The following is a 57,671-nucleotide window of genomic DNA, read 5'->3' on the forward strand; positions in this document are numbered from 1 at the left end:
TGAAACACCACAAGGGTGTACCAAATGCCGTGAAAAGCACGGCAGTAAATAATGAAACACCACAAGGGTGTACCAAATGCCGTGAAAAGCACGGCAGTAAATAATGAAACACCACAAGGGTGTACCAAATGCCGTGAAAAGCACGGCAGTAAATAATGAAACACCACAAGGGTGTACCATATGCCGTAAAAAACGCGGCAGGAATCAATGAAAGGAGAATGAGTGATGCTGGAACAACTGAAAAAAGAAGTGTATGAGGCAAACATGCTGCTTCCCAAGTATGGACTTGTGACATTTACGTGGGGAAATGTAAGCGGTATCGACCGTGAAAGCGGTCTGTTTGTCATCAAGCCGAGCGGTGTGGAGTACGATATGCTGACTCCGGATGACATGGTCGTAGTAGATCTTGAAGGAAATAAGGTGGAGGGAAAATATAATCCGTCCTCTGACACACCGACTCACATGGTGCTTTACAACCGATTCCCGAATATCGGCGGAGTAGTTCACACACATTCTGAGTGGGCGACGAGCTGGGCGCAGGCGGGAAGAGACATTCCGTGTTACGGTACAACTCATGCAGACTATATGTATGGAGAGATTCCATGCGTGAGAAATCTGACAAAGGAAGAGATTGAGGATGCCTATGAGAAAAACACAGGTGTGCTGATTGCGGACGAGTTTGAGGCGCGGAAGAAAGATTACATCGCGGTTCCGTCCGTGCTCTGCAAGAATCACGGTGTATTCACATGGGGCAAGGATGCGCACGAGGCTGTGCACAATGCGGTTGTGACAGAGGAAGTCGCGAAGATGGCTGCTCACTGCGAGGCGATCAATCCGGACGTGCAGCCGGCGCCGCAGGAGCTGCAGGATAAGCACTACTACAGAAAACACGGAGCAAACGCATATTACGGACAGAACGTATAGTAAAGGCGGCATACGAAAAGATAAACTATACCGTGAGATAATATAAAGAAATCTATAGAAACTTTTTAAGTTTATTTATAGTAAAAAAATAGTAAAACAAACAAAAACATTTCATAACAGGAGGAAACAAAAATGTTAAAAAGAAAAGATTATAAGTTCTGGTTCTGCACAGGATCACAGGACCTTTACGGAGAGGAGTGTCTGGCCCACGTAGCAGAGCATTCCAGAATCATTGTGGACAAACTCAACGAGTCCGGAATTCTTCCCTATGAGATCGTGCTCAAACCGACCATGATTACAAATGAAGTGATCAGAAAAACATTCAATGAGGCGAACATGGACGAGAACTGTGCGGGAGTTATCACATGGATGCACACATTCTCTCCGGCAAAATCATGGATTCTCGGACTTCAGGAGTACAGAAAACCGCTGCTTCACCTGCACACACAGTTTAATGTGGAAATTCCGTATGACACCATTGACATGGACTTCATGAACGAGAACCAGTCTGCGCACGGCGGACGTGAGTACGGCCATGTGTTTACACGTCTCGGAATCGAGAGAAAAGTTGTAGTCGGACACTGGTCAGATGAAAATGTACAGAAGAAGATCGCTTCCTGGATGCGCACAGCGGTAGGTGTTGTGGAGAGCAGCCACGTGCGTGTCATGAGAGTTGCGGACAACATGAGAAACGTAGCGGTTACAGAGGGCGACAAGGTAGAGGCTCAGATCAAATTCGGATGGGAAGTGGACGCTTACCCGGTAAATGAAGTTGTAGAGGCTGTAAACGCTGTGTCCGAGAGCGATGTAAAGGCTCTGACAGACGAGTACTATGACACATACAACATCCTTCTCGAGGGCAGAGATCCGGAAGAGTTCCGCCGCCATGTTGCAGTACAGGCACAGATCGAGATAGGATTTGAGAGATTCCTTGAGGAGAACAACTACCAGGCGATCGTAACACACTTCGGAGATCTGGGCGGATTAAAACAGCTTCCGGGTCTGGCAATGCAGAGACTGATGCAGAAAGGCTACGGTTTCGGCGCAGAGGGAGACTGGAAGACAGCTGCCATGGTACGCATCATGAAGATCATGACAGAAGGAATGAAAGATGCAAAGGGAACTTCCTTCATGGAAGACTACACATACAACCTTGTTCCGGGCAAAGAGGGAATCCTTCAGTCCCACATGCTTGAAGTGTGCCCGACGATCGCGGACGGCCCGATCAGCATCAAGGTAAAACCGCTCTCCATGGGAGACAGAGAAGATCCGGCAAGACTGGTGTTCACATCCAAGACAGGACCGGCAGTGGCAACTTCCCTCATTGACCTGGGAGACCGTTTCCGCCTGATCATCAATGATGTAAACTGCAAGAAGACAGAGAAAGAGATGCCGAACCTTCCGGTTGCTACAGCATTCTGGACACCGGAGCCGAACCTTCAGACAGGAGCTGAGGCATGGATTCTCTGCGGCGGCGCACATCACACAGCGTTCTCCTATGACCTGACATCCGAGCAGATGGGAGACTGGGCTGCGGCTATGGGTATCGAGGCTGTTTACATTGACAGAGATACAACGATCCGCGGACTGAAAAACGAGCTCAGATGGAATGAGATCGCCTTCAGAAAATAGAGATAACAGAAGAAAGGGACGTGACGTGATTCATGTCCCTTTTTGAGAGAGAAATTCCATTGCAAACGGGCTTTTCTGACTGTATAATAGCAGAGTATCACAGAAAATCAGTAAAGGAGCAATCGAATATGAGTATCAGAATCGGTATTATCGGCTATGGAAATCTTGGAAAAGGCGTAGAGTGCGCCATAAAGCAGAATCCGGACATGGAGCTTGCGGCTGTGTTTACCCGCAGAGATCCGAAAGGCGTAAACATCCTGACAGAAGGAGTTCCGGTGTGCGCGGTCGCGGACGTGGCTGAGTGGAAAGACAAAATTGACGTCATGATCCTCTGCGGAGGAAGCGCTTTCGATCTGCCGGAGCAGACTCCGGAATTTGCGCGTATGTTCAATGTGATCGACAGCTTTGACACCCACGCCCGCATCCCGGAGCATTTTGCAAACGTGGACGCTGCGGCAAAAGAAGGCGGAAAAGTGGCGATTATTTCCGTGGGCTGGGATCCGGGACTGTTCTCGCTGAACCGTCTGTATGCCAATGCGATCCTTCCGGACGGAAGCGATTATACGTTCTGGGGAAGAGGAGTCAGCCAGGGCCATTCAGACGCTGTGCGCAGAGTGGACGGGGTAAAAGACGCGAAACAGTATACGATCCCTGTGGAGAGTGCCCTTGAAGCAGTGAGAAGCGGGAAAAACCCGGAGCTTTCAACAAGAGAAAAGCACACAAGAGAGTGCTTTGTTGTTCTGGAGGAAGGCGCAGACGCGGCAAAAGTCGAGGAAGAGATTAAGACAATGCCGAACTATTTTGCAGACTATGACACAACGGTACACTTTATCAGTGAAGAAGAGTTAAAGAAAAACCACAGCGGAATTCCGCACGGCGGATTCGTGTTAAGAAGCGGACGCACCGGATGGGAAGGGGAAAACTCTCATCTGATCGAGTACAGCTTAAAGCTGGATTCCAACCCGGAATTCACCTCATCCGTGCTCGTGGCATATGCCCGCGCCGCATACCGCCTTTCCGGCGAGGAACAGAGCGGATGCCGCACAGTATTTGATATCGCTCCGGCATACTTAAGTGCAAAGAGCCCGGAGGAACTTCGCAGGACAATGCTGTAAAATGGCTGAAAAGCCGGGGAAAAACAAGATGCATCGCGGATGCCGTGCGAAAACGGTAAAATGACGATGCCGCAAATGAAAGAATATAAAGGAGGAGTGCACTTATGCAGAACAAAGAAGAGATCAGAGAGCTGATCAGCGCAGGCCGGGCGATTCTCGGAATCGAACTCGGCTCTACAAGAATCAAAGGCGTGCTCATCGGCGAGGACAGAGCCCCCATCGCTTCGGGAAGCTACGAGTGGGAGAACAAGCTGGTCAACCACATCTGGACTTATGATATCGAGGATGTTTGGAAAGGACTTCAGGGATGCTACAGTGATCTTGTAAAAGACGTGGAGGAACAGTACGGCGTACAGCTGAAAAAGCTTGCCGCCATCGGAGTAAGCGCCATGATGCACGGCTATCTTGCGTTTGGCGGGGATGATGAGCTTCTCGTTCCCTTCCGTACATGGAGAAACACGATCACAGGAGAGGCAGCGGAGAAGCTCTCGGCTCTGTTTTCTTACAATATACCCCAGCGCTGGAGTATTGCCCACCTGTACCAGGCGATCTTAAACGGGGAGGATCATGTTGCAGACGTGCGCTTCTTTACGACACTTGCAGGTTACATCCACTGGAAACTGACCGGAGAAAAAGTGATCGGAAACGGCGACGCGTCAGGAATGTTCCCGATCGATATCGCTACAAAAGATTACGACAGCAGAATGCTGGATCAGTTTGACGAGCTTGTTGCGGACAAGGGATATCCGTGGAAGATCCGCGAGCTGCTCCCGAAAGTGCTTCTGGCAGGCGAGGACGCCGGAAAAGTGACGGAAGAGGGCGCAAGACTCCTTGACCCGACCGGAAATCTTGAAGCGGGAATTCCGATGTGTCCGCCGGAAGGAGACGCAGGAACCGGAATGACTGCCACAAACAGTGTGGAAGTGAGAACCGGAAACGTATCCGCGGGAACAAGCGTATTTGCGATGACGGTTCTCGAGAAAGACCTGTCAAAACCTTACGAGGAGATCGACATGGTGACAACTCCCGCGGGAGATCTGGTAGCCATGGTGCACTGCAACAACTGTACGTCTGATCTGAATGCATGGGTTGGTCTGTTCCGTGAATTTGCGGAGAGCTTCGGCATGGAAGTGGATATGAACAAGCTGTTCGGTACACTGTACAACAAGGCGCTGGAAGGAGATCCGGACTGCGGCGGACTGCTTGCGTACAACTATTTCTCCGGCGAGACGATCACGGGATTCGACGAGGGACGCCCGCTGTTCGTTCGTTCTCCTGAGAGCAAGTTCAATCTGGCGAACTTTATGCGTGTTCATCTGTGTACTTCACTGGGAGCGCTTAAGACAGGAATGGACATCCTTCTGAAGCAGGAGGACGTAAAACTTGACCGCATGATGGGCCACGGCGGACTCTTCAAGACGAAAGGCGTCGGACAGAGAATCCTTGCCGCAGCCATCGACACTCCGGTGTGCGTTATGGAGACAGCCGGAGAGGGCGGCGCATGGGGAATCGCTCTTCTGGCAGATTACCTTGTCAGAAAGGATGAGGGTGAAAGCCTGACGGATTACCTCAACAATAAAGTATTCGGTGACACGGAAGGAACAGTGATGGATCCGGTTGCCGAGGATGTTGACGGATACGAGAAATTTATGGAGACATACAAGAAAGGTCTTGCCATCGAGAGGGCGGCAGTGGATGCCGGAATCTGAGATAAGGCGATCTGAGATAAGATGAGATAAGGCGAAAGGAGCGCAGGTGCAAAACCGGCGCTCCTTTTATAGCCTGAGAAGCGGTAATATGCCTGAGAAGCAGGCGCGGACTTCTGTTTTATTCCCGCGAGCAACGAGCCAAGCGGACAAGTTCATTTGACTTACAGCAGATCCTCAAATGTATCGTAAAACGTCGGATAGGACACGTCTACGCAGTGGCTGTCCAGGATCTTTGTGTTGCCTTCCGCCACAAGCGCCGCGATGCTGAACGCCATTGCGATCCGGTGGTCGAGAAGGGTGTGGATGGCGGCGCCCTTTAATTTTCCGCCGTTTATGACCATTCCGTCGGAAGTGGGAGTCACGTCGCATCCCATTGCCTTTAGGTTGTCTGTGACCGTCTCGATCCGGTCGGTTTCCTTTACTTTCAGTTCGGCCGCATCTTTTATGACTGTTGTGCCTTCCGCGACGGCAGCCATGACTGCGATCATCGGAATCTCGTCGATGAGGGCCGGGATGATGTCGCCCTCCACTGTGACACCGTGGAGACGGCTTGTTCTTACGAGCACATCTGCAATTTTTTCTCCCCCTTCCGTGCGCTCATTGAGAAGGGAGATATCTCCGCCCATATCCTCGCATACTTTCAGAAAACCTGCCCGGGTCGGGTTGATGCCTACATTTTCCACGAGAACCTCAGAGTCCGGTGCGATCAGCCCGGCCGCAATAAAGTATGCGGCTGACGAAATATCACCAGGTACCGTGATTTTCTGTGCGGACAGTTCGTTCCCCGGGATGATCGTGGCCGTGGCTTTTGTGCTTCCGATGTCATGGACGGAGCGGATATCTGCGCCGAATTCTCTCAGCATCAGCTCTGTATGATTGCGGGAGAGAGAGGGCTCTGTGACGGCTGTTTCTCCGTCGGCATACAGCCCGGCCAGAAGAATGCACGATTTTACCTGGGCGGACGCAACAGGGGATTCATAGTGAATGCCGTGAAGCGTTCCCGGTGTGATATAGAGGGGCGCGCAGCCGTTTCTTAATATACTGGACACATGAGCTCCCATCTGTGTGAGGGGATCTATGATCCGCTTCATCGGACGGGAGTTTAAAGATTCATCTCCCGAGAGCTTGGAGTCAAAGGGCTGTCCTGCAAGAATGCCGGACAGAAGCCGGGTTGTTGTACCGCTGTTTCCCACATCGAGGATCTCTGAGGGAGCTGACAGGCCGTGAAGCCCTCTGCCGTGTACAAGCACGGTGGATCCGTTTTCCTCGATCTCAATCCCCATTTTCCGGAAACAGCGGATTGTGGCAAGGCAGTCCGCCCCCATCAGATAGTTGTGGATCTCTGTGGTGCCCTGAGCGAGAGACCCGAACATGACGCTGCGGTGGGAGATGGATTTATCTCCCGGAACGCTCACCTTTCCTTTCAGCCCTGTAATACTGCTTAATTCCATTTGTCTGAATATCCTTCCTTCTATATTTCATAGACGACGTAGCGGTATTTCTTCAGCAGGCCCGACGCCTTTGCGGAAGAATCTTCGTCGTAAAACTCAATGCGGAGCACACCTTCCTCAAATTCTCTGTTGTGGACGATCCCGATATTTTTGATATTGATATTGTTGCTCGCGAGAATCGTTGCAATGGTGGCGATTCCGCCGGCTTCGTCGATGATGTCGCAGTAGAGTGCAAACTGCTTTTTGATCGGTCCTGCCGAACTGTTCGGCATGGAGTCTCTGTAATCACGGGACGACTCGAAGAAGGAGTAAAGCGCTTCTTCGTTTCCCGCATCCACCGAGGCGCGTACTCTGCGGAGCGACTCGATATAACCGTCGAGAATTTCGGTGATGTTCTCCCTGTTTTTCAGACAGATCTGCTGCCACATGACAGGGGAGGAAGAGGCGATTCTCGTGATATCTTTAAAACCGCCGGCAGCCAGAGCTTTCATAAGTCCGTCTTTTGTGTCTGTGTCATGCACATAGTTTACAAGCGCGGCTGCGATGAGATGGGGCAGATGACTGATCGTCCCTGTGATGTAATCGTGTTCCCGGTAGTCAAGTACAAGCGGGATCGCCTTTAAGGACGCTACAAAATCCCGGTAGCGGCCGACCGTTTCCTGCGGTACCTTGGAGGTCGGCGTGAGAATATAGTACGCGTTTTCGATCAGATGCGCTTTGGAGTTGGCAAAGCCGCTTTTCTCAGAGCCTGCCATCGGGTGTCCGCCGACAAAGCGGTCTTCCAGTCCGAGGGAGATGACTTCTTCGTGAATGGAAGTCTTGACACTTCCCACGTCGCTCAGAAGACATCCGTCACTCATGATTTCTTTTAATTGTGACAGATATGCAGTATTATAAGAGACCGGCGCGCAGAGGAAAATATAGCTGCATCCTTTGAAATTATCGTCGATGGAGGAGCAGGCTGTGTGAATCGTTCCCTCCTGCACCGCCAGCGCCAGTGTCTCTCTGTTCTTGTCAAATGCGATGATTTCACAGTCGGGATAATATGTTCGGACTGCTTTGGCGATGGAGCCGCCAATGAGTCCGAGCCCGACGAATCCGATTTTTTTTAAATCCATGGTCAGCGGGGTATCCTTTCCTTAAATTCCATAGAAGTATATTAACACTTTACACTGCAAAAGTAAATGGCACTTAAGAGGACAGAAATGCCGCCTGTATATACGTTTGCCGTGCTGGCGCGACCGCACCTGAACCGGCACAAAATATATGTGAAAAATATATAAAATAGTTGTAATCATACCGGAATTTTAGTACAATATACCCATAGTGTTTGTGTTCGCAGGAAAAGCGGATATAAAGAATAACTACATACAAGGAGGCAGCAGCATGAAGGTTTACAGAACGGACGAAATCAGAAACGTGGTATTGCTTGGTCACGGCGGAAGCGGAAAGACAAGCCTTGTTGAGGCAATGCTCTATGTTTCCGGCGCGACGAACCGCATGGGCAAAGTGGCGGAAGCCAACACGGTAAGTGATTTTGATAAAGAGGAGCAGAAACGCGGTTTTTCCATCAGTACAAGTCTGGTACCGATTGAGTGGGAAAAGGCGAAGATCAACATCCTTGATACACCGGGATATTTTGATTTTGTAGGAGAGGTTGAGGAAGCGGTAAGCGCGGCTGACGCGGCGGTTATTGTTGTGTCCGGCAAAGCAGGCGTGCAGGTCGGTACGGAGAAGGCCTGGGAGCTGTGTGACAAGTATAATCTTCCCCGAATGATCTATGTGACAGAAATGGATGTTGACGATGCCAGCTTCCGTCAGGTTGTGGAAGATCTCACTGCGCGCTATGGAAAGAAGATCGCACCCCATTTCCAGCCGATCCGTGAGAACGAGAAACTGGTCGGATACATCAATGTCATCAAAAATGCGGGCCGCAGATACACAGGAATCGGCCAGAGAGAAGAGTGTGAGATCCCGGATTACTGCAAGCCGAACCTTCAGATTCTAAGAGACTCCCTTATGGAAGCGGTTGCTGAGACGAGCGAAGAGTTTATGGAACGCTATTTCAACGGCGAGGAGTTCTCCATCGAGGAGATCCGCGCTGCCATGCGTACAGAAGTAATGGACGGGGATATCGTTCCGGTAGCCATGGGTTCCAATATCCAGGCCCAGGGCGTTGCCAATCTTCTTTCCGATATTGTAAGATTCTTCCCGAGTCCGGATAAGAGAACGTGCGTTGGCATCAACCGCACGACAAACGATATCTTTGAGGCGAACTATGAGTTCTCAAAAGCAAAGACTGCATATGTGTTCAAGACAATGGTAGATCCGTTTATCGGAAAATATTCCTTCATTAAGGTGTGCTCCGGTGTGCTCAAAGGAGACGACGTTCTCTACAATGCAGACACGGATGCAGAGGAAAAACCAGGCAAGCTTTATACAATGTGCGGAAACAAACCGTCGGAAGTGAGTGAGCTGTTTGCGGGAGATATCGGCGCTATTGCGAAACTTGCGAATACACGCACAGGCGATACGCTGTCCACGAAGTCCACGCAGGTTTCCTATGCGAAGACCGATTATTCTGTTCCTTATACATATATGAAATACAGTGTGAAGAACAAAGGCGATGAGGACAAGGTGTCCCAGGCGCTCGCAAGAATGACAGCGGAGGATGTCACGCTGAAAGTTGTCAATGACAGTGAGAACCGTCAGTCCCTTCTCTACGGTATGGGAGATCAGCATCTGGAGATTGCAGCGAGCAAGCTGGCGGCAAGATACAAGGTGGAGATCATCCTGGAGACGCCGAAGGTGGCGTTCCGTGAGACAATCCGTAAGAACGCGGATGTGGATATGAAGTATAAGAAGCAGACCGGCGGACACGGCCAGTACGGTCACGTTAAGATGAAATTTGAGCCTTCAGGCGATCTGGATACACCGTATGTATTTGAAGAGTGCGTTGTCGGCGGCGCGGTTCCGAAGAACTACTTCCCGGCAGTGGAGAAGGGGCTTCAGGAATCCGTTGTGAAAGGGCCTCTTGCCGGATATCCGGTTGTGGGCGTAAAGGCGATCCTTTACGATGGATCTTATCATCCGGTAGACTCCTCGGAGATGGCGTTCAAGACCGCCACATCCCAGGCGTTTAAGAAAGGGTTCATGGAGGCTTCTCCGGTTCTTCTTGAGCCAATCGCATCCATCAAGGTGACAGTCCCCGATGAATATACGGGAGACGTAATGGGTGATCTTAACAAGAGACGCGGACGTGTGCTTGGCATGAATCCGGTTTCCGGCGGCAAGCAGGTGATTGAGGCGGATATCCCGATGACAGGAGTATTCGGGTACTGCACGACGCTCCGCTCCATGACCGGCGGACGCGGCACGTATGAGTATACCTTTGCGAGATACGAGCAGGCCCCGTCCGATGTGCAGGAGAAGGAGATCGCCGCAAGAGCAGCGGAAGAGTAAAGGTAAAGAAAAAAGAAAAATCCGGGAGCGGATCTAGGTGAAAACTCCTGAAATGCCGGCTTCTGGCAGAAAAGCAGAGATATGGTTTCGGGCTGTATCTCTGCTTTTTGTTAAGAAAGCGATAAGGCTGTTGTACTTTAATATCAAAGGTGCTATAATTGCTCTGCCGACGAGGCGGACTAAAAATTCATATGAGGATTTGCAGAGGGAAAAGTGATGGAAATTGTTATTATAGGCGACGGAAAAGTAGGGTACAGACTTGCAAAACAGCTTTCTGTTGAAGACTATGATGTGGTGATGATCGACAGCAATGAAAAGAAGTTAAGATACGCTGTTGACAGGCTCGACATTGCATGTGTGACAGGGGACGGCGCAGAAGCCGCTGTACAGAAAGAGGCCGGTGTGGAACACTCAGATCTGGTCATTGCATGTACTTCCTCTGACGAGTTGAATATGCTCAGCTGCCTGATCGCCAGAAGACTGGGAGCGAAACATACGATTGCCCGCGTCAGAAATCCGGTTTATTTCGGACAGATCGGTCTTCTTAAAGAAGATCTCCATCTGAGCATGGCCGTAAATCCGGAACTGATTGTTGCTGACGAGATCAACAGGCTTCTCCTGTTCCCCGATGCGAGCAAGGTTGAGACTTTTGTAAAAGGCCGGGTGGAACTGATTGAGTTCCCGATCTGCGCGGAGAGCAGGCTGATCGGGCATTCTCTTGCGGATCTGTACGACAGATTCCAGATTAAGGTGCTTGTGTGCGCGGTTGAGACTGCGGATCAGGTGCTGATCCCGGATGGAGACTATATATTAAGGGAGGGCGACAGACTACATATTGCGGCTTCCCACAGAGAAATCGAGCTGTTTTTCAAACAGTTCGGAAAACACAGAGAGAAGATCAGAAAAGTGATCATCTGCGGCGGAGGCCGTGTGGCATACTACCTCGGGAAACAGCTCGGAGCTGTCGGAATGCAGGTGAAGATCATAGAAAAGGATGAAGAGCGGTGCGAGCAGCTCTGCGAGATCCTGCCCAAGGCTACAATTATTCAGGGAGACGCGACAGATCACGATCTTCTGATAGAGGAAGGCGTTGCCGAGGCAGATGCGTTTGTGGCTCTGACAGGAATGGATGAGGAGAATATTATCACCTCTCTCTTTGCGAAAAAGCAGGGCGTAGGCAAAATAGTCGCAAAGGTGAATGAGGACAGAAGAGTCCGGCTTGTAGAAGGTTTCGGCATTGACAGTATTGTCTCGCCGAAGCTGGCGACGGCGGATGCGATCATGAGCTATGTACGGGCGAGAAGAAATTCTCAGGGAAGCGCCAATGTGGAAACGATGTACCAGCTTGTGGATGAGCAGGTAGAGGCTCTGGAGTTTATTATCAGGTCAGAGACAAAATACACAGGGGTTCCGCTCAGGGATCTCTCTCTGAAGTCCAACAACCTGATCGCATGCATTGCCCGGAAGCACCAGATCATTATTCCGGGCGGAGATGACTGCCTTCAGGTGGGCGACAGCGTGATTGTCATTACAATGGAAAAAAGCATAGATGATATAGAGGACATCTTAATGTAGGGGCGGAACAATGAATAAAAAAATGATCATATATATTCTGGGCAAAATGCTGGGAGTCGAGGGAGCGGTGCTCCTGATCCCGGCAATTGTCTCATTTGTCTACGGAGAGAGGAGCGGCCTGTCGTTTGTGGCTGTTTCTGTGATCCTTGCTGTTATCTTTCTGCTTTTAGGGAGAAAGAAGCCGGAATCTACCACGATATACGGAAAGGAAGGATTCGTTATTGTCGGCCTTGCCTGGGTTCTGTGGTCGCTGTTCGGGGCGCTGCCATTCTGTATTTCGGGAAGTATTCCGAATTATATCGATGCGTTTTTTGAGACGGTATCCGGATTTACGACAACCGGGTCCACGATTCTTACGGATATTGAATCACTGCCGATGGGAGTCAATTTCTGGAGATGCTTTACGCACTGGATCGGCGGTATGGGTGTGCTCGTCTTTGTGCTGATGATCACATCTCTGGATGACCAGAACTCCATGCCGCTTATGCGTGCCGAGATGCCGGGGCCGGAGGCGGATAAGCTTGTTCCAAAAGCAAGGCATACGGCAAAGATTCTCTATGAGATGTATTTTGTACTGACCGCAGCCGAGGTTGTCCTCCTTATGTTCGGGGGCATGAATCTGTACGACGCAGTTGTCCATTCGTTCAGTACGGCGGGCACAGGCGGATTTTCCAACAGGAATGCCAGCGTAAGTTTTTACGACAGCGCATATATTGACGGTGTCATTACTGTGTTTATGATCCTGTTCGGCGTGAATTTCAACCTGTATTTCCTCCTTCTTCTCAAGGACTGGAAGAGCGTGCTGAAAAACGAGGAACTCAGGGCATACCTGGGGATCATTGCCACGGCCATCGCGGTTATTACGGTCAATATTGTGAATATATACGGAAGCGTACTGCATGCGTTCCGGTATGCGTCCTTCCAGGTGGCGTCGATCATTACAACAACAGGATTTTATACGGCGGATTTCGAACTGTGGCCGCAGCTTTCCCAGGTGATACTTCTGACGGTAATGTTTGTAGGAGCCTGTGCGGGTTCCACGGGAGGCGGAATCAAAGTATGCCGTTTCGTTATATTGTGTAAGTCAATCCGTCAGGAGCTTAAGAAAATCCTTCATCCCAATGCGGTTACTGTTGTAAAAATGAATGGCAAAAAGGTCAGCGCGGAGACGCTTCGGGGGATTAATGTATATTTTGCGGCATACATATTTATAATGGTATTGTCCGTAATTCTCGTCTCCATCGACAACTTTGATTTTGCAACTTCGTTCAGCGGTGTTCTGACAACGATCAATAATGTGGGACCGGGAATTTCAAAAGTGGGGCCTGTGGACAATTTCTACATGTTCTCGCCGCTGTCAAAGATTGTATTCAGCTTCGACATGCTTGTGGGAAGACTTGAGATTATTCCATTTCTGCTCATGCTCTCTCTGGATCTGTGGAGGAGAAGATTTTAGACGGAAGAATCCGGGGAGAAGAGTTCTGACAGAAGGTTCAGACGATAGAATCTAGAGGAAAGGAAAAAGACAATATGAAAAGCTTCAGGAACAGACTGATCGCTGTTGCGGCGGTTATCATACTTCTCGGCGTGTACTACTACGCAGCCCTGCCCGCGATCAATATTCATGCGACGGAATTCTGGATATTTCTTGCGGCGCTGCTTATTCTGGCCGCTGTCGTTTTTGCCAGAAGGAAAAGGCTCAGCAGATATGAACTGAAAGAATCAAAGGGACTTAAGCTGATTCTGGGACTGCTGGCGGCTGTTGTGATCATCTATATCGTCGGCGCGGTCCTCTCGTCACCCATTGTGAACGCGAAAAAGTACCAGCAGCTTATGACTGTGGAAAACGGGGAGTTTACAAAGGACATTGAGGAACTTTCATTTGACCAGATTCCGCTTCTTGACAGGGATTCCGCAACGCTTCTCGGGAACAGGGTTATGGGAAGCATGGTGGACATGGTGTCTCAGTTTGAGGTGGATGAACTGTATTCCCAGATTAACTATCAGGATCGTCCGGTGCGGGTGTCTCCGCTGAAATATGCCAGCATCGTCAAGTGGCTGACAAACCAGAGCGAGGGCATTCCTGCCTATATCAAGATTGATATGGCGACACAGGAGACGGAACTTGTGAAGCTGGACGAAGGCATGAAATATACGACAAGCGACCATTTCAACCGGAACATTTACCGGCATCTGCGGTTCCGTTATCCGACCTATATTTTCAATGACCTGAGTTTTGAAGTGGATGATGAGGGGACGCCTTACTGGATCTGTCCGGTGAAGAAATATAATATCGGCCTGTTCGGAGGTGTGACGATCGGAAGAGTCGTTCTGTGCAACGCGATTACCGGGGAAACACAGGATTATGCTGTTGAGGACGCGCCTCAGTGGATTGACCGGGCGTACTCCGCGGATATGCTTGTAGAGCTGTATGATTATCACGGGACGCTCAAGCACGGTTTCCTGAACAGTGTGCTCGGGCAGCGGGACTGCCTTGCAACAACAGACGGGTATAACTACCTTGCGATCAATGACGATGTGTGGGTATACACCGGAGTTACTTCCATTACGGGAGATCAGTCAAACGTCGGGTTTGTGCTGATGAACCAGAGAACAATGGAGACAAAATTCTATGAAGTGGAAGGGGCGACTGAGGCATCTGCCATGGCGTCCGCTGAAGGCCAGGTGCAGAACCTGCATTATACGGCCACGTTCCCGCTCCTTCTGAATATCTCCGGTGAGCCGACATACTTTATCGCGCTCAAGGACGATGCGGGTCTTGTGAAGATGTATGCCATGGTAAATGTGCAGCGGTATCAGATCGTTGCAACCGGGGATACAGTCAGCGAGTGTGAAGAACAGTACACGTCGCTGATGTACGAGAACGGAATCCGTGAAGTGGAAGAAGATACCCGGGATGTGCAGACTGTCACAGGAGCGATTACGCGGATTGCGCAGGGAGTAATCGATGGAAATTCACACTATTATATTATGGTGGAAGGATCGGAAGAGATTTTCGATGTGCCGGTTGTGGATTTTATCGATGTGATCCGCTATAATGTCGGAGATGAGATTACAATAGAATATAAAGAGGGAGAGGAAACAAATACGGTTGTTTCCCTGAAATAGAGACGGCCCCCTGCCGGGGGCCGGAACAATTCGGGAAAAGAAGAGCCGCCGGCCCGCGGAATATTTTGTCTGCGGGCCGGCGGCTTTGCCGTCGTTACTCTGTATTCAATTCTGATTTTTCTGATTTTCGGTCAGTTCAGCACAGTGTATGAATCAACATCCGGAATGTCGTTCTTCTCAGCGCTGACACTGAGATAGAAATCAATGTTGTTTTCACTGGAAATTTTATTCAGTTTCTGAAGAAATGCCGGGAGGCTTTCAAGCGTGATATTTGCCTGTTTCAGAACACTGTCGATAAAAATGACTTCGATATCATGGTTGCCGGCTACCATGCCATAGAGAAATCCTACGAATTCTTCAAGAGTGAGGATGTCGGGATAATCTGCCATACGGATTGCGCGGATGTTAAAGTCAACGGTGTAAGTATCCTTGTGGCTCTTTTTGATCAATACTACGTTTCCATTGGAAGTTTTCACCTTCTCATTTGCAAGTTCGATCATCTGCTGTGTTTTTCCACTGCCGCGTGGACCTGTTATTAAATTTACCATGGCGAATCTCTCCTTTATGTATGTATTGTTTGAGAATATCACCTCTCAAATATCTTAAAATCATTATACACTAAAGCAATGTGGGGAACAACTAAAAAAAGGATAAAAATAAAAAACATAAAATGATAAATGTTCTCAAAAATGATATTGAAAACAATGCCGCAGTGTGATAAGATTCAATCAATTGAAAATCATTCTCAAAATATGCCGCTGAAATTCTCTGCTGTGTGGCCCTGTAAACGGGAATATAAATGGGAGAAAAACGGCCGGAAGGAGGAATTATGCCTGCAGAAGTTTTGTCGTATTTTCTGAAAAACAGTGACCTCAGGCTGAGGCTTGCATTTCAGGTGGTACTCCAGTGTGCGCCTTTTTTAAAAGGACTGAAGGTATCCTGTGTCATATCGGTGGATACCGCACTGTACGGGGTGCTCGAAGAACTGTTTAAGGAGACAGAGATTGCCTGGTACAGGCTTTCTGAATCAGAGGGAAAATGCCTTGTCCTTTTTTACCGTCCCGCTGAGCTTGAAAAGTATCTGAACAGTTCGTGCGTGAACGCGCTGGCCGGAGAGTACGGTTACGGCGGCATGCCGCTTTATGAAATGCTCCGCCGCCTTAAGAACCGGGTGAGGACTTTTGCGGAGAGGGGAATGGGATTCCCGCATGAGATCGGCATTTTTCTCGGGTACCCGGAGGAAGATATCAGGGGCTTTATCGAAAACAGGGGACAGCGATACCGGATGACCGGATACTGGAAGGTATATGGAGATACGGAGCGGGCGGGGATGATTTTCAGGGAATATGACCGCGCAAAAGACTGTGCAGTCAATGAATTTCTGACCGGAAAGAGTATCCGGGAAATCGCCGCAGGGCAGTAATGAAATGGAGGAGAAAATATGAGTGTACCAGTAGTTTATTGGAGTGGAACCGGAAATACCCAGATGATGGCAGAAGCTGTGGCAGAAGGCATTCGGGCTGCCGGAGCAGAGGCAAATGTTATGGAGGTAGGCGGCGCGGACGCAGCCGCGCTTGCGTCAGAGAATGCGTTTGCACTCGGATGCCCGTCCATGGGTGCAGAGCAGCTTGAAGAAAGTGAGATGGAACCTTTTGTGGAAGCTCTTGAGCCTCTTGTATCAGGAAGAAAAATTCTTCTTTTCGGCTCCTACGGATGGGGAGACGGAGAGTGGATGAGAGACTGGGCAGAACGCATGAAAGCTGCAGGGGCGGTTCTTGTCAGAGAGGAGGGAATTATTGCCAACGAGACTCCGGATGAAGAGGCGCTTGAGCAGTGCCGTGCGGCGGGAAAAGACCTGGCGGCGGAAGTACAGTGATCAGAAAAGGGAAGATTCAGCGGGTTATACATTGACAAAACTGCCGTATTGTGCATATGATGATACAGGGTTCAGGCAAGGGGATGAAAAATATTTTCCAGAAGATTTCCGATTGCCAGTGCCTGAATAATATAATGCACAGGGGGCAGATTAATGGATCAGAACACATTGATTGGAATATTGATACCATTTGCCGGGACCGCTCTTGGCTCGGCAATGGTTTTTTTTATGAAGAAGGAGATGAGCGGACAGCTTCAGAAGCTTCTGCTCGGGTTCGCATCGGGAGTGATGATGGCAGCTTCTGTCTGGTCGCTTCTCATTCCCGCGATCGAGATGGCGGAAGAAAAGGGAGGAATCTCCTGGATGCCGCCGGCAGTCGGATTCCTGCTGGGGATGGGGTTCCTGCTCATCCTTGACACGGTAACGCCGCATCTGCATTTTACGGACGACAAGCCGGAGGGAATGCCGTCCCATTTAAAAAAAACAACCATGCTTGTCCTTGCGGTGACGCTCCACAATATACCGGAAGGCATGGCGGTGGGAGTTACCTTCGCGGGCGTTCTCTCGGAGAATGCGTCTATGACTCTGGCCGGGGCATTTGCGCTTTCAGTGGGAATCGCCATTCAGAACTTCCCGGAGGGGGCCATCATATCCATGCCGCTTCAAAGCCAGGGACTTTCAAAACCCAGGGCATTTGCATACGGGGCGCTTTCCGGCATCGTGGAGCCGGCAGCTGCGCTTGTCACAATCCTGCTGACGTCGTTTGTCGTTCCGCTTCTGCCGTATCTTCTGTCCTTTGCGGCGGGAGCTATGATCTATGTGGTTGTGGAAGAACTGATTCCGGAAGCCCAGACAGGGGAACATTCAAATATCAGCACCATCGGTGTTGCAGTCGGTTTTGTGCTGATGATGATTCTGGATGTGGCACTCGGATAGAAGTGAAGTATGGCAAGATAATTGTGAATGATGGCTTGCAATTATGTGCAATAAGTGATATTCTTTTATTTGCCGCGCAGAAAGGCCGAATTTTCTGCGCGGTAAACTCAGGAGAGTCTCTTTATGTATAAAGGCGGATGACATTAACCGGCCTTTCTGCATACAGGAGCGCCGAAGGTGTAAGCGGGATCTCTGTTCTGACGGGAGAGATGCCGTGAGTCTCTCAGGCAAAAGGATGGAGGTATAAAGGAATGTTTGAGCAAATCAATCAAATTATTACTGTAGTGCAGGGAGCTGTGTGGGGGCTTCCGCTGATTATTCTGATCCTGTTTACAGGATTTCTGCTCACAGTCAGGCTGGGCCTTCTTCAGGTAAGGCATCTCGGCAAAGCTTTCAGGTTCATGGTGAAAAACGAAGATGAGGGGCACGGGGAAGTGTCAAGTTTCGGGGCGCTGTGCACCGCACTGTCCGCAACGATCGGAACGGGAAATATTGCCGGTGTTGCAACCGCGATCGCAGCGGGAGGACCGGGTGCGCTTTTCTGGATGGTTGTGGCGGCTTTTTTCGGGATGGCTACCAAGTATGCGGAAGGTCTTCTGGCGATTAAGTACAGAACGGTCGATAAGGAGGGCCACGTGCTTGGAGGCCCGTTCTACTATATCGAAAACGGTATGGGGAAAAAATGGAGGTGGCTGGCAAAGCTGTTCGCTTTTTTCGGAGCATGTGTCGGCCTGTTCGGAATCGGCACTTTTACCCAGGTGAACAGTATTTCATCTGCGGTGACAACGTTTTTTGACCCGAAAGCAGCACATACGGTGTCCCTGTTTGGAATGGAGTATTCCTGGGCAACTGTGATCGCCTGCATCATACTGACTCTGTGTGTCGGCCTTGTCGTGCTTGGCGGACTGAAACGAATCGCGAAGGTTTCCGAAGTTGTCGTTCCGTTTATGGCGATTCTTTATGTGGGACTTGCGCTGATCGTAATATTTACAAATATAACGGCTGTTCCCGCGGCATTTGTGAGTATCGTAAAATCAGCCTTTACAGGCAGTGCCCTTGCGGGAGGCGTGATGGGAACAATGGTAATGGCAATGCAGCAGGGAATTGCCAGGGGAATCTTTTCCAATGAATCCGGGCTTGGAAGCGCGCCCATTGCGGCGGCTGCTGCCGTGACAAAAGAACCGGCGAGGCAGGGACTTGTCTCCATGACAGGAACGTTTATCGACACGATTATCATCTGCACGATGACCGGACTCTCGATTGTGATCGCCGGCTCCTGGGCAAATCCGGATCTGGAAGGAGTGGAGATCACGATGGATGCATTCCAGAAGGGGCTTCCCTTCCCGCCTGTGGTGGCATCGTTTGCCCTGATGCTCTGCCTTGTATTCTTCGCGTTTACAACGATTCTCGGATGGAATTATTATGGAGAGCGCTGCGTTGAATATCTTTTCAACAGAAAGCAGGCCGTAGTTACGGGATACAGATGGCTTTACATACTTGCCGTGTTTATCGGACCGTTTATGACAGTTGCCGCTGTGTGGAATATCGCGGATATTTTTAACGCTTTGATGGCATTCCCGAACCTGGTGGCTCTGCTGGTACTAAACGGTGTTGTTGTCAAAGAGTCGAGAGATTACTTTGCCAGACTGAAAGAAAGCAGATAACCGGGTATATTAAAAAACGAAAACAAGACAGACGGAATCAAAAGAGCCGCGGCGGCTATGGCTGTTCCAGGAGGGACATCAGCCATAGCCGCCGCGGCTTTCCTTCACTCTGAATTTATGTGAATCCTATTTTGCGGGATAGAACCCGGTCGGGGCCTCGCCCATATTAATCATTATATTTTTCATCTGGGTATAATGTTCCAAAATAACTTTATGTGTCTCGCGGCCGATTCCGGAAGCCTTGTATCCGCCGAACGGAGCGCCTTCCGGTATTGCGTTGTATGTATTTACCCACATACGGCCTGTCTCAACAGCCCTGGATACGCGCAGCGCCCGGTTGATGTCACGGGTCCATACCGCGCCGCCCAGGCCGTATTCACTGTCGTTTGCCATTGCGATGACTTCGTCTTCGTCCTTAAATTTCAGGACACATGCCACCGGTCCGAAGATCTCCTCCTGAGCGACACGCATGTCATTTGTTACATTCCCGAGGAGCGTAGGACGGATAAAGCAGCCGTTTTCCAGTCCTCCGTCTGTGATCTGATAACCACCGCAGAGTACTTCCGCGCCTTCTTCTTTTCCGATTTCAACATATTTTAATATTTTTTCCATCTGATGCCGGTTGATCTGGGCACCCATCTGCGTATCTTTCTCCCAGGGCATTCCCACTTTTACCTGATTGAAGCGGTTTACCGCATCTTCTACGAACCGGTCATAAATGTCTTCCTGTACGAACACACGGGAGCCTGCGCAGCATACCTGGCCCTGGTTGAAAAGAATACCCATCTGCAGACCGTCCATTGCCATCTCCCAGTCACAGTCATCAAAGAAGATATTGGCGGATTTGCCGCCCAGCTCCAGCGTGGAGGGGATCAGCTTTTCGGCCGCGGCCAACGCTACATTTCGTCCGACTTCTGTAGAGCCGGTGAATGCAAGTTTGCGGAAGCCCTTGTGCTCAAGCATGTACTGACCGGATTTTGATCCGGCTCCGGTGATTACATTGAAGACTCCGGCAGGCACTACATCCTGAATCAGGCGTGCAAGTTCAAGTACGCTTAAAGGTGTGGTGCTTGACGTCTTAAACACGGTGCAGCAGCCGCTTGCAAGAACCGGGGCAAGCTTCCATGCAGCCATCAGAAACGGAAAATTCCAGGGAACAATCTGCCCTACAACACCGATCGGTTCGCGGAGTATCAGACTAAGTGTATCTGTGCCGAGGATGGAAGCGCTTCCTTCGTCTGCCATGATGCATCCTGCGAAGTAGCGGAAGTGCTGTGCGGAATACGGGATATCAACAGAGAGAGTTTCCCTGATGGGCTTGCCGTTGTCGAGCGACTCAACCATTGCGAGAAATTCCGCGTTTTCATCGATAATATCCGCGATTTTATTTAAGATGGCGGCCCGTTCGTTGACCGGAACATTTTTCCATGAGGCAAATGCCGTCCATGCGGCTTTAACCGCGTCATCAACATCTTCCCGGGTTGCCTCGGCGCATTCTGCAAGAACGCGGCCGTCAGCCGGGCAGAATGTCTTAAATGTTGCCCCATCGGAGGCGTCTTTCCACTGTCCTCCGATAAATAACTGATATTTGTCCTGAAGTTTCACGTTCTGCATAAAAATCCTCCTTTCATTCTGTGTTATTGTGAATATTTCCTGCTATTTTTATAATTATCACGAAATATACTCGAAGTCAACAAAAATTAAAGATTTAACAATGGAATTATCAGATAAATTTGATAAAAGTTTGACAATACACTTCGCAGATGACATGTAAATATTTCTTTTTCATGATAATCATGGACATGAATAACAAGTTCTGAAAATACATGATCGTGTGTTTTTGGGATTGCATTCTACTATATTTTGTATTAGAATAAATTCCGTACAGTGCTTCTGCCCTAAAAACCTTCATGTAAAGGCAGGTGAACGGTATACGGGGCAGAGTACAGTGAAAATGCACGATTAAGGAGACAGACGAATGCAGATTATCAAGAGAAACGGCGCGGAAGAAGTATTTGACATTAAAAAGATTATCAGAGCGATCACGAAGGCGGACAGCTCCACAGAAGGAAGGTGCCTTACAGATTCGCAGATTGAGGATATCGCGGAGTTTGTTGAATTTAAATGTAATAAACTGAAGAGAGCGGTGTCTGTGGAGGAAATCCAGGATATGGTGGAGAACCAGATCATGGCCACAGGCGCTTTCGAGCTGGCGAGAAGATATGTGAGATACCGTTATAAGAGATCTCTCGTGCGCAGGGCAAACACGACGGACAACAGGATTCTTTCGCTGATCGAGTGCAATAATGAGGATGTAAAACAGGAAAATTCAAATAAGAATCCGGCGGTGAACAGTGTTCAGCGAGACTATATGGCAGGAGAAGTCAGCAGGGACCTGACTCAGAGAATGCTCCTTCCGGAGGACATTGTGGAGGCGGACAAAGAGGGAATTATCCATTTTCATGATTCGGATTACTATGCGCAGCACATGCATAACTGCGATCTGGTCAATCTGGAGGATATGCTTCAGAACGGTACGGTGATCAGCGGGACAATGATCGAGAAGCCGCACAGCTTTTCTACCGCATGCAATATCGCGACGCAGATCATCGCGCAGGTGGCCAGCAACCAGTACGGAGGACAGAGTATTTCTCTGGCGCATCTTGCGCCGTTTGTACAGGTGTCAAGGGATAAGATCAGAGCGGAAGTCATAAAAGAGATGGAAACCATCGGATTTGACTGCCCGAAGGAGAAGCTTCATGAGATTGTGGAGGGCCGTCTGAAAAAGGAAATTACAAAAGGCGTGCAGACCATTGAATATCAGGTGATTACGCTGATGACAACCAACGGGCAGGCTCCTTTCCTTACTGTATTTATGTACTTAAATGAGGCAAAGTCGGAGTCAGAGAAGAGGGATCTGGCCATGATTATCGAGGAGACGCTGCGTCAGCGATATCAGGGAGTAAAAAACGAGGCCGGCGTATGGGTGACACCGGCGTTCCCGAAGCTGATTTACGTGCTTGAGGAGGACAATATCGAGGAGGGAACCCCGTACTATTATCTGACCGAACTGGCTGCGAAGTGTACATCAAAACGCCTTGTACCGGACTATATTTCAGAGAAGAAGATGAAAGAGCTCAAAGAAGGGAACTGCTTCCCTGTGATGGGATGCAGAAGCGCGCTTAGCCCGTGGAAGGATGAGAACGGAAATTATAAGTTCTATGGCCGCTTCAACCAGGGCGTTGTGACGATCAACCTTGTGGACGTGGCGCTTTCTTCCGGCGGGGATATGGACAAGTTCTGGAAGATCTTCGATGACAGGCTGGAACTGTGCTATCGCGCGCTGATGTGCCGACACAACAGGCTGAAGGGAACTCTCTCCGACGCGGCGCCGATTCTCTGGCAGTTCGGCGCGCTGGCAAGACTTAAGAAAGGGGAGACGATCGATAAGCTGCTCTACGGCGGATATTCCACGATCTCTCTCGGATATGCGGGACTTTATGAGTGTGTGAAGTATATGACAGGCAAATCACATACAGACCCGGAGGCAACGCCGTTTGCCCTGGATGTGATGAAACATATGAATGAGGCGTGCGACAAGTGGAAAGCAGAGACAAACATCGGATTCAGCATCTACGGTTCGCCGATTGAAAGCACGACGTACAAGTTCGCGAAGTGCCTGCAGAAACGGTTCGGCATTGTGCCGGGCGTGACGGACAAGAGCTATATTACGAACAGCTATCATGTCCATGTGGGCGAGGAGATTGACGCTTTCTCAAAACTGAAATTTGAGTCCCAGTTCCAGGCACTCTCCACAGGAGGGGCGATCAGCTACGTGGAGGTACCGAATATGCAGGACAATATTCCGGCAGTACTTCAGGTTATACGCTTTATCTATGACAATATCATGTATGCGGAGCTTAATACAAAGAGCGATTACTGCCAGGAATGCGGATATGACGGAGAAATCCGTATTGTGACAACAGAGGAAGGAAAGCTTGTGTGGGAGTGCCCTCACTGCGGAAACCGAAACCAGGATACGCTGAATGTGGCAAGACGTACATGCGGCTATATCGGAACACAGTTCTGGAACCAGGGCAGAACCCAGGAGATTAAAGAGAGGGTGCTTCATCTGTAATGAATTACGGAGAGATAAAAAAATGTGATATTGCAAACGGGGAGGGAGTGAGAGTCTCCCTTTTCGTATCCGGGTGTACCCACCACTGTCCGGGGTGTTTTAACCGGGAAACGTGGGATTTTGATTACGGGAAACCGTATACAGACGAGACGGAAGAAGAGATTTTATCCGCACTTGCGCCGGACTATATAGACGGGCTGAGCCTTCTCGGCGGGGAGCCCTTTGAGCCGCAGAACCAGAGGACGATTATTGGTCTTTTGAAAAAGGTGAGAGAACGTTTCCCGGAAAAAACGGTATGGTGTTATACAGGGTATTTGTTTGATCGGGATCTGTTAAACAAAAGCCGGGCGAGATGTGAATACACGGATGAGATGCTGTCCATGATCGACATTCTGGTTGATGGGAGATTTGTGGAGGCATTAAAGGATATCCGGCTTGTGTTTCGCGGCTCCTCCAATCAGCGTATCATCGATGTAAAAAAGACGCTTCAATCCGGTACGGTCACAGCGTGGGAGCCGAAGGTGCGCAGAGGCATGTGAAATATATCTTCAAAAGAAAAACCGCGGCGTCGGAGTCTGCTCATGGCAGAAAACTGACGCCGGGGGTTCTGATGCAAAATATATTTACAGAGGAATCTCTATTTTGTATACGCAGGTCTCTTCGAGATACATACGGTAATCTCCGAGAGGTTAAGTCCTTCCGGAGAGAACATACCGATTTTGTCAGGGATATATTTCCCGTCAGCGTCGAGCAGAACGGTGTATCCGGCTGGAACGGCACCCTGTTCTGCGGCGGCCTCGCTGAAAGAGTAGGCTACTCTGACTTCATACGGTGTGACGGTGACAGAGGAGACGCCCTGACCGTCGGGACCGTACTGGTTGACCTCAACAGTTTTTGTGTCGATCTCCTGACGTGTGATCTTAGTTGAGAAGTTCCATTCTCCGGAGAGCATCAGCGTGCTGTCCTGCTGTCCCCACATGGGGATAAGCTCTGTGATTGTGAGATCCCACTGGAATGTGTCCGGAATTTCATATTCTACATACGGGTAGAGACTGAACTCGATGCGCGTCATTCCGACAAAGGTGTTTTCATCGGTAAATTCTCCCTTAAGGTCAAGATAGGGATTCACGGTGCCGGCGGTGCGGAACTCTTCGGAGAACGGTTCTTCTGACTCGATTTTGACAGAGAGGGTCAGGGACTCTTCTGTGCAGACAAATCCACGTTTTAAACCATTCCGGATTTTTCAGATCTTTTATATTCTGATATCCTTTCAATATTACAGAGCCGACCAGGTCGAGGGCATCCTGCTCATTTTTCATCTGCAGAAATGCCATCCTGTACAGATATTCCTGATACTGGCGGATAAGCTGTCCGTAGGCATCCGGATTGCCCCGGACTGCCTTGCGGACGAGTCGTATTTCTTCCTCCCTGTTCATAAAGCAGGGGCTCCTTTCTGTTCGTGTAAAGAGCGCTCTTTTTGTCGTATTGACTTTACATAGATTAGACTCGAAAAGCAAGTGTCCGGTTGCAGAAAGTTTTCCTTGACTTATACGGAGCTTCTTCCTATAATAAATGAGTATATTGTAAAAGACAAAGAAGGGGAATAGTAGGAGCGTACCGTTTTCCAGAGAGCTGCCGGACGGTGAGAGGCAGCGGCGCAAACTCTGAACTGGCCCCGGAGTTCTTCCGCTGAAAAACAGAAGTAGGCGGAGGCGGGTATTCCCGTTACAGAATCAATGAGTGCATTTGCCACGGAAAGAAGGAAAAGCGGCAGAGTTTTCTCTTCTCAATGCGGCAGATGAACAAGAGTGGTACCACGGAAACAAGCCTTTTCGTCTCTTGAAGTGTTCAGAGAGAAAAGGCTTTCTTTATGCCGTCGGGCGGCGAAAAGGCCTGCCGGAGGCATATTTCCTGCATGAAAACATTTGAAAGAGAGGAATCACCACATGGGTACAAAGATTATGTACAACCACAGAGCCATTGAGAAGAAATGGCGTGAGAAATGGGAGGAGAATCCGGTTAATCCGAAGGTGGATGACAGCGGAAAGAAAAAACCGAAATACTACTGCCTTGACATGTTCCCGTATCCGTCGGGAAACGGACTTCACGTAGGACACTGGAGAGGATACGTGATTTCTGATGTGTGGAGCCGTTATAAACTGCAGCAGGGTTACTACATCATTCACCCGATGGGATGGGATGCGTTCGGACTTCCGGCAGAGAACTATGCCATCAAAATGGGCGTTCACCCGGCAAAATCCACAGCTGAGAACGTGGCAAACATTAAGAAGCAGATCAACGATATCGCAGCTCTTTACGACTGGGATATGGAAGTAAATACGACGGATCCGGCGTTCTACAAATGGACGCAGTGGATTTTCGTCAAGATGTTTAAGGAAGGTCTTGCGTATGAGAAGGAGTTCCCGATCAACTGGTGCCCGTCCTGTAAGACCGGTCTGGCGAACGAGGAAGTTGTAAACGGAAAATGCGAGCGCTGCGGTTCTGAAGTGACGAAGAAGAACCTTCGCCAGTGGATGCTTCGGATCACGAAGTATGCGGACCGTCTGTTAAATGACCTGGATAAACTGGACTGGCCGGAGAAGGTTAAGAAGATGCAGACAGACTGGATCGGAAAGTCCTACGGCGCTGAGGTAGACTTCCCGGTTGACGGAAGAGATGAGAAGATCACAGTCTACACGACGAGACCGGATACGCTCTACGGAGCTACTTTCATGGTGCTCGCTCCGGAGCATGAGCTGGCTGCATCCCTTGCAACGCCTGAGACGAAAGAGGCAGTGGAGAAATACATTTACGAGGCTTCCATGAAGTCAAATGTAGACCGTATGCAGGATAAGGAGAAGACCGGCGTGTTTACGGGAAGCTATGCGATCAACCCGTTAAACGGGGCGAAGACGCCGATCTGGCTGTCTGATTACGTGCTGGCAGACTACGGTACAGGAGCCATCATGTGCGTGCCGGCTCACGATGACCGTGACTTTGAGTTCGCGAAGAAGTTTGATATCCCGATCGTCCAGGTTATCGCAAAGGACGGAAAAGAGATTGAGAATATGACGGAAGCGTACACAGAGGCGTCAGGAACAATGATCAATTCCGGCGAGTGGAACGGGATGGAGTCCGCAGTGCTTAAGAAAGAAGCGCCGCACATTATCGAAGAGCGGGGCATCGGCCGCGCGACGGTAAACTACAAGCTCCGTGACTGGGTATTCTCCCGTCAGCGCTACTGGGGAGAGCCGATCCCGATTGTACACTGCCCGGACTGCGGCTGCGTGCCGGTGCCGGAGGAGGAGCTTCCGCTTACCCTTCCGGACGTGGAGTCCTACGAGCCTACAGGGACAGGGGAGTCCCCGCTTGCGGCCATCGACGAGTGGGTGAACTGCAAGTGCCCGAAGTGCGGAAAACCGGCGAAGAGAGAGACAAACACCATGCCTCAGTGGGCAGGTTCTTCCTGGTATTTCCTGCGCTATGTGGATAATCACAACGACAAAGAGCTGGTTTCCAGAGAGAAGGCAGACGAGATGCTTCCTGTTGATATGTATATCGGCGGTGTGGAGCATGCGGTGCTTCATCTTCTGTATTCCAGATTCTATACAAAGTTCCTGTGCGATATCGGCGTGATCGACTTTGACGAGCCGTTCCACAAGCTGTTCAACCAGGGAATGATCACCGGAAAGAACGGAATCAAGATGAGCAAGTCCAAAGGAAATGTCGTTTCCCCGGACGACCTTGTACGCGATTACGGCTGTGATTCCCTGAGAATGTATGAGCTCTTCGTAGGTCCGCCGGAGCTGGATGCGGAGTGGGATGACAGAGGAATCGACGGCGTCAACCGTTTCCTGAAACGTCTCTGGAACCTGCTTATGGAGAGCAAGGACGCGGATATCAAGGCGACAAAAGAGATGGTCCGTCTCCGCCACAAAATGGTTTACGATATCACAAGCCGTCTGGAGAGCTTCAGCCTGAATACGGTTATTTCCGGATTCATGGAGTACAATAACAAGTTCATGGAAGTTGCGAAGAAAGAGGGCGGAATCGACAGAGAGACTCTGGAGACGATCGCAGTGCTTCTCTCCCCGTTTGCACCTCACTTTGCAGAGGAGATGTGGGAGCAGTTAGGCCACACGGAGACTGTCTTCAAGGCGGGATGGCCGAGCTATGACGAGAACGAGATGAAGGACGATGAGATCCAGATTCCGGTTCAGATCAACGGCAAGACAAGAGCGGTTATCAGCATTTCCGCTGAGGCGGCGAAAGACGAGGCAATCGCGGCAGGAAAAGAAGCGATTGCGGATAAACTGACAGGCAATGTGATCAAGGAGATCTATGTGCCGAAGAAGATTATCAATATTGTGATGAAATAATAATGAAGCGGCGTGAACACTCTGTGCAGTGTTTGCGCCGCTGATTTGTTTATTGTATTCTACTCTTCATCCAGAAAGAAGATCTCATCCACATGGAGTCCCAGCAGCTTTGCGATTTTCATTGCAAGCTCCAGAGTCGGGTTGTATTTGTCATTTTCGATGGCAATGATTGTCTGGCGGCTGACGCCCAGGAGCCTGGCCATATCCTCCTGGCGCATTCCGGCCTGTTTTCTGAGTTGTTTTACTGTGTTCTTCATAGCTTTAGCTACAGCGTCACTGCGAGATATGTTCCCACAGACAGAAGTACAATCAGGAAAATGACAGTGAGAAGGATCATCTGCAGCAGACGGTTCGGCTCTTTGTACTCATCATCGCCGGCAATCATTTTCTGCCGGATGGCTGTTTGGGAGAAAAACTGTACACTTGTGGCGAGACACAGGATGAGGACAGGCAGAGGTTCATATTCTGTCCCGTGTGCAAGTGACTGCCAGCAGTTGAAAAGAACCCATGCGGCCATGGCAAGCTTGAATCGCTTTTTGTAACAGTCCAGCCATAGAACTTTATTTATCAATTCTGTGAAGCAGAAGAGCACACAGACAGAACGCGGCGGTAAAGATCAGAAGAAGAGGCGCCGTACCTCCGGGGGAAAATGCCGATGCAGTCATCAGTTTATATCCCCACGATGCAGGAAGGAGTTTTCCCGCAGTTTCAAGCGCTTCCGGGAGCAGATCAGCAGGAAACATGATCCCGGAGAGCATGACAGAGGGCAGAAAAGCAATGATCGAAATCATAGAGGTTTTCGCCTGGTCTTTTACGGCCAGCCCGATTACGGCCGCGACGCCAAGTGATACTGCCGTGAAGATGGCGGTGCAGAGAAAGTACATTCCCGGATTTTCCGGAATCTCAGCGCCGAAAGCGGGCGGCGCGGCGAGAAAGAGAATGACGCTCATGATCATCAGATGGATGAAGGAAGACAGAACGGTCAGGATAAGGCCGAGCCAGAGAGGGACGCCGTTTGCCTGATACATCTTTTTGATGCCGCTTCCGTATATTTCCACGAGAGAGGGCGGAACCCCGATGAGGGCGCCCATTGTCACGCCGAACACGGTCATGGACTGGATCAGCGTACCCTTTGTCTCCGGCATGACAGAAGTAAAGATTCCGCCCATCACAGCGAAGAAAAGAAGCGGGACGAGGTAGCAGGTGATGAGCATTGTCCTGCTTCTTATGTCAAGTTTCCATTGCAGTCCAGCTCCGTATAAAAAAGCTTTCATCTGTTATTCTCCTTTGCGATCTTCATAAAATGCTGTTCCAGCGAACCCCGGTCCACACGGATATCGGAGATGACGGTTCCGTCTTTTTTGTACTGTCCAAGCAGGGAGAGGAGCGTTTCCGCGATATCGTCGGATTCGTATGTTTCGTATGTTTCGGTTCCGTTTTCAGGGAAGAGTTCTTCCCGGTATTCGGAAAGGGTTTGCCCCGGTCTCTCAACCCGGACCGTGATCTTATAATGTCTGCCCACCTGTTCATTGAGTTCGGGGACTGTACCGATAAAAGCGATTTTCCCGCCGGCCAGAATGGCGATCCGGTCACACAGAGTTTCGACTTCGGCCATGTCATGGCTTGCGAGTATGATGGTTTTTCCCTGCTCTTTCAGCCTGCGGATCTGTCTGTGAAGCGAGATTCGTGCTTCTACGTCGAGTCCTGCAGTCGGTTCGTCCAGGAACAGAATATCAGGATCGCGGATCAGTGCGAGAGCCAGATGAAGACGGCGTTTCTGGCCTGTTGAGAGCTGATAATACTGTTTTCCGGAAAGCTCTCCTATGCCGAGGGAGGAGAGCATCGTTTCGTCGGCAGAGGTGCGATTCCACCCGGCAAAGAGTCTGACCGCTTCCATTGCCCTGATATGTTCCGGCAGAGAAGCCGACTGAAGCTGGATGCCGGTTCTGCCGTTTACTGTGATAGTTCCGCTGTCATATCTGCGAAGTCCTTCGATACATTCAAGGGTTGTCGTCTTGCCTGCTCCGTTGCTGCCGAGCAGTGCGAAGATCTCGCCCCGGCGTACAGAAAAATCAACACCCTTTAACACGGCATGGTCTCCATAGTTTTTGTGCAGTCCGGTGACGAGCAGAGCGTCTGACATCTGATCTTTCATTTTGCGTCCTCCTGAAACGGGTTGATTCCAAGCCGGGAGAAATAGACCTCCAGCACCTGTCCGACATAGGCTCCGGCGTCGGCCTGTTTGTTTTTCCAGTCACTGTCGGCCCCGTCAAACTGTCCCAGCTCCATGAGCCGGGGAAGCATACTCATATCTCCTCCGGTAAATTCGGTGATCATTTCCCAGTATGCTTTTGCAAACTGCTGTCCTTCGCTGCTGTCAGCGGGGACATTTGCTTTTTTCAGACGCAGCGCTTCCTCCTGAAGATTCAGGAAGGTGTCCATAAACGCCTGCCCGCTGTCTTTGTCGAAACGAGTGCGGATATGATCCAGCATCTCATCGTCAAAGTGTTTGATCAGCCAGTAGAACTCATTGTCCATCTGCAGATTTACGATAATGTCTGCATATTTTTTGAAATCAACGGTCTGCATGTTCAGTACTTCTTCCCTGAGCAGTTCCAGGTCTTTAAGAGAGTCTGAGAGAGAGTCTATTTTCCGGCGGAGAGCGGCGGCCTGTTCCGAGAGAACCCCGGCTACCTCTGACGGTGTGTCAAGGGGGATGAGCCGGTTTTTTATATCATCCAGAGAGAATCCCAGATGCTTTAGAGAAAGGATCTGATGGAGCTTTACGATATCCCTGTCTGTGTAGAGCCTACGGCCGCCTTCGCTTACGGCGGAAGGAGAGAGAAGCCCTTCTCTGTCGTAATGCTGCAGAGTGCGCACAGTGACGTCCATCTTTTTGGCAACCTCGCCTACAGTCATATATCCTTCTGGAATTGCTTTTTGTCCTTTTGAAATTACTTTCTGTTTTTCCATTTCTTATCGCCTCCTGTAGAAATAGTATAGCTCATGACGCAGCGTCATGAGCAAGGGGGTTAAAGGAAAAATGAACTGAGCACTTCTGGCCGCTTACAGACTGGATCGCTCATGGCGCACCAGATAGTTGAGGTACAGACCGTTTTCCCCGATTTTTTCAACCCGCTTCAGCGTGAACTCCACAGGAGCTTCCTCGCTGAAAGCGGGTTAAGGAAACTCCAGTTTACAAGGCCGCCTCCGCAGATCAGCAGTTTTTTAATATGGAAGAGATCGTACAGTTTTTCCATTGCCATCCTGCAGTCCAGCTCATTTTCTCCGGCGAGAATGTAGGAGACTTCTCTCTGGCGCAGATATGCCGGGTAGGAGACCGGGGTGGAGCCGGTGAGAATCTCGATCACGTGAGTGGGAGTCGTTCCCCGGTAGTAAAAAGTCCCGGATTCCCATCCGATCTCCCCTTCTGTATCCACGGAGACGTAATAAAGATCAGCGTTTTCGTCCGCGACAAAATCGCCCTCAGGGACAGAAGAAACTTCCGCCAGGACCGGGCGGACGAAACTGGTAAATTCCTTTGTGGTTGTCGTTCCGTACATCCAGGCACCGGCAGCCAGTTCGCTTCGCAGTGCTGCATATTTTCCGGCCAGTTCCGCCGTACTTTCTGTTTCCATAAAAGGTCCGTTTATTTTTCCATCAAGAGAGCTTAAAATGTGGCATATTGTGTATGGTTTATTCATGGTTTACACCTCCGGTTCTGTTTTGCCGTTTTTGTCCTTTCCATACAGGAACATGGTTTCACTGAATATTATAACTTCTGAAAAAGGATGCGGGAAGAGGCGTTTTAGTAGGCAGGTATGTACCGGAAGGTTTTATGTGCTGGACTTTCCGGGGCAGAGTGATACAATAAAGTCAGTGTATACGGTTTTGTTACAAATAAAAACAGCTGGCGGGACGCATGCTCGCCGTACTGTTATATTACGGCCGCCTGCCGGATCTGTTTTGAGTTCCGGATATCGGCGGCGGGAACGGAAGGGAGAGAGAAAAATGTCACAGATGAGTGATTATGTGAGAAGAACATTTAAGGAAAATGACGATATACGGGATGCCGGACTTACCACACCCGATGATGTCGTCCGCTACGACGATATCTGCTATGGAACGGACACAAAATGGCAGATGCTTGACGTGTACCGGCCGAAGGAAAAAGCAGGGGAAACGCTTCCTGTAATCGTGAGCGTACACGGCGGGGGATGGGTGTACGGGGACAAGGAGTTGTATCAGTTTTACTGTATGAGCCTTGCGCAGAGAGGGTTTGCGGTTGTAAATTACACCTACCGTCTTGCGCCGGAATTTCAGTATCCGAGCTCTCTCGAGGATACGAATCTTGTTTTTGCCTGGGTGATGAAACATGCGGAAGAGTACGGGATGGACACGAAGAATGTGTTTGCTGTGGGCGATTCCGCGGGAGGAAACCTTCTTGGAATTTATGCGGCCGTGCTGACCAATGCGGAATATGCGGCGCAGTATCCCTTCCGTGTGCCAGAAGGGCTTAAGCTGAATGCGGCTGCGCTTAACTGCGGAGTGTATGATGTGGCGATGGCCGGGGACGAGAATGAGATGAGAAGAGAGCTGATGAAAGATCTGCTGCCTGAGAAGGGCAGCGAGAGAGAACTTGCGCTTATCTCTCCGGTGAATCATGTGACAGAGAATTATCCGCCGGTGTTTCTTATGACTGCGGTCAATGATTTTGTGAAAATGCAGGCTCCTGCCATGGCAGAGAAACTGGCGGAGAAGAATGTACCGTTTACGTTTAAGCTATATGGAGATAAGGACAACCGTCTTCCCCATGTGTTCCATCTGAATATGAGATGTGTGGAGGGAGCGGTCTGCAACGACGAGGAGTGCGCGTATTTCAGAGAGCATATGCGTTGAGCAGACTGTGGATGGGCGGATGAACTGCGGGCGGAAGAAAGGGAGACGACGGCAGTATTATGATTCTCAGTGCGAGCAGGCGGACCGATATTCCGTCTTACTATTCAAAGTGGTTTTTTAACAGAATAAAGGAAGGGTATGTGCTGGTCCGGAATCCGATGAATTATCATCAGGTCAGCCGGATCAACATTTCCCCGGATGTGACGGATGGGATTGTTTTCTGGACGAAAAATCCATCCCGTATGCTGGAACGGCTTGGCGAGCTGGACGACTATTCATACTATTTCCAGTTTACGCTCACTCCGTACGGAGATGATGTGGAACCGGGACTGCCGTCAAAGCGCAGCGTGATTATTCCGTCATTTCTTGAGCTTGCCCGGAGAGTCGGGCCAAGGAGGGTGATCTGGCGGTATGATCCGATTCTCATCAACGAGAAATATACGGTTGAGAGGCATATGCGGTATTTTGAGATGCTTGCTTGTATTCTGGCGGACTCGACAGAAAAATGCGTGATCAGCTTTGTCGATCAGTATCGGAATATTTCTTCCGCCATGCGGCGGCTGGGAGTAAAAGAAGTCAGTGCGGATGAGATGCATCTGATCGCACGGCATTTCTCAGATACTGCCGGAAAGCACGGTATGACGGTATATGCCTGTGCGGAGGCGGAAAATCTGGAAAAGTGGGGTGTGAAAAAGGCACACTGCATCGATCCGGAGCTTCTGGGGGAACTGGCCGGATACACGATCTCAGCCGGGAAGGACAAAAACCAGAGAGCAGAGTGCGGGTGCGCAGAGAGTATTGATATCGGTGCGTACAATTCCTGCCGGAATCTGTGTGAGTATTGCTATGCGAATCACAGCTTAAGCGGGATAGAGAGAAATATCCGGCTGCATGATCCGAAGTCTCCGATGCTGATCGGAAATGTGGAGGAAGGGGATCGGATTGCGGAGCGGAAGGTGAAGAAGGTCGGGGACGGGCAGATGGAGATGAGGTGGGAGTGAATTGCCAAACCAGAATTGACACCGGATACGATATGAGCTAAAATGAAAAAGAACATTTGTTCGGTTTTCTGCAGGCGCTACTTTGTAAGAGGAACAATACATGGCATCATCTAATCTATACCAAAAAATAAAACAGGTTATCAGAGAAGACGGAACTTTTGTACAGATTTTGAGGACGGAATAGGAGTAAACGGACTGAATGATACTAGGCGGACAAAATGAGCAAGAATTAGCTGGAGAGAGCAATTGAGGCTTAGCGAATTAGGAATTATTAATTTAGATTCATCTAAAAGATGGCATACTGTGCCTAAGGGCGGTTATAGCAGTATTATTGATGCCCCCAGAGGTTTAATTATTATAGTGAAAAATAATTCTGAACAGGAAATTAAGGTAGAGTATAACGCATTTTTTTGACTTCAGCAGGTGATGAGCTGCTTTCTGTAGCAACGTATGAAACACAGAAAGATTATTTTATTAAATTTGAAAAAGAGCTAAAAAAGAAATATGACAAAAGTGTCCATATTTCACTTCATGATATACTTTCAGTAAATGGTGAGCAACCCACATACGGCCTGGGAAATGACAAGCATGATTACGGAAAAGGATTTTACCTGACTGAGAGTCCAGCATTAGCATCCGAATGGTCTGTCTGCAATCCGATCGAAAAAAATGGCTGGGTAAATAAATTTGTGCTGGATACCAGCGAATTAAAGATATTGGACTTTGAAGAATATGATATACTTTCGTGGCTTGCAGAGCTTATGAAACATCGGGATGCAGATACAGGGCGAAGATATAGAGTATTAGCGCCTAAATTCATTCAAAAATATCAGGTATCTACAGAAAAATATGACGTGATCAAAGGCTGGCGTGCAAATGCATCATATTTTTATATTGCCAAGTGTTTTGTCCGGGATGAAGTAGATCTTGATATCTTACCAGAGTTATTAAAATTGGGAGATTTGGGAATTCAGTACTGTTTAAAGACAGAAAAAGCATTTCAATGTCTCAGAGAAGATTTTTCGGCGTTGCGAGAAATTGAGTATAATAAGGTGAATCTACAATATACACAGCGTGACAGAACAGCAAGAGAGGCAATGTATGCTTTGATTAACTCTGATAAAAATAAGATTGAAAATGTGTTCAGTAAATTAATATAAGAGGTAAGATCATGGAAGTGTTCAGTAAAAGTTACTTGGAAGAAATTGTTGAAAATCAAGGAAAATTATTTGAATATGCAGAAGAACATTATCCTGGGATTGATGTGGCGGATTTTATAGAGTCATATATGAAAAGCTATACAAGAGCTATGGTCGATGAAGGACAGGCTTATGTCTGTACAATGGATGCAGAAACGTTATACAATTATTTCCTGGAAAATGATAAATATGAACCAAAGCATGGAAAAACGGCAGGAGGATTTGCTCCAAACTGGATTGGACAATTTTATGCATTATTTCAATGGATATACCGACTGCCAAGCAAAGAAGTCGTTAAACTGCTCCCGGTTAAATTTATGTTTGAAGCATATCCCGGCCTGCATGATCTTGATTTGTATGTGGCTGTTCGTAAGGTAGGAGAGCAGTGTGGGTTTAATGTACCGTCAATCTGCTGTTAGTTATGGGAGGAAAGAAATATGATCTGTTTTCATAATCCAGAAGAAGAGAATGGATATTTGAGTAACTGGTATTTTTCTGAATTTACAGTTGCTGGCGTTACCTTTTCTACAATGGAGCAGTATATGATGTATGAAAAGGCATTGCTCTTTCAAGATCAGGAAACAGCGGAAAAAATTTTACAGACAGATAATGTGGCAGAAATAAAAGCGTTAGGCAGAGCTGTTCGGTATTTTGATGATAAGATCTGGATAAAGGCAAGAGAAGAAATTGTTTACAGGGGTGTGCTTGAAAAATTCCGTCAGAATCCTGAACTTGCGGAAAAACTGGAGCAGACAGATGAAGATATAATCGCGGAATGCGCTGTAAAAGATCGGATCTGGGGAATTGGTCTTTCTATGAAAGATGAGAACAGGCTTTGCCCTGATAAATGGAGAGGGCAAAATCTGTTGGGGAAAGTTTTGATGCGGGTGAGGGAAGATATCAGGCAACAAAATAGAGCGACTTACGCATTTTAGAATGTTGAAAAGCCTTCTCCGATGTAGCGGAAGAGGCCGGTTTTCATACAGAAGCTGAATTACAGGATTGTGCGAAGAAAATCTGTCACGAAGAGGAGTAAGAATAGTCATGGATCATTTTGAATTAGTATCAGAATACAAACCCACCGGCGACCAGCCCCAGGCGATCGCCGATCTGGTGAAAGGTTTCAAGGAAGGCAACCAGTGCCAGACCCTGCTCGGTGTCACCGGCTCAGGAAAAACCTTCACGATGGCAAACGTCATCCAGCAATTGAATAAACCGACGCTGATTATTGCTCATAACAAAACTCTGGCGGCACAGCTCTACGGCGAGTTCAAGGAATTTTTTCCGAACAATGCCGTAGAGTACTTTGTCTCCTACTACGATTACTACCAGCCCGAGGCTTACGTTCCATCCTCCGACACCTACATCGCCAAGGATTCCGCCATCAACGATGAGATCGACAAGCTTCGCCTCTCTGCCACAATGGCGCTGACGGAGCGGCGGGACGTGATTATTGTTGCCAGTGTGTCCTGTATCTATGGTCTGGGAAACCCGGTGGATTACCAGAACATGGTGATTTCGCTCCGGCCGGGCATGGAGAAGGACAGGGATGAAGTGATGGCCAAGCTGATTGAGATTCAGTATGACCGGAATGACATGGATTTTCACAGGGGAACATTCCGGGTGAGGGGAGATGTGCTGGAGATCATTCCCGCCTACGAGAGTGAGACTGCGGTCCGGGTTGAGTTCTTCGGAGATGAGATTGACCGGATCACGGAGATTGACATTCTGACCGGAGAGATCAAAGACGAGCTGAAGCACGTGGCGATCTTCCCGGCATCCCACTACGTGGTGGATAAGGAAAATATCAAGAGAGCAGTCCACGACATTGAGGAAGAACTGGATGATCGGGTGAAAGAGTTTAAGCGCCAGGACAAGCTTCTCGAGGCACAGAGGATCGCGGAGAGGACAAACTTTGATATAGAAATGCTCAAAGAGACAGGATTCTGTTCCGGAATTGAGAATTATTCCCGCCATCTGGCGGGGCTTGCTCCGGGACAGCCGCCCTATACTCTGATCGACTATTTTCCGGATGATTTTATCATGATGATTGATGAGTCGCACAAGACGATTCCTCAGATCGGCGGTATGTATCACGGCGACCAGTCGAGAAAGACGACGCTTGTGGACTATGGATTCCGCCTGCCCTCTGCGAAGGACAACCGCCCCTTGAATTTTGAAGAATTTGAGAGTAAGATAAATCAGGTCATGTTTGTGTCTGCCACCCCGGGACCGTATGAGGAGGAGCATGAACTTCTCCGTGCGGAGCAGGTGATCCGTCCTACCGGACTTCTCGATCCGGAGGTTTCGGTGCGCCCGGTGGAAGGACAGATTGATGACCTGATCGGAGAGATCAACAAAGAGGTATCAAAGAAAAATAAAGTGCTTGTTACAACGCTGACCAAGAGGATGGCGGAAGACCTGACCGACTATATGCGCGAAGTCGGCATCCGTGTGAAATATCTTCACTCAGACGTGGATACGCTTGAGCGGACGGAGATTATCCGGGATATGCGTCTGGATGTATTTGACGTGCTTGTCGGAATCAACCTTCTGCGAGAGGGTCTGGATATTCCGGAGATCACGCTTGTGGCCATACTGGACGCGGACAAAGAAGGATTCCTCCGTTCGGAAACTTCACTGATCCAGACGATCGGCCGTGCCGCGCGAAATGCGGAAGGGCATGTCATTATGTATGCGGATACAGTGACAGAGTCCATGCAGATGGCAATCGATGAGACAAAGAGGCGCCGTGAGATTCAGATGAAGTACAACGAAGAACACGGAATCACACCGCAGACGATTCAGAAGTCTGTCCGTGACCTGATCAGTATCTCGAAGAAGGTTGCTGCCGAAGAGATGCGCATGGAGAAAGATCCGGAGTCCATGAGCGCAAAGGAACTGGAAAAACTGATTGCGGATCTCACAAAGCAGATGAAGAAAGCGGCTGCGGAGCTGAACTTCGAGACCGCCGCGGAGCTGCGTGACAAGCTTGTCGAACTGAAAAAGACGCTGAATGACCTGGAGTAGACAGGCCGGGCGGCAGCGGCGCGATAACTGATATACAGGAAAGGAAACGAAAGACATAAATGGGAACGAAGATGGACGTCCGGAAATATATCAGAATCCGGGGTGCAAATGAAAACAATCTGAAAAATATTGATGTAGACATTCCGAGAAATGAGCTCGTCGTTCTGACGGGCTTAAGCGGTTCCGGAAAATCATCGCTTGCGTTTGACACGATTTACGCAGAAGGACAGAGAAGATATATGGAATCGCTCTCTTCCTACGCAAGACAGTTTTTGGGACAGATGGAGAAACCGGATGTGGAGAGTATCGAGGGGCTTTCTCCTGCGATTTCGATTGACCAGAAGTCGACGAACCACAATCCCCGTTCCACAGTGGGTACAGTGACAGAGATTTACGATTACTTCCGTCTTCTGTACGCAAGAGTCGGAATTCCCCACTGCCCGAAGTGCGGCAGGGAGATTGCGAAGCAGACGGTGGACCAGATGGTGGACCAGATTATGGCGCTGCCCGAGCGGACGCGGATCCAGCTTCTTGCCCCTGTCGTGCGCGGAAGAAAGGGAACCCACGCAAAACTGCTCGAGAGAGCGAAACGGAGCGGTTATGTCCGCGTCCGCATAGACGGCAATCTGTACGAATTGTCAGAGGATATTGCGCTTGATAAAAATATCAAGCACACGATCGAGATTATTGTGGACAGACTGATTGTGCGTCCCGGAATCGAGAAGAGACTGACGGATTCCGTGGAGAGTGTGCTGCATCTTGCGGAAGGGCTTCTTGTGGTAGATGTGATTGACGGGGAGCCGATGAATTTCAGTCAGAGCTTTTCCTGCCCGGACTGCGGAATCAGTATCGATGAGATTGAGCCGAGAAGCTTCTCCTTTAATAATCCGTTTGGAGCCTGCCCGGAGTGCTACGGACTGGGATATAAAATGGAGTTTGCGGAGGAACTGATCATTCCGGATCCGTCGCTCTCTATCAATGAGGGAGCCATCGCGGTTCTGGGATGGCAGTCCTGTACGGACAAGGGCAGTTTTACCCGGGCGATCCTTGATGCGCTGTGCAGGGAATATGATTTCGATCTGGATACGCCCTTTGAGAAATATCCGAAAAAGATTCATGACATTATTATACACGGAACGAACGGAAAGAGCGTGAAAGTGTTTTACAAAGGGCAGCGGGGCGAGGGTGTATATGACGTCGCGTTTGAAGGTCTGCTTAAAAACGTAGAGCGCCGGTACCGCGAGACCGGATCCGAGACGATAAAGGCCGAGTATGAGACGTTCATGAATGTTACGCCCTGTTCGGCCTGCAGGGGACAGAGGCTGAAACCCGGAGCGCTTGCTGTAACGGTCGGCGGCAGGAATATCTCAGAAGTTACCGCTCTTTCTGTAGAGAAACTGCAGCAGTTCCTGAAAGATCTGGTCTTCACGGACACGCAGATGCTGATCGGCGCCCAGATTCTGAAAGAAATACGGGCGAGAATTCAATTCCTCATGGATGTGGGGCTGGACTATCTGACGCTTGCCCGCGCCACAGCATCACTTTCAGGCGGAGAGGCGCAGAGAATCCGGCTTGCCACACAGATCGGTTCCGGTCTGGTCGGAGTGGCATACATTCTTGACGAGCCGAGCATCGGGCTTCATCAGCGGGATAATGACAAGCTGCTCGCCACGCTGAAGCATCTCCGTGACCTCGGAAATACGCTGATCGTGGTGGAGCATGACGAGGATACCATGCTTGCCGCGGATTATATTGTCGATATCGGCCCCGGTGCAGGAGAGCACGGAGGAGAAGTTGTCGCTGTGGGAACGGCGAAGGAGATTATGGAAAATAAAAACTCGGTGACAGGGGCATACTTATCCGGAAAGATTAAAATCCCTGTTCCCGAAGAGCGCAGGAAGCCCGCCGGATGGCTGAAAGTAAAAGGCGCAAAGGAAAACAATCTGAAAAACATTGATGTGGACTTCCCACTTGGAGTGATGACATGCGTGACCGGTGTGTCGGGATCGGGAAAGAGTTCGCTTGTCAATGAAATCCTCTACAAGAGGCTTGCGAGAGATCTGAACCACGCGCGCACAATCCCCGGAAACCACAGGAAGATCGAGGGGCTGGATCAGGTAGACAAAGTGATCGCTATTGATCAGTCGCCCATCGGCAGAACGCCGCGCTCCAATCCTGCAACCTACACCGGCGTGTTCGATCTGATCCGGGATCTGTTCGCGGCGACACCGGATGCGAAAGCAAGAGGGTATAAAAAGGGCCGTTTCAGCTTCAACGTAAAAGGCGGCCGGTGCGAGGCGTGCGCGGGAGACGGAATAATCAAGATCGAGATGCATTTCCTTCCGGATGTTTATGTGCCCTGCGAGGTGTGCGGAGGAAAGCGGTACAACCGTGAGACTCTGGAAGTAAAATATAAAGGGAAGACGATCTATGATGTGCTCAATATGACGGTGGAGGAGGCGCTTGCGTTCTTTGAACATGTCCCCAGTATCCGCAGAAAGATGGAGACACTCAACGATGTGGGACTTTCCTACATCCGTCTGGGACAGCCGTCCACAGAGCTCTCAGGCGGAGAGGCACAGCGGATCAAGCTTGCGGCAGAGCTGAGCAAGAGAAGCACGGGGAAGACGGTCTATATTCTCGATGAGCCGACGACAGGGCTGCATTTTGCGGATGTGCACAAGCTGACGGAGATCTTAAGGCGTCTGTCCGGAGACGGAAATACTGTCATTGTCATTGAGCACAATCTGGATGTGATTAAGACCGCCGACTATATCATTGACATTGGACCCGAAGGCGGTGAGAGAGGCGGAACAGTCGTCGCCTGCGGTACTCCGGAAGAGGTGGCAGAGAATGAAAAGTCATATACAGGGAAATATATAGATGCGATGCTGAAAAGATGATTTTTCATACAATTTTTAAGAAAAAAGGTCTTTCCATTTTTTGGAAAGTCTATTATACTGGTTATGCGGAGTGTCAGGGTGAGGGAGTCTGCCATATCCGCCCTACGTAAAATGAGAAAATCTGTAAGGAGAAGATACATGGCTTCCGCACCGGCAGGGCAGCCGGCCGGAAATGTCAGGTGGGAAAGAGTATAAAGATTTAGAAGGGAGAATTGCATATGTCGGTAGATATCGGGATAGATCTGGGAACCGCCAGTGTGCTTGTCTATGTGCGGGGCAAAGGCGTTGTTCTGAAGGAACCGTCTGTCGTTGCGTTTGACAGAGATACAAATGTGATCAAGGCGATCGGCGAGGAAGCCCGGATGATGCTCGGAAGAACGCCGGGGAATATTGTGGCGGTCCGTCCGCTTCGCCAGGGTGTAATCTCAGATTATACAGTGACCGAGAAGATGATCAAATATTTTGTTCAGAAAGCACTTGGAAAGCGGACTTTCAAGAAGCCGCGTATCAGTATCTGTGTACCGAGCGGGGTAACAGAGGTTGAGAAAAAAGCAGTCGAGGAAGCGACCTTTGCCGCGGGAGCAAGAGAAGTACATCTGATCGAGGAGCCGGTTGCGGCGGCTATCGGAGCCGGAATTGATATAGCGAAGCCGTGCGGAAATATGATTGTCGACATCGGCGGAGGAACTTCGGATATCGCGGTGATCTCTCTTGGAGGAACCGTGGTAAATACGTCTATTAAAGTGGCGGGCGATGATTTTGACGAAGCGATCGTCCGTTATATGAGGAAAAAACATAATCTTCTCATCGGAGAGCGCACTGCAGAGGATATCAAGATCAAGATCGGGACAACATATCCTCTTGTGGAGGAGGAAACGATGGAAGTAAGAGGAAGAAACCTTGTGACCGGACTTCCGAAGACGGTTACAGTGACGTCTTCCGAGACAGAGGAGGCCTTGAGGGAGGCTACCAGTCAGATCGTGGAGGCAGTGATCTCTGTGCTGGAACAGACGCCGCCGGAACTTTCGGCAGATATTCTGGACAGAGGAATCGTGCTCACCGGAGGCGGTGCAATGCTCCGGGGACTTGAGGAACTGATCGAAGAAAAGACCGGAATCAATACGATGACTGCGGAGGACCCGATGAAGGTCGTTGCGATCGGAACCGGGCAGTTTGTGGAATTCATGAGCGGACGCAGGGATTACTAGAAATGATTATGAGAAAACCGGCAGGGATGTGAACGGGAAAGGACACATCCCTGCTGTTTTGCGAAAGAGGGATAAATTTGGAGACGGTTACGGGATATGTAGGACATATTGTCTACCGGAATCAGGACAACGGATATACGGTATTTCATCTGGAAAATGACGATGGGGAAGTGACATGTGTCGGCAATTTCAGTTTCATCAGTGAAGGTGAGATGATGGAGCTGAGCGGCGAGTATGTCAATCATAATGTGTACGGCACCCAGCTGAAAGTGATGTCTCACATTGTGAAGGAACCGGAGGATCTGGTGTCCATTGAGCGCTACCTTGGTTCCGGGGCGATAAAAGGAGTGGGCGCTGCTCTGGCCGGACGTATTGTGAAAAAATTTAAGGAAGATACTTTCCGGATTATTGAGGAGGAACCGGAGCGTCTCGCCGAGATCAAGGGGATCAGTGAGCGCAAGGCAAGAGAGATCGCTGAGCAGGTCGAAGGAAAGAAGGATATGCGCAAGGCGATGATTTACCTCCAGAAATACGGGATTTCCACAAAACTTGCGGCGAAGATATACGAGTATTATGGTATGCGTGTATACAAAGTTCTGGAAGAGAACCCGTATCAGCTTGCGGACAATATAGAAGGGGTCGGTTTCCGCACTGCAGATGAGATTGCCGCCCGGATCGGGATACATACGGATTCGGATTACCGGATCCGGAGCGGACTGTTCTATGTTCTCCAGCAGGCGTTGGGAGAGGGGCATGTCTATCTGCCGCAGGAGGTGCTCTCGAGACGTGCGGGAGAGCTTCTGGGAGTCGAGATACAGGATGTGGAAAAGTACGTTATGGATCTCTGCATTGAGAAGAAAACTGTCATGAAGGAGCAGGACGGAGAAGTCAGGGTTTATCCGGCACGCTATTACTATATGGAACTCAATGCGGCAAAAATGCTTCATGACCTGAATATCCGCTGCGAGATGCCGGAGGATATGATGGAACGGCGGCTGAAGAAGGTGGAGCAGAACGAGCAGATCGAGCTGGATCCGATGCAGCACAGAGCGGTGATCGAGTCGATCAAGCATGGCCTTCTCGTTCTGACCGGCGGCCCGGGTACGGGAAAGACAACGACCATCAACACGATGATCCGCTTTTTTGACAGCGAGGGGATGAGCATTCTCCTTGCGGCGCCGACCGGGCGCGCGGCAAAACGAATGACAGAGGCCACGGGGTATGAGGCGCAGACGATCCACCGCCTTCTGGAAGTGAATGTCAACCCGGAGGATGAGGACAGTGTGGGCGGTTTTCTCCGGAACCGGCAGAACCCTCTTGATGCGGATGTGATTATCATTGATGAGATGTCTATGGTAGATCTGGCGCTGATGCATGCCCTTCTTCTGGCGGTTGTGCCGGGGACAAGGCTTGTTCTTGTAGGAGATGTGGATCAGCTTCCGTCTGTCGGGGCGGGAAGCGTGCTGAAAGATATCATTGCGTCAGAACGGTTCCCGGTGGTGACATTAAAGAGGATTTTCCGGCAGGCGGGCGAGAGCGACATCGTGGTCAACGCGCATAAGATCAATGCGGGAGAGCCGGTCGTACTGAACAACAAGAGCCGGGACTTTTTCTTCCTGAGAAGGCAGGACGCGGATACGATCATCGGCGTGATGATCCTGCTGATTCAGAAGAAGCTTCCGAAATATGTGGGAGCCCGGCCGGATGAAATTCAGGTCATGACTCCGACGAGAAAGGGACTGCTCGGGGTAGAGCGGCTCAATACAATTCTGCAGAGATATCTCAACCCGGAAGACCCGAAAAAGAACGAGCAGGAGATCGGCGGCCGGCTGTTCCGGGAAGGCGATAAAGTTATGCAGATCAAGAACAACTATCAGCTTGAGTGGGAAATCCGGACAAAATACGGGCTTGCTGTGGACAGCGGAACCGGAGTTTTCAACGGAGATATGGGCGTGATACGTGAGATTAATTCATATACCGAGACAGTGGAAGTGGAGTTTGACGAGGCGAGAAGAGTAAAGTACGGGTTTGACATGGTCGAGGAACTGGAACTCGCCTATGCGATTACCGTGCACAAATCTCAGGGAAGCGAGTACCCGGCTGTGATTATTCCGCTGCTTCCGGGGCCGAAACTTCTCTATAACAGAAATTTGCTGTACACAGCGGTGACAAGGGCGAGAAAATGCCTTACGATTGTTGGGAGTGATGCCGTATTCCAGGAAATGATACAAAACAGAAACGAGCAGGCAAGATATACAAGTCTGGCGGAACGGATCCGGGAATTTCAGGGAGAATCCTGAATCTTCTCTATCCTCCGGTATGTCCGTTCTGCGGGAAAATTTCGGAAGAGGGAATCTGCAGCGGATGCCGGGCGAAGATCCGTCCCGTCCGGGAACCCCGGTGTATGCGCTGCGGACGTCCGCTTGCGTCCGGGACAGAGGAGTACTGCTTTGACTGCAGGAGGAAGAAGTCGTATATCCGTCAGGGGCGCAGTCTCTGGCTGCACAGGGAGCCTGTTTCCGGGGCACTGTACCGGTTCAAATACCACAACCGGCGCCGCTGGGGCAAGGTGTTCGCGGGAGAACTGAACAAATCTTACGGGGAACAGCTGAAAAAATGGGGTGCAGAGGCCATTATCCCGGTGCCCCTTCATATTTCGCGGAGAAGAAAAAGAGGATTTAACCAGGCGGAGATTATTGCTGAGGAGCTTTCCCGTCTGACAGGAATCCCGATGAGAAACGACGTGCTTTTCAGAATCAGGAAGACGGCGCCTCAAAAGGATCTCGGGAGTGACGGGAGAAAGAAAAATCTAAGCGGTGCATTCGGCGTTTCGCGCACTTGGAAGCCGGTTGAAAATGCCGTTCTTATCGATGACATATATACGACCGGATCGACCGTGGAAAAAGCCGCAGAAGTCCTGGCGGCGGCAGGAGTCCAAAATGTCTTCTTTTTGACGATAAGCATTGGACAAGGTATCTGAGTATATGCTATACTAAAACATAGTGACACAAAACAGGCATTGGCGATGCGGCATAAGAATAAAACACCTATAATACACAGGAAGGACATAGAGAAGCATTATGGTGGATAAAAGGAAAATACGCCTGATGACAAGAACTGCCATCTATGAAAAGGAATATGGTGAGGAGGATGTCAGGATCTGCAGTTATTACCGGAAGGATTACTCCAGTCTGAACACATGGATCACTCTGATCTGGATTACCGTCGGGTACGCGCTTGCAGCCGGGCTCGTTTTCCTCTGCGGAGGGGAAACGCTGCTGGAAGGAATTACGATCCTGCGTCTTCTTATTCTCCTGGCCGTTGCCGTGGGGGGATATCTGGTACTTCTGATCCTCTACGGAGTCGGAGCGGGAAGCTTCTATAAAGAAAAACACAAACGTGCAAAACAGCGGGTGAAGAGATACATGCGTGATCTTGCACGGCTGGAAAAGATGAATCAGAAGAAGGAGATAAACAGATCATGAGTACATTGCTTGTTTGGAGAGAAAAACTGCAGAATATCTATGCGCAGTATTCGATATATATCAGAAAGGCTCTGCAGTTCGTGCTGGGGCTTGTCCTGTTCGGACTCATCAATTCAAATGTGGGATTCATGGAGGCTGCGTCCTCGGTGTTCTGTACGGTCGGGCTGGCGGCTGTCTGTACGTTCCTTCCGATGATTGTGACGGTGTTCGCGGCAACCGTGCTCGTGCTGGTGCATTTTTATGCGCTTTCCATGCCGGTGGCGGCTGTTTCATTTGTGGTTTTCCTTTTAATGTACATATTTTATTTCCGGTTTACTCCGGGAAAGGCATGGCTTGTTCTTCTTCCGGCAATTGCGTTCGGACTTAAGATCCCGTTCGTCATTCCGGTTGTGTTCGGCCTGATGGGAACGCCCACCTGGATTGTTCCGGCAGCGTGCGGAGTTGTCTCCTTTTATATGACAGAAACAGTGAAATCATCGGCTGCCGCATTCCGCAGTACGGATGCGGACGGTCTTGTGACAAGCCTGATGAGCTTCACGAGACAGATGCTTACCAATCAGGAAATGTGGCTGATGGTTATGGCAGTGGTACTTGGAGTTCTTGTTGTCAATCTGGTCCGCACGAGAGCGATTGATCACGCCTGGAAGATCGCTTCAGCGTCGGGCGCGGCAGTGAGCCTTGTTGTCGCCCTTGCCGGAAATATTGTGCTGGACGGCGGTATCTCCTATCCGTCTGCGGTTTTGAGCGCGGTGCTGGGAGTGGCTGTCGGACTTGTGCTGGAATTTTTGTTCTTTTCCGTGGATTATTCGCGGACAGAGAATATCCAGTTTGAGGATGATGAATACTATTATTATGTGAAAGCTGTTCCTAAGGTCGGCGTCTCTGTGCCGGAGAAACAGGTGAAGCGAATCACCGGAAGTCAGGCCAGAGTATCAGGGGACAGCGCAGAAAATGACGCGGAGACACCTGGAAAGAAGAAGGCGGAGAAGAAACCGCCCGTTTCCAGGAAAAACAGAAGTACGGAGGAACCCGCAAAACAGAACACGGAAGAGATCCTGCTCACGAGAAGTCTGAGCAGAGAGCTGGGGCTGGATCAGGATAAGGAGCAGCCGAGGTAAACAGGGTGGTGTAGCACAGTATGGTAGACTGGCTTAGAAATTTAATGGACAATTACACAGAGGGAATGTATCTTCCGCAGATCCAGGTCATGGACGTAATTGAGATTCTGATTCTGACAGTGTTCATATATGAGATCCTGCTGTGGATCAAGAATACAAAGGCGTGGATGCTGCTGCGGGGAATTATCATGCTGGGCGCGTTTATTCTGCTTGCATGGATCTTCCAGATGCATACCATTTTGTATCTGGCTGCGCAGTCGATTAATGTGCTTGCGATTGCCGCTGTGGTTGTATTTCAGCCGGAGCTGCGCCGCGCGCTGGAAAAACTCGGTGAGAAGAATCTGCTGAGCAGCATTAACCCGTTTGACCGGAGCCGGGAGAATGAGCGGTTTTCGGATGAAACGGCTGACAGCATTGTCAATGCGTGCTTTGATATGGGAAATGTGTGTACGGGAGCACTTATCGTTGTAGAGCAGGTGATCCGGCTTAATGAATATGAAATGACAGGGATCGAACTTGACTGTAAAGTGTCATCTCAGGTTCTCATTAATATATTTGAGCACAATACGCCTCTGCACGACGGAGCTGTGATTGTCAGAGGAGACAGAATTACTTCGGCCACCTGTTATCTGCCGCTTTCCGACAATATGTCGATCAGCAAGGATCTTGGGACAAGACACCGGGCGGCACTCGGAATGAGCGAAGTGTGTGACGCGCTCGTGATTGTTGTGTCGGAAGAGACAGGACTTGTGTCATATGCAATGGGCGGCGTGCTGACAAGAGGTGTGAACAGAGAAGAACTCCGGGAAAAACTGAGCCAGATTCAGTATAGAAATTCTGAACCGAAGAAGAAGTTCGCTATACGGAAGGGGTGGCGCAGAGAATGAGAAAGTACAGGTTTACGAACAATATCGGACTGAAAATAATCGCCCTTGTCTTTTCCGCGTTTCTGTGGCTGATCGTAGTGAATGTGGATAATCCCATCGGAAGCAGCACTTTTTCAGAGATACCGGTTCATATTACAAATGATGATATTATTACATCCTCCGGCGAGGTGTATCAGGTCATTGGAGAGCAGACGGTCAGTGTTACAGTCTACGCGACCAGGGAGGTGCGGCAGAAGCTGACGGCCGAGGACATTATAGCCACCGCAGATATTCGTGAAATGAGCGGATCTCTGGTGCCGGTCAGCATTGAGATCCCCGATTATGAAGGAGATTACGAGACGGCATACGCCTCACCGAGAAACCTGCAGATACAGACGGAAAAATCAGGGCGTAAAGTGCTGCCGCTGACGGTTTCCACGCAGGGAGATGTCAGGGACGGCTATATTCTGGGTGACATGACAGTGCATCCGGACAATGTGACGATTACGGGAGCGGAATCTACACTGGACCGGATTGACAGGGCAGTGGCCAGGATCGACGTGAATGATCTCTATGAAGACGCAGAGATCACCGCGGAACTGATCCTGTATGATTCAAACGGAAATGTGATCAGCCAGAATCAGCTGGAGAACAATCTGGGAAGCGGAGGAGTCAGCGTCTCGGTGGAGGTGCTTGAAGTCAAAAGTGTTCCGGTAGTGTTCAGCGTGTCCGGCACGCCGGCGGAAGGGTATGATTATACCGGATGTACAAGTGAACCTGACACGGTTCAGATCTGCGGAAAGAGCGAGGATATTGACAGCGTGCAGCAGATCTCGGTTCCTGCGTCTGTAATCAGTGTCAGCGGCGCGTCAGAGCCGATCGAACAGGATGTGGATATTACACCGTATCTTCCGGAAGGTGTGAGCCTGGTGGATGAGAATATGGGAACTGTTAAAGTTACGGCCATGATTGAGGAAGAGGGGACGCGTACAATTGATTTTCTGGTGAGCTCCATACGGATCAATAACCTGGCTGACAGCCTGCAGGTTTCCTATGAGCCGGATGCTGAGATTACGCTTAGATTCAGCGGAGAGCAGCAGAGTCTTGACGTTCTCGACATAAGCAGCGCTGTATCGGTTGATCTGCAGGAATATACGGAGCCTGGAACTTATGATGTACCTGTACATGTGGAAATTCCGGATGGAATCACTCTTATGGAAGAAGTGACCGTTCGGCTTACGATTGAAGAAAAAACGGAAGAAGTGCCGGGAGAAGGTTCGGGAGAGTCGGAAGAGGACGGCCAGAACAGTCAGAGCGGCGAGGCGGATTCCGGATAATTTGTCACAAGAAAAAATAAGGAGTGGTTACAGTATGGTAAGCGGAAAAGTGAAGATAAAAAATCCTACCGGTCTTCATTTGAGACCTGCAGGACTGTTCTGTAAGACAGCCATGCAGTTTGCAAGCAAAATTACCGTTCAGAAAAAGACAAGGCATGAGGATGTGACTGCAAATGCCAAGAGTGTTCTCAGTGTGCTGGGCGCATGTATCAAGAGCGGAGATGAGATAGAGATTATATGCGAGGGCGAGGATGAAGAGAAAGCCCTCAGAGAGATGGTACAGCTTGTCGAGGACGGACTGGGAGAATAGATGAAAAACTGTCAGGAGGAGAAGTTATGAGCAGAGCAACACTTGTAATCATGGCAGCCGGAATCGGCAGCCGGTTCGGAGGAGGAATCAAACAGCTGGCCCCGGTGGGACCGAACGGCGAGATTATTATGGATTACTCCATCTACGATGCGATCGAGGCAGGCTTCGACAAAGTGGTCTTTGTAATAAGAAAAGATCTTGAAGCGGAGTTCAGGGAGGTAATCGGGAAGAGAATCGAGAAACAGGTGGAAGTTGCGTATGCATACCAGGAAGTCGATGACATTCCGGAAAAGTACAGAGAAAAATTCTCCGGCAGAACCAAACCGTGGGGAACGGGACAGGCAATTTTAAGCTGCAGTGATGTGGTTGATTCGCCGTTTCTTGTAATCAACGCGGATGATTATTACGGAAAAGCCGCTTTTAGAGAAGCGTATTCTTATTTGACAGATATTACCGATACTGGTAAAATACATATCTGTATGATCAGTTTTGTTCTGAAAAACACACTCAGCGACAACGGCGGGGTGACAAGGGGAATCTGCCATGTGAATGAAGCTGGAATGCTTACGGATATTGTGGAAACACACAATATCGAAAAGGACGGGCTTCGGGCAGTTGTAAGAGAGGAAGGCGCTGAGAGAGAGCTTGATATGGACTCTCCTGTTTCCATGAATATGTGGGGGCTGACGCCGGAATTTTTCGGAATCCTTAAGAATGGTTTTGATGAGTTCCTCAATAGTACGCCTGCAGATAATCTGAAGGCGGAATATCTTCTGCCGACGATTATCGGAGAACTTCTTGAGAAGGGCAGGGCGTCAGTACAGGTGCTCAGATCGGATGATCAGTGGTTCGGAGTGACATACAAAGAAGACCGTGAGACGGTGGTCAGCGCGGTCAGGGATATGACAGAGAAAGGAGTATATCCTTCTCCGCTGTATACTAACGAATAGGACAAAGGGTTTTGGCAATGTCAAAGAAGCAGAGAACGGCAGAGGATGCCGGGCGGAAAAAAAGAAATACGGGAAAGATTTCCGGCAGATCCAGGCGTAACAGGTTCGGCAGTTTCTGCCTGATCCTGCAGGCGCTTTTAAGCATTGTTTTTATGGGAGTTGTTGTTCTGCTCAACATGCTCCCTCTCAATTATCTGGCCCTTGTGGCCATGGTTCTTGTATTTCTCTGGTGTATCGCTTTTACAAGTCAGGCTGTGCGCAGAAAGCGCGGGACCGTGGGAAAAGTGTACAGTTTGTTTATGATTTGTGTTCTGACTGTGGGAACATACTATGTCGCAAGGACAAACAACATGATTGCGGCTATTACGGGCAGTTTCTTCCAGGTGGACAGCATGGTTGTAGCGGTTCTGGCGGATGATCCGGCAGAGACGCTTGAGGATGCGGCGGACTACACGTTCGGCGTACAGTTTGAGCAGGGCGGAGAGAATATGCAGACTGCCATAACGGATATCCAGGACCAGCTTGGAACGGATATCAATATGACAGAGTACAGTTCGGTGCAGGCGGAAGCGCAGGCGCTTCTGGACGGAGAGGTTCAGGCAATCATTTACAATCAATCGTATACAAGTATACTGAATGAATCTATCGAGAATTTCAGCAGTTCGGTTAAGATTATTTCAAGACTTGAGGTGAGATCAGAGCTCAGTCTCGGGGCTTCCGGTTCGGACGACAGTCTGGTTAAAGAGCCATTCACTGTATACATCAGCGGTATGGATACTTACGGTGAAGATTCGGACGACGGCCGGGATTCCAGCCGAAGTGATGTGAATATCATAGCGGTTGTAAATCCGACGACACACCAGATCCTTCTCGTCACGACGCCGCGGGATTACTACGTGCCTATCCCCGGAGTGTCAGATGGAATGAATGACAAGCTGACTCACGCGGGAACCTACGGACTTGACGCGTCCATGGCGACACTGGGCAATCTGTACGAGACGGAGATTAACTATTATGTGCAGCTGAACTTTACATCGCTGATCGACATTGTTGATATTCTGGGCGGAGTGGATGTGTATTCCGAGTATGCGTTCACAACCGGCTGGGAGTCTGGCCTGGAGATGGATGTCCAGGAGGGAATGAATCACTTTAACGGACAGCAGGCGCTGGCGTTCTGCCGTGAGCGGCATGCTCTGGTGGACGGAGATAATCAGCGGGGAAAGAATCAGCAGGCTGTCATCACTGCGATGCTGAAGAAGGTGCTTTCACCGACAATTCTGCTTCGCGCAAACAGCATTATCAATCAGGTGAGCAACGATGTGGAAACAAATGTGACGCAGGCGCAGCTGAATTCGCTGATCAGGAATCAGCTCAGCACAGGGGCGGAATGGTCGATTCAGTCCGTGGCCGCTACCGGCACCGACGGGGAAGACTACTGTTATTCCGCAATGGATTCCCTGCTTTATGTAATCTATCCTGATTACGAAGTTGTAAATGGAATTATTGATCTTGCGAATGTGGTCGAAGAGGGTGGAAGTCTTGAAGACGGGGAAGCTCTTAATTGACGGCAGGTCTGCAAAATACAGAATACCGGAAGCACGGCGGGCGTTTATATCCTGCCCCGCTTCCGGTATTCTGCGTTGTAGAGTCAATACGTTCCTGCCGGCTGATGAGATTTTTCTGCCGGTACTATCCAGTATTTTCCGTTGAAAAATGAGGAAAAACTTGCTATTATTAATATGTTAAAGTGCGTATTTGTATATGCATGAAGGGAGTGTGAAGTTTATGAAGAAAAGAAGATATCTGCTGATCGGTATGAGTGCCGCACTGCTTATGACAACGTTTTCGGTTACGGGATGCGCTCAGGAAACCGGAGAAAACGTGAGCGGTGAAGCGGGAACAGAAGAAGCTGCTCCGAAGGACGAAACTGAAGTAAAAGACGGGGAGACGGAAGCAGAAGCTCAGTCTGAAAGCGGCGGAGATACACAGAATTCGGATGGAGATCAGAGCAGCAGCGGGGAAGAGGCGGAGACATGGAATGTCAGAGTCTACTATGTCGACGATCAGACCGCAGAGGTGACGGGAAAAAATGTGGATGTCCGGGATGAGTATGATATCTGGACAGCTCTTCAGGAGACGGGAATCATTACCGAAGACTGTGAGTTGTTAAGCCTGACACTGAACGAGGATGACAAGACGATGGATCTTGACTTCAATACGGCTACAGGCGACCGGATCCGGAGCATGGGAACGACAGGCGAGACGGAGATCATCGGCTGTATTGTCAATACATACCTGGAGGCGTACAGTTATTCCGGTATCCGGCTGACCGAGGAGGGACAGCCCCTTCAGACTTCTCACGGAGCCAATTATGACGGCTACACCGGAATTATTTCGTTTTAGGTTTTCTGTACAGAGATAAAACGATCCATTTTACAGAATATATCGTGAAAAAATTAAAAGGAGTAAAGGGTAAATGAAGAACAGATTCAGAAAACTGCTTGCAGGTGTTCTGCTTGCAGGAATGGTTTTCGGCAGTATGCCGGTCTATGCGGCGGAAACAGAAGCTGCGGACGCTGCCGGAGAGGCACAGGCCGCCCAGGAGGAGGCGGCAGATCAGGAAGCGGGAAGTGCGGAGGAAAGCTTGGGTGAGATACAGACTGATGCAGATGTATCGTCTGAGGCGGATGCCTCTTCGCAGGCCGAGAGTGAGAGTGCGGACACCGCGGCTGCGGAAGCGGGGACACCTGAAACCGGGGAGATCAATTATGTATATATTGAAAGCCCCTATCTGGAGACACCGGGAACACAGAGAATCGCCTTTGCGTTCGACAGTGAGATAGCGGGAGCTGACCGGATCACGCTCACAGTTGCGGATGCTGCGGGAAATACGGAAGAATGGGAGCTGTCGGCACAGTCCGGAAGTCTCTATCTTTTTGAAAAGGCGTTTACAGGCGAGGTTTATACGGATACATACCGTGCAGTCAGCCTGAACCTGTATGGCGCGGAAACAACTCAGACGCTGAACTTAAGCGGCCTTGGAGTGGAAGCGGAGTTCGGCGTAAACGAAGCATATGAGGGAATCGAAGAACTCATGCCTGTTGATGCGGAGCAGGAGAGTGAGAGTCCGGCGGTAGAGGCCAATGTTGTCACGATCGATGAAAATGGCGTGACTCAGGCGCAGGACAGCATTGAGGATGCGCTTTCCGTTGCGGCCGCGGGCACGGCAGCCGGAATCAGTACATACAGCGCGGACAGCGGTGCGGAGAGCAGAGCAGGAAAGAATATTGTGGTGGCGCTTGATCCCGGACATGACGCAAACGATGCGGGAGCTCAGTCAAATGGACTGAAGGAAGAGGTCCTGACACTGAAAATTGCAAATTACTGCAAACAGGAGCTGGAGCAGTATGCGGGAGTGAGTGTGTACATGACGCGTACGGGGCTTGAGTGTCCGTACAACTGTACAAGCGCGGGAGAGTGTATCGCGCAGAGAGCGGAGGCTGCCGCTGCGGCAGGCGCGTCGATCTATGTGAGCTTTCACCTGAACGCGTCCACTTCGTCGGCAGCGAACGGTGCGGAGATTATCGTCCCGAATTACAACTGGAAGTACGAAGTCGGTGCGGAAGGCCATGCACTTGCTCAGGAGATCCTCGATGAGCTGACAGCTCTTGGTCTTTCAAACAGAGGAATTTACAGCAAGGATACGACAATCGGCGAGACATATCCGGACGGATCCCTTTCGGATTATTTCTCGGTTATGATTTACAATAAGGAGAATGATATTCCTGGAATTATTGTGGAACATGCGTTCATTACGAACAGCGGTGATGTGAACAGCTTCCTTACGACAGAATCCGGACTTCAGAAGCTCGGAGTCGCGGATGCGACAGGAATCGCAAACTATCTGGGGCTTGTAAAAGGAAGCTGGCAGTACGTTGAAGGACAGGGCTGGAAGTTTTACATGAACGGCAGCTATGTGACGAACCAGTGGCTGTACGTTGGAACGGCGTGGTACTATTTTGACGCAAACGGTATTATGAAGACCGGCTGGGTCGATGTGAATGGAGAAAAATATTATTTCGATGATGACGGAGCCATGCACACAGGCTGGTTGCTTCACGAAGGGGACTGGTATTATTTCGGCAGTGACGGCGTGATGGAGAAAGGCTGGTTCATGGCTAATGGTAAATGGTACTATACCCGTGAGAATGGCGTCATGGTGACCGGACTCCAGACGATTGAAGGGAAAGAGTACTACTTCAACGGCAGCGGTGCGATGGTGACCGGCTGGGTAGAACTTGACGGAAAGACTTACTATTTCAGTGGTCAGGGCAAACATACCGGCTGGGTGTCTGTATCTGGCAGATGGTATTATCTGGACAGTCAGGGGGTAAAACATACCGGATGGCTGACCCTGGGAGATATCAGATATTATCTTGGCACAGACGGAGCGATGGCTACGGGCTGGCAGACGATTGACGGGAAGACCTACTATTTCAATGAGAGCGGGTATATGCTCAAAGGCACACAGATCATTGACGGGGTGACATACCAGTTTGATTCGGTTACCGGAGAACTCCTCGAGAGCAGACGTCCCGGATGGAATCTGGTAGGAGGGAAATGGTACTATTATGATTCCGAAGGCAATATGGTGACAGGCTGGCAGCTTATCGGCGGGACATGGTACTACATGGACAGCGATGGTGTGATGGTGACAGGTTGGCAGACAATTAAGGACGTCAGATATTACTTTAATGCAAGCGGGGCAATGTATGCGGGAAGTTGGCTGCTCTATGACGGTTCCTGGTATTACTTTGACGGAAACGGAGCAATGTATGCGGGAAGCTGGCTGTACCAGGGCGGCTCCTGGTTCTACCTGGGATCGGACGGAGCAGCTTATACCGGCTGGCATACGATTAGCGGTAAAACATATTACTTCAATTCCAGTGCGTACATGCTGACCGGAACACAGACGATTGACGGTGTGACGTATCAGTTTGATTCTTCAGGTGCTCTTATAGGTACTTCGCATCCTTCGGGCTGGAGCTATGAAAACGGAAAGTGGTATTACTATGACGCCAACGGCAATATGGTGACAGGCTGGCAGCTCGTCGGCGGGACATGGTACTATATGGACAGCGATGGCGTGATGGTGACAGGCTGGCAGACGATTAATGATGTCAGATATTACTTTAACGGAAGTGGAGCGATGTATGCGGGAAGCTGGCTGCTCTATGACGGCTCCTGGTATTACTTTAACGGAAGCGGAGCAATGTATGCAGGAAGCTGGCTGGACCAGGGCGGCTCCTGGTTCTACCTGGGATCAGACGGAGCGGCTTATACCGGCTGGCATACGATTAGCGGGAAGACATACTACTTCAATTCCAGTGCGTACATGCTGACCGGAACACAGACGATTGACGGTGTGACGTATCAGTTTGATTCTTCAGGTGCTCTTATAGGTACTTCGCATCCTGCGGGCTGGAACTACGAAAACGGAAAATGGTATTACTATGACGCCAACGGCAATATGGTGACAGGCTGGCAGTTTGTCGGCGGGACATGGTACTACATGGGCAGCGACGGCGTGATGGTAACAGGCTGGCAGACAATCGGGAATGTCAGATATTACTTTGACGCAAGCGGAGCGATGTATGCGGGGAGCTGGCTGCTCTATGACGGCTCCTGGTACTACTTTGAAGCAAACGGAGCAATGTATACAGGCGGATGGCTGTACCAGGGCGGCTCCTGGTTTTATCTGGGATCAGACGGAGCAGCCTATACCGGCTGGCATACGATAAACGGAAATACATACTACTTTAATTCCAGCGCGTACATGCTGACTGGTACACAGACGATTGACGGTGTGACGTACCAGTTTGCATCAACAGGAGAGCTGATCCGCTCGTATGTAGAGGGGACATATCTGATCCAGAACGATTCTTCAGTCACTGTAGATCAGATGGTCAGGTATTTTGAGAGCAGCGGATATGATTATCCTGCGGAAGCCCTCGTGAAAGGCGGGGCAGCGGATATTGAGACTTTCTGCCGTATTTTCTATGAAGAGGCGGCAGCGGAAGGAATCGCTGTTGAAGTTGCGTTTGCGCAGTCCATGCTTGAAACGGGGTGGCTCCAGTTCGGAGGAGCTGTAAAAATAGAACAGTTCAATTTTGCAGGAATAGGAGCAGTAGACGGAGGCGCACAGGGAGCAGACTTCTCTTCTTATGGAACAGAGGGAGTAAGAATGGGAGTTCGTGCTCAGATGCAGCATCTGAAAGCATATGCTTCCACGGATCCTTTAAACAATGCATGTGTGGATCCGAGATTTCATCTTGTCACGAGGGGAACTGCGAAATATGTAGAGTGGCTTGGTCAGAAAGAAAATCCGAATGGATATGGATGGGCTACGGCAGAGAGATACGGACTGCATATCCTCAGTATGATCAGTGATTTAAAGGCGATGTAACGCCGGAAGCAGAAAAACAGAAAATATGGAGGAGGGAGTGCAAAATTACAGGAGATGTATTTTGCGCTCTTTCCGTTATCAGGGAGGGCTTTTGTGAAGAAAAGAATAATTGCATGTATACTGGCGGCCGGACTTATCGGATCAGGGCTTTATCAGGGAGAAACTGTAAATGCAGAGGAAAGTGCCGGAACCGGCACAAGAATACACATTATCGCGCTTGACGGAGATACGGAGGCGATACTTCTGGAGAGCGACGGACATTTTGGAATGATCGATTCGGGCGAAGATACAGATTATCCGGATGGAACGGATCCGCGTTATCCGCTGCGTCCGGGAACTGTGATCAGCGGCGGTTCGGAAGAACAGGTGATAGAATATCTCAGAGAGCTGGGCGTTAATGAAGACAACTTTGATTTTTATATCGGAACACATGCACACAGTGATCATATTGGCTCTGCGGACGAGATTATCCGGGAATTCAGCCCTGACCGAGTGTATCTGGCAAGATATGATGATTCGCTTATCGAAAATGAATCGGGAATTTGGGATAACCAGTATATATATGACAATGCTGTGCTCGCCGCATATGAGACAGGGGCTGTGCTGATCCAGCAGTTTGATCCGGATCTTCCGGCGGACAGCTATGAAGAAATGGAGCCGCCCCAGGAGGAACTGAGCAGCGGAGATGGAATGAACCGGCTGCCGGCCGCTCCCTACAGTCCGCAGGAAGGCGTGGACCTGCGAGATGAGGGAAGAGTTTACAGCGGGCCCAGTATCAGTGCAAAGCAGGGACGGGCGCGCACTGTTCCTCCGGAAGAAGAGTCGGAGCTCGAAGAGGCAAAGAGATCTGCGAAACAGGGCAGCACACATCTTACGCTTGGCAGTATGGAACTGGAGATCTTTAACTAC

General features: G+C 49.8%; 47 protein-coding genes, 1 pseudogene, 1 riboswitch and 1 other annotated feature (1 of these 50 running past the window's edge). Of the genes and pseudogenes, 36 read left to right on the top strand and 12 right to left on the bottom strand.

The annotated features are described in order from the left end of the window. Nucleotides 1-225 precede the first annotated feature (225 nt). The 4 genes from LKD70_RS06460 to LKD70_RS06475 all read left to right on the top strand — a co-directional run bounded on the left by LKD70_RS06460 (nt 226) and on the right by LKD70_RS06475 (nt 5,380). Nucleotides 226-924, top strand: coding sequence for an L-ribulose-5-phosphate 4-epimerase (locus LKD70_RS06460; RefSeq protein ID WP_320442586.1), 699 nt, complete (start codon nt 226-228; stop codon nt 922-924). Nucleotides 925-1,056: 132 nt separating this feature from the next. After that, nucleotides 1,057-2,556 carry an L-arabinose isomerase gene (gene araA, locus LKD70_RS06465; protein WP_227707221.1) on the top strand — a complete coding sequence of 500 codons (1,500 nt, stop codon included), beginning with the start codon at nt 1,057-1,059 and terminating at the stop codon, nt 2,554-2,556. Nucleotides 2,557-2,684: 128 nt separating this feature from the next. Next, nucleotides 2,685-3,671: a diaminopimelate dehydrogenase gene (locus LKD70_RS06470; protein WP_227707222.1), complete on the top strand. Its 987-nt coding sequence runs from the start codon at nt 2,685-2,687 to the stop codon at nt 3,669-3,671. A gap of 104 nt (nt 3,672-3,775) precedes the next feature. Continuing rightward, nucleotides 3,776-5,380: a xylulokinase gene (locus LKD70_RS06475; protein ID WP_227707223.1), complete on the top strand. Its 1,605-nt coding sequence runs from the start codon at nt 3,776-3,778 to the stop codon at nt 5,378-5,380. A gap of 161 nt (nt 5,381-5,541) precedes the next feature. Here the strand turns inward: LKD70_RS06475 and aroA are convergent, their stop codons facing one another. Together aroA and LKD70_RS06485 are read right to left on the bottom strand one after the other, a co-directional pair. Beyond that, nucleotides 5,542-6,831, bottom strand: a complete 1,290-nt coding sequence (gene aroA, locus LKD70_RS06480) for a 3-phosphoshikimate 1-carboxyvinyltransferase (RefSeq protein ID WP_227707224.1) — start codon at nt 6,829-6,831, stop codon at nt 5,542-5,544. A 20-nt stretch (nt 6,832-6,851) separates the two neighbouring features. Beyond that, the gene (locus LKD70_RS06485; RefSeq protein ID WP_227707225.1) at nt 6,852-7,949 is read right to left on the bottom strand and encodes a prephenate dehydrogenase; all 1,098 of its coding nucleotides are present in this window, start codon (nt 7,947-7,949) and stop codon (nt 6,852-6,854) included. Between the two features lie 268 nt (nt 7,950-8,217). Between LKD70_RS06485 and LKD70_RS06490 the strand changes: the two genes are divergently transcribed. The 4 genes from LKD70_RS06490 to LKD70_RS06505 all read left to right on the top strand — a co-directional run bounded on the left by LKD70_RS06490 (nt 8,218) and on the right by LKD70_RS06505 (nt 14,997). Continuing rightward, nucleotides 8,218-10,293, top strand: a complete 2,076-nt coding sequence (locus LKD70_RS06490; RefSeq protein ID WP_227707226.1) for an elongation factor G — start codon at nt 8,218-8,220, stop codon at nt 10,291-10,293. Nucleotides 10,294-10,509: 216 nt separating this feature from the next. Further along, a complete protein-coding gene (gene trkA / locus LKD70_RS06495; protein ID WP_227707227.1) occupies nt 10,510-11,868 on the top strand; it encodes a Trk system potassium transporter TrkA in 1,359 nt (452 codons plus the stop codon). A gap of 10 nt (nt 11,869-11,878) precedes the next feature. Beyond that, nucleotides 11,879-13,324: a TrkH family potassium uptake protein gene (locus tag LKD70_RS06500; RefSeq protein ID WP_227707228.1), complete on the top strand. Its 1,446-nt coding sequence runs from the start codon at nt 11,879-11,881 to the stop codon at nt 13,322-13,324. A gap of 74 nt (nt 13,325-13,398) precedes the next feature. After that, nucleotides 13,399-14,997, top strand: a complete 1,599-nt coding sequence (locus LKD70_RS06505) for a CvpA family protein (RefSeq protein WP_227707229.1) — start codon at nt 13,399-13,401, stop codon at nt 14,995-14,997. Nucleotides 14,998-15,128: 131 nt separating this feature from the next. Here the strand turns inward: LKD70_RS06505 and LKD70_RS06510 are convergent, their stop codons facing one another. After that, complete coding sequence (locus LKD70_RS06510) at nt 15,129-15,545, bottom strand: AAA family ATPase (RefSeq protein WP_227707230.1); 417 nt, start codon at nt 15,543-15,545, stop codon at nt 15,129-15,131. Nucleotides 15,546-15,826: 281 nt separating this feature from the next. On the opposite strand from LKD70_RS06510, the gene LKD70_RS06515 reads away from it, so the two are divergent. From LKD70_RS06515 to LKD70_RS06530, 4 genes are all read left to right on the top strand, one after another. After that, entirely contained in the window at nt 15,827-16,420 is a 594-nt protein-coding gene (locus LKD70_RS06515) for a DUF3793 family protein (protein WP_227707231.1), read from the top strand. An 18-nt stretch (nt 16,421-16,438) separates the two neighbouring features. Beyond that, the gene (locus tag LKD70_RS06520) at nt 16,439-16,873 is read left to right on the top strand and encodes a flavodoxin (RefSeq protein WP_227707232.1); all 435 of its coding nucleotides are present in this window, start codon (nt 16,439-16,441) and stop codon (nt 16,871-16,873) included. A gap of 153 nt (nt 16,874-17,026) precedes the next feature. Further along, on the top strand, nt 17,027-17,809 hold the full coding sequence (locus LKD70_RS06525) for a ZIP family metal transporter (RefSeq protein ID WP_227707233.1): 783 nt from the start codon (nt 17,027-17,029) through the stop codon (nt 17,807-17,809). 98 nt (nt 17,810-17,907) lie between these two features. Next, nucleotides 17,908-18,058: riboswitch (glycine riboswitch) on the top strand. Between the two features lie 2 nt (nt 18,059-18,060). Further along, nucleotides 18,061-19,473 (top strand): alanine/glycine:cation symporter family protein, encoded by a 1,413-nt coding sequence (locus tag LKD70_RS06530; protein ID WP_227707234.1) that lies wholly within the window; start codon nt 18,061-18,063, stop codon nt 19,471-19,473. Between the two features lie 126 nt (nt 19,474-19,599). Here the strand turns inward: LKD70_RS06530 and LKD70_RS06535 are convergent, their stop codons facing one another. Continuing rightward, complete coding sequence (locus LKD70_RS06535) at nt 19,600-21,087, bottom strand: aldehyde dehydrogenase family protein (protein ID WP_227707235.1); 1,488 nt, start codon at nt 21,085-21,087, stop codon at nt 19,600-19,602. A gap of 364 nt (nt 21,088-21,451) precedes the next feature. Here LKD70_RS06535 and nrdD point away from each other — a divergent pair, with 364 nt between their 5' ends. Continuing rightward, nucleotides 21,452-23,611, top strand: a complete 2,160-nt coding sequence (gene nrdD / locus LKD70_RS06540; RefSeq protein WP_227707236.1) for an anaerobic ribonucleoside-triphosphate reductase — start codon at nt 21,452-21,454, stop codon at nt 23,609-23,611. After that, the gene (gene nrdG / locus LKD70_RS06545) at nt 23,611-24,150 is read left to right on the top strand and encodes an anaerobic ribonucleoside-triphosphate reductase activating protein (RefSeq protein WP_227707237.1); all 540 of its coding nucleotides are present in this window, start codon (nt 23,611-23,613) and stop codon (nt 24,148-24,150) included. The genes nrdD and nrdG overlap by 1 nt, the downstream gene beginning before the upstream one ends. A gap of 98 nt (nt 24,151-24,248) precedes the next feature. Here the strand turns inward: nrdG and LKD70_RS06550 are convergent, their stop codons facing one another. Both LKD70_RS06550 and LKD70_RS06555 read right to left on the bottom strand, forming a co-directional pair. Then, entirely contained in the window at nt 24,249-24,740 is a 492-nt protein-coding gene (locus LKD70_RS06550; RefSeq protein WP_227707238.1) for a hypothetical protein, read from the bottom strand. Continuing rightward, the gene (locus LKD70_RS06555; RefSeq protein ID WP_227707239.1) at nt 24,724-25,047 is read right to left on the bottom strand and encodes a sigma factor; all 324 of its coding nucleotides are present in this window, start codon (nt 25,045-25,047) and stop codon (nt 24,724-24,726) included. Before LKD70_RS06555 ends, LKD70_RS06550 begins: the two co-directional genes overlap by 17 nt. A 148-nt stretch (nt 25,048-25,195) precedes the next feature. Next, nucleotides 25,196-25,454: a binding site (T-box leader), on the top strand. A gap of 103 nt (nt 25,455-25,557) precedes the next feature. Between LKD70_RS06555 and leuS the strand changes: the two genes are divergently transcribed. Next, nucleotides 25,558-27,990 carry a leucine--tRNA ligase gene (gene leuS, locus LKD70_RS06560; protein ID WP_265104769.1) on the top strand — a complete coding sequence of 811 codons (2,433 nt, stop codon included), beginning with the start codon at nt 25,558-25,560 and terminating at the stop codon, nt 27,988-27,990. A 59-nt stretch (nt 27,991-28,049) separates the two neighbouring features. Here the strand turns inward: leuS and LKD70_RS06565 are convergent, their stop codons facing one another. From LKD70_RS06565 to LKD70_RS06590, 6 genes are all read right to left on the bottom strand, one after another. Beyond that, nucleotides 28,050-28,247 carry a helix-turn-helix transcriptional regulator gene (locus tag LKD70_RS06565; protein ID WP_227707240.1) on the bottom strand — a complete coding sequence of 66 codons (198 nt, stop codon included), beginning with the start codon at nt 28,245-28,247 and terminating at the stop codon, nt 28,050-28,052. 8 nt (nt 28,248-28,255) lie between these two features. Continuing rightward, nucleotides 28,256-28,507, bottom strand: coding sequence for a hypothetical protein (locus tag LKD70_RS06570; RefSeq protein ID WP_227707241.1), 252 nt, complete (start codon nt 28,505-28,507; stop codon nt 28,256-28,258). 43 nt (nt 28,508-28,550) lie between these two features. Beyond that, complete coding sequence (locus LKD70_RS06575) at nt 28,551-29,264, bottom strand: ABC transporter permease (RefSeq protein ID WP_227707242.1); 714 nt, start codon at nt 29,262-29,264, stop codon at nt 28,551-28,553. Continuing rightward, nucleotides 29,261-30,145 carry an ABC transporter ATP-binding protein gene (locus tag LKD70_RS06580; protein WP_407690919.1) on the bottom strand — a complete coding sequence of 295 codons (885 nt, stop codon included), beginning with the start codon at nt 30,143-30,145 and terminating at the stop codon, nt 29,261-29,263. Before LKD70_RS06580 ends, LKD70_RS06575 begins: the two co-directional genes overlap by 4 nt. Then, nucleotides 30,142-30,963 carry a MerR family transcriptional regulator gene (locus LKD70_RS06585; RefSeq protein WP_227707243.1) on the bottom strand — a complete coding sequence of 274 codons (822 nt, stop codon included), beginning with the start codon at nt 30,961-30,963 and terminating at the stop codon, nt 30,142-30,144. Before LKD70_RS06585 ends, LKD70_RS06580 begins: the two co-directional genes overlap by 4 nt. Nucleotides 30,964-31,130: 167 nt before the next feature. After that, a complete protein-coding gene (locus tag LKD70_RS06590; RefSeq protein ID WP_227707244.1) occupies nt 31,131-31,694 on the bottom strand; it encodes a dihydrofolate reductase family protein in 564 nt (187 codons plus the stop codon). Between the two features lie 307 nt (nt 31,695-32,001). Between LKD70_RS06590 and LKD70_RS06595 the strand changes: the two genes are divergently transcribed. The 21 genes and pseudogenes from LKD70_RS06595 to LKD70_RS06690 form a co-directional block, all read left to right on the top strand. Continuing rightward, a complete protein-coding gene (locus LKD70_RS06595) occupies nt 32,002-32,889 on the top strand; it encodes an alpha/beta hydrolase (RefSeq protein WP_227707245.1) in 888 nt (295 codons plus the stop codon). Nucleotides 32,890-32,948: 59 nt separating this feature from the next. Further along, entirely contained in the window at nt 32,949-33,890 is a 942-nt protein-coding gene (locus LKD70_RS06600; protein WP_227707246.1) for a DUF1848 domain-containing protein, read from the top strand. 410 nt (nt 33,891-34,300) lie between these two features. Then, nucleotides 34,301-35,050, top strand: a complete 750-nt coding sequence (locus tag LKD70_RS06605) for a DUF3990 domain-containing protein (protein ID WP_227707247.1) — start codon at nt 34,301-34,303, stop codon at nt 35,048-35,050. Nucleotides 35,051-35,061: 11 nt separating this feature from the next. After that, the gene (locus LKD70_RS06610; protein ID WP_227707248.1) at nt 35,062-35,508 is read left to right on the top strand and encodes a hypothetical protein; all 447 of its coding nucleotides are present in this window, start codon (nt 35,062-35,064) and stop codon (nt 35,506-35,508) included. 18 nt (nt 35,509-35,526) lie between these two features. After that, the gene (locus LKD70_RS06615) at nt 35,527-36,024 is read left to right on the top strand and encodes an NADAR family protein (RefSeq protein ID WP_227707249.1); all 498 of its coding nucleotides are present in this window, start codon (nt 35,527-35,529) and stop codon (nt 36,022-36,024) included. A 109-nt stretch (nt 36,025-36,133) separates the two neighbouring features. Next, nucleotides 36,134-38,119, top strand: a complete 1,986-nt coding sequence (gene uvrB / locus LKD70_RS06620) for an excinuclease ABC subunit UvrB (protein WP_227707250.1) — start codon at nt 36,134-36,136, stop codon at nt 38,117-38,119. Nucleotides 38,120-38,178: 59 nt separating this feature from the next. Next, the gene (gene uvrA / locus LKD70_RS06625) at nt 38,179-41,022 is read left to right on the top strand and encodes an excinuclease ABC subunit UvrA (protein WP_227707251.1); all 2,844 of its coding nucleotides are present in this window, start codon (nt 38,179-38,181) and stop codon (nt 41,020-41,022) included. Nucleotides 41,023-41,240: 218 nt separating this feature from the next. Next, on the top strand, nt 41,241-42,230 hold the full coding sequence (gene mreB, locus LKD70_RS06630; protein WP_227707252.1) for a rod shape-determining protein: 990 nt from the start codon (nt 41,241-41,243) through the stop codon (nt 42,228-42,230). Between the two features lie 77 nt (nt 42,231-42,307). Beyond that, nucleotides 42,308-44,530 (top strand): SF1B family DNA helicase RecD2, encoded by a 2,223-nt coding sequence (recD2, locus tag LKD70_RS06635; RefSeq protein WP_227707253.1) that lies wholly within the window; start codon nt 42,308-42,310, stop codon nt 44,528-44,530. Nucleotides 44,531-44,583: 53 nt separating this feature from the next. Further along, a pseudogene (locus tag LKD70_RS18735) lies at nt 44,584-44,631 on the top strand (hypothetical protein); the annotation flags it as partial. A gap of 3 nt (nt 44,632-44,634) precedes the next feature. Continuing rightward, nucleotides 44,635-45,210, top strand: a complete 576-nt coding sequence (locus LKD70_RS06640) for a ComF family protein (RefSeq protein WP_407690920.1) — start codon at nt 44,635-44,637, stop codon at nt 45,208-45,210. A gap of 100 nt (nt 45,211-45,310) precedes the next feature. Beyond that, nucleotides 45,311-45,715, top strand: a complete 405-nt coding sequence (locus LKD70_RS06645) for a hypothetical protein (protein ID WP_227707254.1) — start codon at nt 45,311-45,313, stop codon at nt 45,713-45,715. After that, nucleotides 45,712-46,833, top strand: coding sequence for a hypothetical protein (locus LKD70_RS06650; RefSeq protein WP_227707255.1), 1,122 nt, complete (start codon nt 45,712-45,714; stop codon nt 46,831-46,833). Before LKD70_RS06645 ends, LKD70_RS06650 begins: the two co-directional genes overlap by 4 nt. Nucleotides 46,834-46,853: 20 nt before the next feature. Next, a complete protein-coding gene (gene cdaA, locus LKD70_RS06655) occupies nt 46,854-47,720 on the top strand; it encodes a diadenylate cyclase CdaA (RefSeq protein WP_227707256.1) in 867 nt (288 codons plus the stop codon). Continuing rightward, nucleotides 47,717-49,036, top strand: a complete 1,320-nt coding sequence (locus tag LKD70_RS06660) for a CdaR family protein (protein ID WP_227707257.1) — start codon at nt 47,717-47,719, stop codon at nt 49,034-49,036. The genes cdaA and LKD70_RS06660 overlap by 4 nt, the downstream gene beginning before the upstream one ends. Nucleotides 49,037-49,070: 34 nt before the next feature. Next, nucleotides 49,071-49,346: an HPr family phosphocarrier protein gene (locus tag LKD70_RS06665; protein ID WP_227707258.1), complete on the top strand. Its 276-nt coding sequence runs from the start codon at nt 49,071-49,073 to the stop codon at nt 49,344-49,346. A 26-nt stretch (nt 49,347-49,372) separates the two neighbouring features. Then, a complete protein-coding gene (locus LKD70_RS06670) occupies nt 49,373-50,296 on the top strand; it encodes a nucleotidyltransferase family protein (RefSeq protein WP_227707259.1) in 924 nt (307 codons plus the stop codon). 17 nt (nt 50,297-50,313) lie between these two features. Continuing rightward, entirely contained in the window at nt 50,314-51,861 is a 1,548-nt protein-coding gene (locus tag LKD70_RS06675; protein WP_227707309.1) for an LCP family glycopolymer transferase, read from the top strand. A 220-nt stretch (nt 51,862-52,081) separates the two neighbouring features. Next, nucleotides 52,082-52,699 (top strand): GerMN domain-containing protein, encoded by a 618-nt coding sequence (locus LKD70_RS06680; RefSeq protein WP_227707260.1) that lies wholly within the window; start codon nt 52,082-52,084, stop codon nt 52,697-52,699. 73 nt (nt 52,700-52,772) lie between these two features. Further along, entirely contained in the window at nt 52,773-56,762 is a 3,990-nt protein-coding gene (locus LKD70_RS06685) for an N-acetylmuramoyl-L-alanine amidase (protein WP_227707261.1), read from the top strand. Between the two features lie 93 nt (nt 56,763-56,855). After that, nucleotides 56,856-57,671, top strand: the beginning of a protein-coding gene (locus tag LKD70_RS06690) for an MBL fold metallo-hydrolase (RefSeq protein WP_227707262.1). The gene runs 1,800 nt beyond the window's last position; 816 of the gene's 2,616 nt are visible here — the first part of the coding sequence; the start codon lies at nt 56,856-56,858; its stop codon lies off the right edge, out of view.

It is taken from the genome of Ruminococcus turbiniformis, from assembly GCF_020687545.1.
GTDB lineage: Bacteria > Bacillota > Clostridia > Lachnospirales > Lachnospiraceae > Mediterraneibacter > Mediterraneibacter turbiniformis.

Bases quoted from the DNA above. Each gene is read 5' to 3' on its own strand.
- LKD70_RS06600 (WP_227707246.1), top strand. From the start codon at position 32,949: ATGATTCTCAGTGCGAGCAGGCGGACCGATATTCCGTCTTACTATTCA.
- LKD70_RS06680 (WP_227707260.1), top strand. From the start codon at position 52,082: ATGAAGAAAAGAAGATATCTGCTGATCGGTATGAGTGCCGCACTGCTT.
- LKD70_RS06650 (WP_227707255.1), top strand. From the start codon at position 45,712: ATGAGTACATTGCTTGTTTGGAGAGAAAAACTGCAGAATATCTATGCG.
- trkA (WP_227707227.1), top strand. From the start codon at position 10,510: ATGGAAATTGTTATTATAGGCGACGGAAAAGTAGGGTACAGACTTGCA.
- araA (WP_227707221.1), top strand. From the start codon at position 1,057: ATGTTAAAAAGAAAAGATTATAAGTTCTGGTTCTGCACAGGATCACAG.
- LKD70_RS06470 (WP_227707222.1), top strand. From the start codon at position 2,685: ATGAGTATCAGAATCGGTATTATCGGCTATGGAAATCTTGGAAAAGGC.
- LKD70_RS06615 (WP_227707249.1), top strand. From the start codon at position 35,527: ATGATCTGTTTTCATAATCCAGAAGAAGAGAATGGATATTTGAGTAAC.
- leuS (WP_265104769.1), top strand. From the start codon at position 25,558: ATGGGTACAAAGATTATGTACAACCACAGAGCCATTGAGAAGAAATGG.
- LKD70_RS06610 (WP_227707248.1), top strand. From the start codon at position 35,062: ATGGAAGTGTTCAGTAAAAGTTACTTGGAAGAAATTGTTGAAAATCAA.
- LKD70_RS06585 (WP_227707243.1), bottom strand. From the start codon at position 30,963: ATGGAAAAACAGAAAGTAATTTCAAAAGGACAAAAAGCAATTCCAGAA.
- LKD70_RS06510 (WP_227707230.1), bottom strand. From the start codon at position 15,545: ATGGTAAATTTAATAACAGGTCCACGCGGCAGTGGAAAAACACAGCAG.
- LKD70_RS06660 (WP_227707257.1), top strand. From the start codon at position 47,717: ATGAGAAAGTACAGGTTTACGAACAATATCGGACTGAAAATAATCGCC.
- cdaA (WP_227707256.1), top strand. From the start codon at position 46,854: ATGGTAGACTGGCTTAGAAATTTAATGGACAATTACACAGAGGGAATG.
- LKD70_RS06645 (WP_227707254.1), top strand. From the start codon at position 45,311: ATGGTGGATAAAAGGAAAATACGCCTGATGACAAGAACTGCCATCTAT.
- LKD70_RS06675 (WP_227707309.1), top strand. From the start codon at position 50,314: ATGTCAAAGAAGCAGAGAACGGCAGAGGATGCCGGGCGGAAAAAAAGA.
- LKD70_RS06525 (WP_227707233.1), top strand. From the start codon at position 17,027: ATGGATCAGAACACATTGATTGGAATATTGATACCATTTGCCGGGACC.
- LKD70_RS06515 (WP_227707231.1), top strand. From the start codon at position 15,827: ATGCCTGCAGAAGTTTTGTCGTATTTTCTGAAAAACAGTGACCTCAGG.
- LKD70_RS06490 (WP_227707226.1), top strand. From the start codon at position 8,218: ATGAAGGTTTACAGAACGGACGAAATCAGAAACGTGGTATTGCTTGGT.
- LKD70_RS06595 (WP_227707245.1), top strand. From the start codon at position 32,002: ATGTCACAGATGAGTGATTATGTGAGAAGAACATTTAAGGAAAATGAC.
- nrdD (WP_227707236.1), top strand. From the start codon at position 21,452: ATGCAGATTATCAAGAGAAACGGCGCGGAAGAAGTATTTGACATTAAA.
- LKD70_RS06665 (WP_227707258.1), top strand. From the start codon at position 49,071: ATGGTAAGCGGAAAAGTGAAGATAAAAAATCCTACCGGTCTTCATTTG.
- LKD70_RS06580 (WP_407690919.1), bottom strand. From the start codon at position 30,145: ATGAAAGATCAGATGTCAGACGCTCTGCTCGTCACCGGACTGCACAAA.
- LKD70_RS06485 (WP_227707225.1), bottom strand. From the start codon at position 7,949: ATGGATTTAAAAAAAATCGGATTCGTCGGGCTCGGACTCATTGGCGGC.
- mreB (WP_227707252.1), top strand. From the start codon at position 41,241: ATGTCGGTAGATATCGGGATAGATCTGGGAACCGCCAGTGTGCTTGTC.
- LKD70_RS06500 (WP_227707228.1), top strand. From the start codon at position 11,879: ATGAATAAAAAAATGATCATATATATTCTGGGCAAAATGCTGGGAGTC.
- LKD70_RS06555 (WP_227707239.1), bottom strand. From the start codon at position 25,047: ATGAACAGGGAGGAAGAAATACGACTCGTCCGCAAGGCAGTCCGGGGC.
- LKD70_RS06590 (WP_227707244.1), bottom strand. From the start codon at position 31,694: ATGAATAAACCATACACAATATGCCACATTTTAAGCTCTCTTGATGGA.
- uvrA (WP_227707251.1), top strand. From the start codon at position 38,179: ATGGGAACGAAGATGGACGTCCGGAAATATATCAGAATCCGGGGTGCA.
- LKD70_RS06565 (WP_227707240.1), bottom strand. From the start codon at position 28,247: ATGAAGAACACAGTAAAACAACTCAGAAAACAGGCCGGAATGCGCCAG.
- LKD70_RS06570 (WP_227707241.1), bottom strand. From the start codon at position 28,507: ATGGCCGCATGGGTTCTTTTCAACTGCTGGCAGTCACTTGCACACGGG.
- nrdG (WP_227707237.1), top strand. From the start codon at position 23,611: ATGAATTACGGAGAGATAAAAAAATGTGATATTGCAAACGGGGAGGGA.
- LKD70_RS06535 (WP_227707235.1), bottom strand. From the start codon at position 21,087: ATGCAGAACGTGAAACTTCAGGACAAATATCAGTTATTTATCGGAGGA.
- LKD70_RS06575 (WP_227707242.1), bottom strand. From the start codon at position 29,264: ATGAAAGCTTTTTTATACGGAGCTGGACTGCAATGGAAACTTGACATA.
- uvrB (WP_227707250.1), top strand. From the start codon at position 36,134: ATGGATCATTTTGAATTAGTATCAGAATACAAACCCACCGGCGACCAG.
- LKD70_RS06530 (WP_227707234.1), top strand. From the start codon at position 18,061: ATGTTTGAGCAAATCAATCAAATTATTACTGTAGTGCAGGGAGCTGTG.
- LKD70_RS06685 (WP_227707261.1), top strand. From the start codon at position 52,773: ATGAAGAACAGATTCAGAAAACTGCTTGCAGGTGTTCTGCTTGCAGGA.
- LKD70_RS06670 (WP_227707259.1), top strand. From the start codon at position 49,373: ATGAGCAGAGCAACACTTGTAATCATGGCAGCCGGAATCGGCAGCCGG.
- LKD70_RS06640 (WP_407690920.1), top strand. From the start codon at position 44,635: ATGCGCTGCGGACGTCCGCTTGCGTCCGGGACAGAGGAGTACTGCTTT.
- LKD70_RS06520 (WP_227707232.1), top strand. From the start codon at position 16,439: ATGAGTGTACCAGTAGTTTATTGGAGTGGAACCGGAAATACCCAGATG.
- LKD70_RS06460 (WP_320442586.1), top strand. From the start codon at position 226: ATGCTGGAACAACTGAAAAAAGAAGTGTATGAGGCAAACATGCTGCTT.
- LKD70_RS06475 (WP_227707223.1), top strand. From the start codon at position 3,776: ATGCAGAACAAAGAAGAGATCAGAGAGCTGATCAGCGCAGGCCGGGCG.
- LKD70_RS06505 (WP_227707229.1), top strand. From the start codon at position 13,399: ATGAAAAGCTTCAGGAACAGACTGATCGCTGTTGCGGCGGTTATCATA.
- aroA (WP_227707224.1), bottom strand. From the start codon at position 6,831: ATGGAATTAAGCAGTATTACAGGGCTGAAAGGAAAGGTGAGCGTTCCG.